We start from the raw sequence: 53,484 nt of genomic DNA, 5'->3' as shown, positions 1-53,484 counted from the left end.
AATCACGGGTGCAACCGGGGAGACAGGCGCAACGGGCGTAACCGGAGCCACGGGAATCACGGGTGCAACCGGGGAGACTGGTGCAACGGGGGTAACTGGGGCCACAGGCATCACGGGTGCAACCGGGGAAACTGGTGCAACCGGCGTAACCGGCGTAACGGGAGCCACGGGCATCACTGGCGTAACCGGGGTAACTGGTGCAACGGGGGTAACTGGAGCGACAGGCATCACGGGCGTAACCGGCGAGACTGGGGCCACGGGTGCAACCGGAGCCACAGGCATCTCAGGCGCAACGGGCGTATCTGGGGCCACGGGGATCTCAGGTGCGACTGGGCAAACAGGCACAAGTGGGGCAACAGGTGCAACGGGCTCAACTGGGGCAACAGGGAGCACAGGTGCAACCGGGGCAAATGCCACAATACAAAATGGATTATTTAATGTTAGCGTACCTTCTGTTGCAAATGCGACAGCTATTTCGTATACGACTGTATTTATTAATGGCACTAACATATTGCATCCTACAAGTACAACCTTTGTACTGGCAATAGGCCACATTTATTTGGTTTCGTATACGTTTAGAGCAACGAGTTCTGTAGTTGGGAACGTTACGGTCACACCAAGAACTAACCTCGTATTTCAAAGTCGGTTTTCAGGGAGAGCAGTTACAGGAACTTTAGATGCGAATGTAAGTGTATCGGGTACGTTTTTAGCTGATGCTACTTCAACTGCGCTTACAATCGATTTTCTTTATAATGGATCGGCAACAGCTACACTTACAGATGGTTCTGTTTCGATTATTCAGGTTCAGTAGCGGAGTGGAAGATGAGCGCCTAAATTTTTGTTAGTTTAAAACCAAAGGGGTGGAGGTGGATGAATATTTCTACCTCTAATCATTTTGGAAAAAAGGAGAATAAAATTTTATGGCTATTTTATCAACCGGACCGATTGAGAATAATCCGGTCAGTGGTGTAAGGCCAACGCAGCAACTGACAATTAAAATGGATAACCGAGATTTAATCAATAGTGCCGATATCTTGATTCAAGGATATTATCTAGACGGAGCTCGAAACTTATACGTAAACGAACTCATTAATGTGAATCCAAATGAAGTAATAACGAAGAATTATGATGGGAACTTTAATGCTTTTGAATTTGTCTTTACAACGAGCGGTTTAGCAGAAGATCAGATGGGAATCTCGGTTTGGGGAAAAAATGTAGAGGGGCAACTTGTAATTCCCCATCGCATTGTATCTTCAGAATTGCTAGGCGCAAATGAAGTAACAGGACCCACAGGAACAACGGGAGCTACAGGAGCCATAGGAGCCACTGGGGCTACAGGGGCTACAGGAGTCACAGGAGCGACGGGAGCCCCAGGTACGATTGAGCCTAATGCGACCATCGTGGGAGTAGGACCAAATGTCAGCTCTCAATTTAACGAATTAAGAACCAGTGAAAAAACGCCGATTATTGAGTTGACTTCTGTATATGGCTTATCCAACCTAAGAGACATTGTTTTAACATTGGGCGATGCTACAGTGGGAAGTAATAATACGGAATTTCAATTAACTACAACTATATCCGGATCTGACATTGCTATTCTTCAAAGCTCGGAGAGAGGAAGGTATGAATCAGGTTTAGCGGGAGAAATAGGAATAGGAGTTCGATTGCCGGCTCCACCGACAGGGGCCCAAGTGGTCAGATGGGGCGCTTTTGACGATCAGAACGGCTTATTCTTTGGACAGAGCGTAGTGAATGGAATATTTGTAGCGATCAGAAGAGCAGGTGTTGACACTATTATTCCTCAAGCATCTTGGAATGTGGATAAATTAGATGGAACAGGTCCGAGTGGCGCAACGCTTAGTTTATCTACAGGGAATATATTTCAAATCGTATTTACATGGTACGGGTATGGAGTAATCGAATTTAGAGTCGTCATCCCTGATCCTGCAACTTTAGCACAAGAAGTAATTATCGTTCATCGCTTTTCCCCCAATGGGCAAACCAGTCTGGCCGATCCTAATCTTCCGCTACGTGCGGAAATCTTTAATAATGGCACAGAATCAGAACTCAATTTATTCGTTGGAGGAAGACAATACAGTATATTGGGTAAATATAATCCCGTTTTCAGGGTTACTTCCGAAAGGAGAACTGTAACTGCAACAGGGTCACTCACACCAATTTTGTCTTTCCAGAGAAAGACATCCTTCCCGCCAGGTTCAGGTAGGGCAAATTCAGTGAGTGTCAAATTAGAAAGTATTGATCTTATAACTACAGATGATATTTATTATCAGATCATATTAGGCGGAACGATTAATGGAGGCTTCGTAAACTTTCCAACAGCAACGACTAATATTCCAACTTCGGAAACAGCTCTTCTAATTAACAACACACTAACGACAATTGCGGATGGTCAAGTCCTATTACAAGGCTTAGTAGCCGGAGTTGCGGGAAGTGTCAGAATATCAGCTTCAGCTTCATTATTGGATTTCCAATTACCTGACTCTGAAATTGTGACTTTAGCCGTAGCGAATTTAAGCGGGGGGACTAATCCTGTTACGGCCACCTTCAGTCTTACTGAAGAATGGTAAAAAGTAATAGGAGAAGGAGGAAATTCACTTTTCCCTTCCTGCGAAGGAGGAACTATCTTGTCGGATATTATAATCTCAAATGTGGGTCCCAATATAAGTTCGCAATTCGATGAGCTAATTGTATCGGAAAAAACCCCAATTGTGGAGTTAACATCTGCATATGGTCTATCCATTCTAAGAGATTCCGTTACAACCCTTGGGGATGGTACGGTTACCAATGATGCAACGGAATTTAATCTAAGCAATACCACTAACGGAATAGATTCAGCCATTCTAGAAAGTGTATTACGAGGTAGATACGAGCCAGGATTCGCAGGAGAAGCCGGAATCGGCGTTCGAATACCTATGCTGCCGATAGGTAATCAGATTGGAAGATGGGGATTCTTTGACGATCAGAACGGGGCTTTTTTTGGAGTAAATAGCACAAATGTATTCGTGGTCATACGGCGAGGAGGCTCCGATACAACATTTCCTCAAAGTTTATGGAATGTAGACCGATTAGATGGAACAGGTCCGAGTGGAGCGACGCTTAGTTTATCTAAAGGGAATATATTTCAAATCGTATTTACTTGGTATGGATATGGAGTAATCGAATTTAGAGTGGTCATCCCTAATCCGTCGACTTTAGCGCAAGAGGTAATTACCGTCCATCGATTCTCTCCAACAGGTCAAACGAGTTTTATTGACCCGAACCTCCCATTAAGAGCACAAATCGATAATAACGGAACTGCAGAAGCTTATACCCTTTTTGTAGGAGGAAGACAATATAGTATTATCGGAAAATATGATCCTACTTTTAGGGTCACTTCGGAGAGGAGAAGGATTACTAATCTTACATCAACACTAACGCCCGTCCTATCATTTACAAGAAAAGCAATCTTCCCTTCGGGATCAGCTAGAACGAACTCTGTTCAGGTGGATCTAGAAGAACTAAACATTATCTCATCCGTAGATCTTAGTTATCAAGTACTTGTGGGTGGAACTCTTGATGGAGCATTTATTAATTATCCAACAGCTACAACGATCATTCCCGATAGTGAAACAGCTTTGTTGGTAAACAATTCGTCTACAACGATTACCGGAGGAGAAGTAGTGTTTCAAGGTGTTACAGGAGGCGGAACAGGTGTTGCCAGAATATTAGCTTCATCAGAACTATTGGACTTCACGCTTCCTGAAAATCAGGTCGTAACATTAGCTGTATCAAATATTGGTGGGGCAGGCTCAAATATAGTTGATGTGGTATTTAGAGTTGCTGAGAGCTGGTAAAACCTCAGGTCATAATGATGCACAATAGATGTTGGGAAGGGGTAAGAGAGAATGATTTTATCCACCGGACCGATAGAAAATAATCCTGTTAATAGTGTAAGGCCGACACAACAGTTGACGATCAAAATAGATAATCGAAACTTAGTCGATGGCTCGAATATCCTGATTCAAGGTTATTATTTGAATGGAACAAGAACACTATATGTACTTGAGTTAATTTCTATAAATCCTAATCAGGTCCTAACCAAAAATTATTACGCAGACTTTAATTCTTTTGAATTTGTCTTTACAACGAGCGGTTTAGCAGAGCAACAAGTTCAAATTTCAGTTTGGGGTAAGGATGCTTCCGGACAGCTTGTCTCGGCGCATCGCTTAGTAGCTTCTGAACAACTTGACGAAGCATAAGAAGCAAGATAAACGGCGGGCTTGAATTAGATAAAACAAACTCGTCAAAACACTTAGAAAAGAAATGAAGAGGATGGTGGATGTGTCTTTTGGCTCAGGGGATGATAACAGCCAAAAACCAATCTTCCGAAAAACACGACAATGGATGAAATCAGTACAAAAATAAAAAAAGGACCGTAAGTGTTCATCTTCCATCGATGAATGCTTTCGGTCCTTTGATGTTTATCCTGTACTAATGAACGACGGGATCGGTTTCCGCCTCTCTATGTTAACGTCTTCGGAAGGCTCCGCCGCGTGCCAGAGCAAAGAAGATGAGCAGGGCAATAATCGAGCCAACGATGGCGGGAATAATATGAAATCCGCCAATTACCGGCCCCCTTGGTCCCAACAATTCCGTTCCTAACCAGGAACCGATAAAACCCGCAATAATGTTCCCAAGTACACCGCCCGGTACGTCCCGCCCAATCAAGTTGCCGCTTAACCAGCCAATAAGTCCACCAACAATGAGTACCCAGAGCAGATCCATGGATTGTTCTCCTTTCTTCGAGTTTATTACAAGTTATGTTGGGCTGAGTGGAATATACCTCACCTTCCAGTTGGTGGAGGAATCTAAAGTGTCTGTGCTAAGATGAGGGTAAATGATGATTCAAGCTGGGGAACAAGGCTAGAAGGGGTGCACATTGAAGAAAATACTTGTCATTGACGATGAAATCGCAATCAGAGATTTAATTGAGCTTGTACTGAGAAGAGAAAACTACGTCGTTCAAACGGCTGAAAACGGTAAAATAGCCCTGCAGCTGCTGGATACTTTTGGGCCGGATCTAGTGGTGCTTGATTTGATGTTGCCTGACTGCTCCGGATATGACCTATGCAAGGAAATCACCGGGAAACGTGCCGTTCCTGTGATCATGCTCTCTGCCAAAAATGAGGTAATCGACAAGGTGTTGGGACTAGAGCTAGGGGCGGAAGATTACATAACCAAACCCTTTGACAATCGTGAATTGCTCGCTCGGATCAAGGTCATTCTGAGAAGAAACGAGAGCAAGGAAGAATCAAGTGAAGGAACAGAAGTGAAATCTACACGCATCATTCATGAAGAACTGACATTTGATCTGGAAAGCCGCAGGGTGCTGAAAAACGGTGTACCCGTGTCTTTAACGGCCAAAGAGTTTAAAATTCTGGAAACGTTACTCAAAAGGCCAGACAAAATCTTTACCCGGGATGAGCTGCTGCAGATCGGATGGGGATATGATTTTATGGGAGACAGTCGCAGTGTAGATATGACCATCATGCGATTACGGAAGAAGCTGGAGGATAACGCCGACGAACCGAAGTATGTCAGGACGATCTATGGATTTGGCTATCAACTTGGAGGTGGCGAGGCCTGAAGTATGCAACCCGGTTACTGCTGAATTATTTATTTTTCTCCGTGCTGTCCTTTGGCATCATCATTTTTGCGGTGAATAAAGCCATCGATTATTACAGCTTCATTACCATTGAGAAACAGATGATGGAGAAAGCAGATCTGTCCGAGTTGTCCTTCCGTGAGGTGTTATCACAGCATAGGTCAACTTCAGGAGACCCCCAGACCAAGGAAATTGTCAGACTTGCTCTAGAGAAGCTGAAAGCTTCGGGCAAGGAAGTACGTATCTATGACAGCTCCAAGCAGTTGCTGGGCTTGGCTGTGGATGGCATCATCATTAATGATGGCAAACCTCTTATTTTCGAAAAAAATATTGAGAAATCCCTGAGCGGCAGTTATGCCTACACCGTAACGGAAGATCATCTGCTTTATTTTGCGACGCCCATTCAGGATCAATTCTACGAGAACGCTTATGTGTATGAGTTCGTGGAGGACATTTCCTACTTTTATGCGATTATGGACCAAATCCGTTATATCTTGTTTGCGGGTGCAGGCGGATTTATTGTACTGATTACGTTATCCAGTCTGTGGATTGCCCGCAACACTACCAAGCCGATTAAACTGTTGCTTAGCGCTACGCAAAGTTTCTCTAGACAGGAGTTTCGGAGAGTTCATCTCAATCGGAAGGATGAGCTGGGCATGCTGGCAGATGGGCTGGATTCCATGGGGCGGCAGCTTCATGATTACATTCAGTACCAGAAACAATTTGTCTCCAATGTATCTCACGAGTTAAAAACACCCTTGGCAGCCATTCGTGGTTTCTCTCAGTACTTGGTTGAAGGGGAGAACGAGGACAAGGAGTTGCAAAAAATCTATGCTCATCTGCTGCAGGAATCGGATCGGCTGACGCGCTTGATCAATGAACTGTTGTTGTTATCCCGATTCGACAAGGCTGGTTCTAACGATTTGGAAGTCGAGAAGACAGAAATGAACGAACTGATTCAGCAAGTCGCAACGAATATGGGTGCCAAGGCCAAGGATAAAGGGATAGAGATCAGAGTTAGTCAGGCGGAGGAAGAACCGGATGATGAGGGTAAGACAAGAGTTTACGCCAACGTAAATCCAATGCTGATGTCTCATGCGATTGCGAACCTTGTGGACAATGCCATCAAATATTCAGGCGGTCCATCGCTAATCCAATTGAAGTTGGAACATACGCCAAGCGAGGTAGTTATACGGATACGTGATCAAGGTATTGGTATCGCGGGCGATGAGCTGGAGCGAGTGCAGGAACGTTTTTACCGGGCGAAAAATGCAAGCACAGCGAACGGTTCAGGTCTTGGGCTTTCTATTTGCAAGGAGATTGTCGAGCGGTTTAATGGTTATATTGACATGGAAAGTCAAATCGGGGAAGGAACAACCGTTACGATTGTGTTGCCCCGTGCGGAAACACGCGGGTAAATAATTAACGTTACAAGATTGGTACATTTCTGTTATGAGACTAACAAATGATTTATTTATAATCACTTCATAAGAACAAATCACACATTTATGGAGGGATCATGATGAAATTGATAAACAAAGCAACAGGTGTTATCGTACTAGGTGCTCTACTAACGGTGGCATTAGCGGGCTGTCAGTCCAATGATGCTACGCCCCCAGCAACCGGACAGAACACAGCGAATGAACAGAGCAAAGGCGAAGGAGCAACCAATTCTCCTGCGCCTGCTTCCGAAAGTTCGGAAGAAAAGGGTACTGAAGCTATTAAAGAAGGTTCGATGGAGAAGGAAGGTAATGTGGTGCTGAAGGAGCTTGCTTTTGTCTATAATGAGCACACCATTGCGATTTCGGATACAGCGAATGAAGATCAGATGGAACAGATGCTGGGCAAACCGGATAACCTGAAATCTCATACGTACAGTGCCGACGATGGAACCAACATGGATACGTTAATCGGTTTTACAGAAAAGGTCTATACGTATCCTGGTCTGGAGATTAAAACAATCAGTATACCAGAGGGAAAACAAGACTCCATCTTTCATATCGAAATTACAGATCCTAAGTACGCGACAGCGCGAAACATTAAAGCAGGAGATAGCCTGGATACACTCAAGAACGCCTACCCTGAGGGGAAACTGCTTGGTGATGGAGCCCCAGATGAAGAGGATGACTTCCGTTACGAACCATCCAATTATGTGGATGTAATGTCGTTTCATATCAAGGATGCCAAGGTGGAGAGCATTCAGATCTACAGCCTTCTGGACTAATATTTAGGAATCGATGTTGGTAAGCCATTCATACGATTCACCTTTAGTACCTGATAAAAATGAAAAGTTAACCCTCATACTCCTGAAAAGGAGCATTGAGGGTTAACGTAGTTTTAGGACTTTTAAATTAAGCGCTGCTTGGGCAAATGCAGAATAACGTTGAATTGATCACCATGAATTTCAATTTTGATCTCCCCGCCGTGCAGCTCAACGATACTTTTCACAATGGACAGCCCTAGGCCGGAGCCTTCTGTCTGGCGGGATTCATCTGCTCTTTTGAAACGCTCGAACAACTCTTCCGCAGCAAAATCAATCTCATAAGCAGCAGTATTTTGAATTTTGAATAGCACCAGATCATCAGACTCGTCCAAATAAATATAGATTCTGGTTCCCGGAAGCGAATATTTCTGCGCGTTGCCAATTAAATTTTCGAATACACGCCAAATTTTATTGCCGTCCAAATGTGCATGGATCGGGAATTTCGCAATCCTCTCCCGAATCACAGGCGACGCTTGTCCTATACTGGTGTTGGACTCGGCAATCGCCTGTGTCAACAATGTCGCGACATCGACGTACTCAATATCCAGCTCTACTGTACCGCTGGCCATCTTTGAGATTTCGAACAGGTCTTCAATCAACAGCTTCATCCGTAGCGCCTTCCGGTCCAGGGTTTCAATATAGGCTCGGGTGGTCTCTGTAGACAGATTTTCTTTTTTTAATAAATCAACATAGTTGATAATAGAAGTAAGTGGGGTCTTCAAATCATGTGATACGTTGGTAATCAGCTCTGTTTTTAACCGTTCGCTCTTCATTTGATTCTCCAGCGCGCTTTGATACCCAGCTTTCATATTGTTAATATAACCAGCAAGCTTGGATAGATCATCCTTGCCGGTATCCTGAATTGTGTTTTGAATATTTCCTTCGGCAATCTCTTTGCTCCCGTTGATAATGGCGATGAATCTTCTAAGCTTGGAAAGTATATATGGAACCAAGAACAACACGTAGAGCAACAAATAAAGTAGAAGCCACCCCTGTCCGTAATATGTGACTGCCTGCCAAATACAAATGCCGGCTATCGCGGTTAGCAAAAGCATCATGATGAGGCCAAACGTTAGTCTCCCGTTTTGTAAACTGGCTCTAAGACCGGTTCTCCAAATATGAAAGTAATCCATCAGCAGACTGCCATGCCAGAAGGAACGCCTACTATGGGGTGCCTTAAAATAAAGAAACAGTCTGCTTGCCAGCAGGCAAAGAATAATTAAGGCAAGCAGTGTCTGGATATAACTTGAAGTTGAATAGCTCAGACTCAACCCCGTGTATGAATACCTGTTTATGAGTACGAGGCTCCATAGAATCGCGGCGACAATGATGACAATAAGGTCGATTGGAACCTTCCGATCGGCTTTATTTTTTCTCGATTTTGTATCCAATTCCCCATACCACCTTTAAATATTTTGGGTCTTTGGGATTGATTTCAATTTTTTCACGAATGTTTCTCACATGTACGGCAACCGTATTCTCTGAAGTGAAGATCAGTTCATTCCACACGCGCTCATAAATCTCTTCGATTGAGAAAACTCTGCCCTTGTTCTCCATCAGCAGCTCCAAAATTTTGTATTCTTTCGGGGTCAATCTGACGTCCTCTCCATCTATCTCAACAGTCTTCGAGCTTTTGTTCAGCACGAGTCCTCTTACTTGAATGAGCTCATCCCCGTTTGACTGGAAGGAACCTAAATTCGTAAACCGGCGCAGCTGAGATCGGACTCTAGCGATCAGCTCTAGAGGATTGAACGGCTTCGTAATATAGTCATCAGCCCCAACGTTGAGTCCCAAAATCTTGTCGCTATCTTCTGACTTGGCGGAAAGCATAATGATCGGTATATTTTTGTTTTCACGAATTTTAAATGTCGTTTTAATTCCATCGAGCTGTGGCATCATGTTGTCCATGATAATAAGATGAATGGTTTCTTGTTCAAGAATTTCCAGCGCCTCCAATCCGTTAGAGGCAGTTAATACATCCACATCTTCGCTTTTCAAATAAATAACAAGCGCTTCTCGAATTTCCGGTTCATCGTCTACAACAAGAATGTTATTTATAGCCATTATTTCTCACCTTCATCACGATATTTCTTATATTTACTAATCCGGAACTCATGTATTCCGAAAATTCAACATGGCCTGGGGGAGCGTCTGCAAGCATCAGCTCCTCTGGTGATTTTTCCTGATCCGTGTAAAATCCATGCACCCCGAACCTGGACAGAATCTGCATAACCGGTCTGCTGTTGACGGTGTGAACATAGCTTTTTACCCCAAACTTATGTAGTGTTGGAACTAAATTGGGGTTTAGATACACACGGTATACAGGCATGGCGACCGCTGTCAGTTGTTTGTCCCTTACGAATTCTACAATACTTTCGGCGGAGGCGCCAGTTTTGTAAAGTGAATATATTTTGTTTGGAAAGGGGTGGATTCCCATAACCGTGTCATACATTTCCGGGCTGAAAATTTCAGGTATAATCCGGTTGAGCAGTGCAGGATCCGTACGTCGAACCTCATTGACTAGATGCGCAAACTGCTGCTGAATTTGCTCTTTGCTGCCTGCTTTCGTATCCACAATTAAGTCAAAATCAGGATATTGCTTCATCATCTGCAGTATGTCCGGCAGGGTAAGAGGGCGGAATCTTCCCATAATAAGCGAGTTTGCAAACTGAAGCTTTGTTACGTTTCGTCCGCGATGAGTGGCCAAATCCGGCTGTAGCTTCTGCGACCAATCATGTCTGGCTACAAGTTTCCCGTCCGTCGTCTGCACCAGATCAACCTCGAACAAACGGTACCCTCTATTGTAATTGGTTATAAACGCCTCATAAGAATTGGTGTAGCTAGCCCCGTTAACTCCACCAAATGCATGTGCAATAAGCCTATTCTCCTGCCAGCCGCTGGTGCCAAATGTAGAGTCCGGCTGATTCTGACCTGTCCTAACAAGCCCCCAGTTGAACCAGATCATTCCTGCCGTAATGACTATGAGTAAGGTTAACATCATCGTTTTCTTCATTCGTTGTGCTCCTTCGTTATCCCGATGTAAGACATACTACAGGACGCAAATGAAGAAGGAGTCGTATAAAAACGAAGGAATTTATGAAGTTTGTATACATTGAAATCCATATAAAAAGAATCCCCGTATATGTAAAGTGTCGTTAGACAAAAACATAGTCCCATTGTAGTCGCTATTATAGCGGATTTTTTACACGCAGTATTGGGTATGAAACGTGAGAGGAAATAGGAACAATATATTTTTAACATGGCGAGTACGAGACTAAGGTACTTCTTAGCATGCAATGGGACCAGTTGTAGCTGTTGAAACGGGGGAAATTGTGGTATCTATCATTTCGAAAGACCAGCTTTATTAAGTTTAGTCCTTATTTATACTAAAACCTCCACTGTAGTGGAGGTTGAGTGATCACACATGAATTTTTGTTTAGGTTAATTCGTCCCCATTGGTTTCGATTACTTTTTTATACCAGTTAAACTTTTCTTTCTTGTTCTATTCAATGTTCCTTTTCCTTCGTTATTCCGATCATCGTTGGAAGGAAGCTTCCTGAGTAGTCGTATAATAACCCAATGAAAGTAGGTCCAACTGCACCAAAGTTTGATGTGATGGGAGTAAGTTCGCAGCGAATGAAGCCGTAGACACGATCTCGTCAAGCTTACAGACGGTTTCCGCATACATTATGCTCGGAGCTGACTTAACATTCCAAAGAGCATTAGAACGTATTGAATATAAATGTCCTTACCAGAATAAAAGTTGTCGTGGGACAAGAACTTGTACCGATTGACGGAATGGATAATAACATAGTCCCATCACCCGGCATAACATCAAAGTCAAATCACGCCACAGGTCTGCCCTAACTAGAATACTCTGGCGAGTACTAACCTCCAAGCCTGGTTACACCACAACTAACAGTACGATAATTCCGAGAAAAATCAGCCAGCATGCTGGGTGACCGAAATTTAATCCCCAGCCGACTCCAAACCTTTTCTCGACGATTAGGTTTGAATCCTTGCGATTGAAATAAATCATACCTAATAGCCATTTATCATCATCATGGACAGGTCTAGAATTGGAGCGATCTGCCGATTGCTCCAATCGGCTTCCGCTCTGACCAGCCCAGAACGATAAGGCTAAGGCGTATAGGATGATAAAGGCTATTATGATTAGGACAATGGGAATAGCGAAATTGATGTTAAGCAGAGATATCATATTTAGTTGCACGACGGACAACAGGATAACTATTAAGAAGCTTGCTGTAATCATAAAACCTGACCAAGTACGGCGGAAAGTTACGTCTTGTCTGATGGAACGGTTCGGATCAGTGGGTTGAACCTGCTGCTTCACTCTGCGAATACTCCAATTCTCAAATATGAACACAAGTATTAAGAACACTTGCATTATCGTAGGCATAAACACAGAACTATAAGATTTAGCTGCATATCCGTCTACGTTCCAACTGCTGTTGTAATGGATCGGAATCTGGTCAGGAATTAGTTCGTAGTTGAGTAGCACAGTTACAATACCAACAACAATAATGAAAACATGAATGAGGAACCACTTACTAGACAAGCTAATGTTTCTTTTCCGAAAACCAGTGTCCACTGCTATGATCGATAGTTCCAGAGCAATTGGCAGCATAGGTAGTAAACTTTTCATTTTGAAATGATACCTAATGTTTATGACTAGGGAGATTACGGCCATGGCGAGTGAATAAGCGACAATGATCCAACTTTGTTGCTTGGAATGTTCATCACCGTATATTAGGCAGATGATACAAACAATGAATAGGATGGTATGAAAGGTAGCACTAATCCTAGCATATGACTTCCGCATCTGGCGTAGAGGTTCGCTGTGAAATTGTACAGCGCTGACGGTGACTCCAAAACTAATCGTCTCTCTTGTTAAATAAGGCATGCTTACCATGAGTACAATGGTAGGTACAAATACAAAGATCATTACTATAACAGGCAATATCGTCATATCTTTCGCCTCCTCTTATACATAAGTATATATTCGAAAACTCTATATCCTTTAGAGCATATGCGATGCATCACAATGTCTTTTTGCGTATGTTTATCGTTTTAACTTAGGGTAAGTAATCGACTTGAATATAAATTTAATTATAATTGATTTTATTGACTACATGGGTGAAACTAACATTTGTCAGACCTTTTTGCTACGCAGCGATACTCATCTGATAACTAAATTATGGTAAGTACATCTGTTTGAAATTCTGTGTAGGTAAAGGGCAGTAAAGTTTAGTTATAATCAACTTTTATCACCATAAGATAAAGTTCACTTGGTAAAATTGTGAATTCAAAATCACATTAACTGGAGTGGATACTATGCTTTCTGAAGAAGATTATGCGAAGGTGGCGAAAGAAGCTTTACATCAATACCCAATTATTTGGGAAAAACTTGTGTATCTCGGAAAGAGTGATAATGTTACATTTCAAGTTCAGGCCAACAATGTTAATCAAAAGTTTCTTATCAAAATCCATATCTCAACGATTTCCATTCAATCAAAAGGGAATATCGCATCAGAGCTTATTTGGCTTGAAGCTCTGGTTAAAGATACAAATCTCGTCGTACCTGTACCTGTTAGAGATCTTCAAGGTGATCTGGTAACAGAAATCTTAACTGATCTTAGAGAAAATACAATCATGGTGACTATTCATCATTGGATTCATGGAAGCGTACTTCAAAGAGAGCCAACAAGTAATGAAAATTTAGCTCTCTTAATGGCGGCTCACTTAATCAATTAAAACGGTTAGTAAATTTAGAGCTTATCTCAAGTGAAGTGTTTGTTCATGTAGAAGAGTCAGCACATAAAATAGCAAATGTGATACAAAATTATAAACGTTTGCCAAGTAACTGGGGAGTTATTCATTCTGACCTTCATGAGAGTAACTATGTTTTTTATGAGGATACTCCTCAACCTATAGATTTTTCGAATTGTGGCTATGGCTTTTATTTATTTTATTTCATCGTATAGCAAAGTAAATCAACTGGAAGAAAATTATGTCGAGTTATTAGAAGCATTTTTTATTTGGTCAATCATTAGGACTTTCGCATTCCATTCTCTAAATCCAAATGAACAACAATCCTTAGCGGCAAATTTTCCATTAGTTATTGAAAACTATTTTAGGAAATATCTTAAAGGAGAAATTTTTTTGTTAAACTAAGGAGTAGGTTAGTGTAATTTCACGTTTTAGATAACGTTATAATATAAACAGAGTTCAAGACATGAATACAATAAATGGAGGGGTAGGATTGAACAAGTATGTGTTACATATAGTTGCAAGTGTAATTTGCATATTGTTACCTGCTATTGGTCTCTTATATGTTTTGTGGGATAGCCACCAACCCAAAATAGGACCTGTAGGAGACGGAAAACCGAATTATCCTTCAATATCTCAATGGATATCTATTAGCTCTTCTTTTATTCTTGGAGTAGTTAATTTACCTCTTTCCATAATTCGATATAGACAAAAGGCTAAAGAAGATATTAAAAGTTAATGCTTTATTGCGCTAACGTAGAAATTATAATTGAATATACGACGAAAATGAAGCTGCCTGTGTTAGCCGGTGCAGCCTTCATTACGTTAACGGGCAGGATAGATGAATTTTGCGAATGTACGCCAGGTATGCGAACGATAAAAACATAAACTTTTAAGATTAAAGACATGCTACAGTCTTCAGAATCGCAGAATTCGTCAAAGGAAGTACGATCGCAGAAAAAAGAGGTCGAACCCGTCCCAATTTTATGGCTATCAGGCCTTCGATGGTGAAGTGCCTTCATGCACAAGATACGATCATAATCCATTAAACCGGAAGGAATATCTCTTACATGTCTTGAATCACGATAAATCTGAATTAAAGCTGGAGGCGAATGAGATGCTGGAATTAGAGTTTACGACTATAGAGGAGTGGGATGAAGCATTGTGGGCGCGGATGGAGCGAATCTATCATGAGGCTTTTCAAAGCGGCGCTAAGACAAAAGCGATTCTGCGCAGTATGCTGGACCGGAAGATTGGTTATTTACACACAGGCGTGCATCATGGAGAAGTGGTTGCGATGGCTGTTACTGGACTGGAGGGGAAGGTTGCGGACCACATCCTGATCATCGATTACCTCGCGGTTGAACAGAAGATGCGTGGGTGGGGCATAGGGACCTGGATGCTTGAGCAGCTCAGAGCCTGGGCGTTAAGGGAGCACCGGATCAAAGGTATGATTATCGAGGCGGAGTTCGGGACAACAGAGGCTCATCAGGAACGCATACAGTTCTGGCAACGCAACGGGTTCATCCTGACCTCCTATGTCCATCAATATAGAATGGTGCCAGAGCCGTATCAGGCAATGATGCTGCCACTGGATACAAGTACGCATGTGCCTGATGATGGTGAAGCACTGTTTCGTTATATTAATGCTTTTCACAAGGTTGCTTACCGGAAGAGTTAGACCGCATTCAATGGAGCTGCAGGAAATTACCGTAGAGATTAGGATGTAAAATGATCAGTTCTTGACTGCATGGTCAATAACTGATACATTAATCCCATGAGCAGACCAAGAGAATTTGATGTCGATCGTGTATTACACCAGTCTATGGAAGTGTTCTGGAATCAAGGCTTCAAAGCAACTTCTTATGAGGACCTTACGCGTACTACAGGAGTCAAAAAGCAAAGTTTGTACTGTGTTTTTAAAGACAAGCGATCGTTGTTCCTGAAGGCGCTGGCAATTTACCGTGAACAGGTTATAGCGAAACTGAAAGAGATTGAAGCCCTGGATTCGTCTCCCGTTGATAAATTGAATACCTTACGATATTCCCTTTTAGACGATGAAACTAGCTGCCAAGGGTGTCTAATTGTGAATGCATCACTCGAATTCGGAACAGATGACGAGCAGGTCACACGCGAAGCTGAACTCATGGCAGAAGAGATTCAACTGGTATTAGAGAAGATCATAAGTAGTGGCCAGAAACAACAGTTAATTTCCAACCGGTATACGAGTATAGAGCTTGCATCTTATCTAAATAACACCATTCTTGGTGTGAGAGTTATGGAGAAATCAGGTTCATCCCGTGAACAGATCGAGACGGTTCTGCGTACTTCATTTGGCATGATCATGTCTTGATCTTTTTTTTGTGAAATTCTTGACTATGGAGTCAAAAATAATTGAAGGCGGATCAATACACCACGAAAGCTTGAAGGAGGTGGGGCTTTTCGAGAAAAATCGTGTATTGATTCATTTGGAAATAACGTCTAGCTGTTAACCAGGCTGATTGCTGTTTAACATCTCCTAGGTCAATTTATATAAAAAAAACGAAATATGTGGAGGTTATTATGAATTATTCTCAATCCGTAGAAGCATTGTTCCAACCTATAGAGTTAGGTCACTTGAAGTTATCCAATCGGATCGTGATGGCGCCGATGACGCGTCAATTTTCTCCGGACGGTATCCCGGGTTCGAATGTTGCGGGCTATTACCGCCGCAGAGCAGAGAACGCAGTGGGGCTTATTGTGACAGAAGGGACAATAATTAATCATCCGGATGCATCCAATCAAGCCAATGTGCCGCACTTTTATGGCGAAGCTGCAATGAATGGTTGGGCACATGTTGTATCTGAAGTACATGAAGCTGGCGGTCGAATTATTCCACAGATCTGGCATATGGGAGCCAAAGGTCATGTTAATGATTATTCGGAAGCTGAGATCGCTACAATCGTTCAGGAATTCGCACAAGCAGCCTCAGAAGCGAAACGCGTTGGGTTCGATGGTGTTGAAATCCATGGAGCACACGGCTATCTGATCGACCAATTCCTGTATGAGAAAACCAACTCTCGTACGGATCGTTACGGTGGAGATATGTTGGCTCGCACACGTTTTGCAGTTGAAGTGATTGAGGCTTGCCGTAAAGTAGTGGGACCGGAATTCACGATTGTACTGCGTTTATCTCAGTGGAAGACAGATGATTATCAGGCTAAATTGGCTGAAACACCGGAATTACTGGAGCAGCTTCTCGCACCGTTGGTTCAAGCTGGAGTCGATATCTTCCACTGTTCCACACGTCGTTTCTGGGAGCCGGAATTCGAAGGGTCTGATCTGAATTTTGCTGGATGGACCAAAAAACTGACTGGTAAACCGACAATCACTGTTGGATCGATTGGTCTTGATGGTGACTTTACAAGTCTGTTCACAGAAGGTAAAGGCGCAAGTAACGCCAGTATCGAAGGATTGGTACAACGACTTCAGAATGATGAGTTTGATCTGGTTGCTGTAGGCCGTGCTCTTCTGGTCGACCCTGAATGGGTTAAGAAAATTCAAGAAGGACGTACCGATGATCTGGTTCCATTCACAAGAGAGGCGATGACTGTACTTACTTAATTATAGTTATAATCATTAGGAATATGTATTAATCAAACACACCTTCAAGAGAATGAAACCTTGTTGTAAGATAGGGAGATCATCTTGGAGGTGTGTTTGTAATGGCAACCAGAGGAGTTATCCGGTGGAATTAAAGATGAAAGACATAGAGATGAGACTGGCAGAGGATGCAAAAGAAACATCGGAATAAGGTCCTCAACTTCATTATTGCTGGTTCCTTCATTTCTACATCATCACTCAACAACACCACTGCTTGGGGGGAGCCCTCCCTCCGAAAGATCAACGCTGCTCTTCACTGAGTTCCCAATTCAAGTGGCGATCTATTCATTAGTGCTAAGTGACAACAACTGTTTTAGATTGTCATCAATAAATTGATTATCGGCACTGTTGATTCCACGACCGGCAAAATGGCCCCAGATCGATTGGATTGGTTTCAAGACAGCATTAGGTATACGCTTAGCTTCGTATTCATTATCAGCCGCAGTGCAGAAGAGATCCGTGCTTCCCGGCATGATACAGGCATAAGCTTTTATGCTCTGAAGTGCTTTATCAAAGTCTCCGTTATAGGAGGGGTTTGCACTGATATCTGCATGTTGGCCTGTCCATAACATGGCCAGAACATTATGCGGATCCATATTCATAAAGCTATTTTCCCAGACACCAGCTACAAAATCCTCCAATGTGTCAAATCCCATCTCACGGTATAGCTCTTCTCTATAAAACGCATGTGATAGTCCCCATCCCGCATACACCCGACCAACGGCACGCATGTCTGTAGAACTTAGTTGGTTTAATTTACTTGAGTCGAAGCCGACTGCGGATAGCAGTGAAGCTTTCACGCCTTCCAGGACCACAAATGTGTGAGGCCAAGGTTTGGCGATGCCTCCGAAAGGTGCAATTCGTTCAACCATCTCCGGGTAACTTGCCCCCCATTGAAATGCCTGAATGCCGCCCATCGACCACCCGACGACGAGAGCAATCTTTTCAATACCGAATTTTTCGGTCAGCAGTTGTTGCTGGAATCGAACGTTGTCATAGATGGTTACCTGTGGAAAGTTAGCCCGATCGAATGGAGGAGGCGTGTTACTGGGAGAGGAAGAGAGCCCATTGCCCAGCAAATTGGGAACGATAATAAAATATTTCTCTGGATCCAGTGCCATCCCGCTGCCAATGAGCCATTCATTCTGAATATGCTGATCTCCAAAAGCCGTTGGATAGACAATAACATTGTCTTTCTGTTCATTTAATTTTCCGTAAGTTTGATAAGCGAGATAAGCGTTTGGTAACGTCACTCCTGATTGTAAGAGTACATCACCCAAATTAAAAATTTCATAATCCATCGTATAATTGCTCCCTTCAAAATGAAAAACCACATGTTCACTGTGATCTCTTGTACTCAGTATAGAGCTGTGATACTCTCAATAAAAGTGAATAGAATTCATAATAGTATTCAATAAAATTGAAAGATGAAGGGGGAATCATCGGATGGAATTGCGTCAACTGAATACGTTTTGTACGGTTGCAAAAACATTGAATTTCACGCGGGCAGCAGAAGTGCTGAGCTACGTTCCTTCCAACGTCACGATGCAAATTAAAGCATTGGAAGATGAGCTAGGTGTTCGCCTCTTTGATCGGTTGGGCAAGCAACTCGCGCTCACAACTGCGGGTAAACGCTTTTTAACACACGCCCAAGGCGTTCTTGAAAAAATGGACGAGGCTCGTAGTGCTGTCCATGATAATGAAAAACTAAGTGGTACCTTAACGATAAGTGCGAATGAGGTTATTTGCTCCTATCGGCTTCCAGCTGTCTTCCAACGGTTTCGTTCGCAGCATCCGGGAGTTCGCCTAATTTTCCGCTCAGTTCCGAATCAAGAACTCAAGCAAACGCTCTTTGAGGGAACCACGGATATTGTTTATATGTTGGATGAACCCATTCGCTCGAGTGGACTTTCCGTGGAACCTTTGCTGGAAGAACATTTCCGATTGTTAGCTGCTCCAGATCACCCACTCGCCAAACGAACTGTGCTGCAATTGGAAGATTTTCATGATGAAGTGTTCCTGACAAATGAGAAGGGTTGTCCCTATCGAACGATGTTTGATCGGTCATTTGAGAAAGAGGGCATTGATAACATTACATATTTAGAGTTTCAAAGTGCTGAAGCCATTAAACAATGTGCAATTTCAGGAATCGGTATTGCCTTTCTTCCTGAGATCGTCGCGGAATCTGAAGTTGAACGCGGAGAACTTGTTGTCCTCCCTTGGCAAATTCCGGACTTGCAGGTATATACACAGATGTTGTGGCATAAAGACAAGTGGCTTTCACCAATGATGTTATCTTTTATAGAAGCAACCAGGGTAGTGTTTGGTTCACAGAGTGAGAATAAAACAGGATAACTTATGTACGAGACATCAAACTGTTGAGCACAGTAAAATGCTGTTGAAAGTGAGGAGACATTATTTATGATTCCATTAGTATATGACCAGATTAACCATTGGGGAAAAGACGATGAATTTTTCCTTTCATTATTAAAGAGATTACAAGTAGAATCTATAGCTGACCTGGGCTGTGGAACAGGAAGATGGACTACTCATCTTGTTCAGTGCGGTTATAAAATTACCGCTATAGATCCCAATGAAGAAGCGATGGAAATAGCGAGAAGTAAAGATAATTCTGAAAGTGTGGAATGGATTATAGGTGATAGTGCGGATTTACAAACCAATACCTATGATGCGGTAATTATGACAGCGAATGTTGCACAGGTATTTCTTACAGATGATAGTTGGAAGCGAGTAATCTCAGACGTATTCCGATCCCTAAAAATCGGGGGTCACTTTATTTTTGATACAAGAAACCCTTTGGTAAAAGTATGGGAAGAATGGGAGAAGGACAAAACTCCTGACTTAGCTAAAGATAGACTAAGCGGAGATCCTTTAGAAATTTATACAGAATATGAAGGGTTTGAGGGAGATATTTACACTTTCTATGAAATAGTAAAAAATACTAAAACAGACAAAGTGTTAGTTCATGAAAAAATGCAGCTGAGGTTTCGAAATCAAGAAGAATTCAATGAGTCGCTGAAACAAATCGGTTTTTCAAAAATTAAAACATATGGTGATTGGGAATTCAAACAAGCAAATTCTGAGAATAGATCGTTTATTTTTCATTGTGTAAAATAGCAGTTAGTAAAAAAATGTCGAGGGACCAGAACAGATTGAACACAGTTCTTATTCCTAAATAACTACAAACATTGTTTCATTCAAATCCATTCAATGAAATTTGTTCATATATGATGAACTGGAGTATGATGGGGGAAGGCGATGCTGATAATTACCATATAATCAATGCCAAGTATAGAGTGTAATTTGATATCGGTCTAAAGCTTTTGGACCCGGCTATACAACACCATACTTCCTTGAAGGGGGACATCTGTTTTGGATGAGCAGTTTCTAGATTTATTGGCCGAGAAATATGATACGGAAGAAAAAATTATAACAGAGATCATCAACCTTGAAGCGATCTCCAATCTCCCGAAGGGAACCGAGCATTTTGTCAGTGATTTGCATGGAGAGTTTCAGGCTTTTCAGCATGTACTACGAAACGGTTCGGGTACCGTCAAAGAGAAAATCAAAGAATTATTCCGGGAGGTTTGGACGGACCAAGAAATCAATGATTTTGCGGCGTTGGTTTATTACCCGGAAGAAAAAATACAGCTGGTTATAGGGGAACTGAGCAATAAACAGGCTTTGAACCAGTGGTATAGACTAACAATTGAACACATGCTTAAGCTTATTTCTTATGCCTCTTCCAAGTATACACGCTCAAAATTGCGTAAAGCTCTGCCGGAGCAATATGTATATATTGTCGAAGAGCTTCTATACAAGACGGATTCGACCAACAATAAGGATCCTTATTACGAGGAAATATATCGGCAAATTATATCCTTGGGCCAGGCGGACAATCTCATTATCGGCCTTGCTTATACGACACAGCGCCTGGTGGTTGACCATCTTCATGTGGTTGGAGATATCTATGACCGGGGGCCGTACCCCGATAAAATTATGGATACGCTGATCAACTACCATTCTGTAGACATACAGTGGGGGAACCATGATGTCCTCTGGATCGGAGCCTACGCAGGTTCTCTGGTCTGCCTTGCGAATATTATTCGGATCTGCGCCAGATACGATAATCTGGACATCATTGAAGATGTATACGGAATCAATCTGCGCCCACTGCTAAACCTGGCGGAGAAATATTACGAAGACAATCCGTCCTTCAGACCTAAGTTACAGGCTGGACATAATGTATCGGAGCAGGAAATTCTGCAGATCACCAAAATTCACCAAGCCATTGCCATGATTCAGTTTAAACTTGAAAGCCCGATTATCAAGAGACGCCCATACTTTAATATGTCTGAAAGACTTTTGCTGGAGCAGATTGATTACGACAACAATGAAATCAACATCTGCGGTAAAACGTACCACCTGGAAAACACCTGTTTCGCAACCGTAAATCCGCAGAAGCCCGAACAATTGCTTGAGGAAGAACGCCAGGTGATGGAAAAGCTGTTGTTTTCCGTTCAGCATTCCGAAAAGATGGCCAGACATATGAATTTTCTCATGAAAAAGGGCAGCCTTTATTTAAAATACAACGGGAATTTGTTAATCCACGGCTGTATTCCTTTGGATGAAGAAGGAAATATGGAAGAAATGCAGATTGAAGACAAGACATATGCGGGCCGTCAATTGCTTGATGTTTTTGAAGATTATTTACGTTACGCCTTTGCGCATCCGGAAGAGACAGAAGATCTGGCGACGGATATGGTATGGTACATCTGGACAGGAGAATGTTCCTCGCTCTTTGGAAAGAGAGAAATGACCACTTTTGAACGGTATTTTATCCAAGATAAAGAAGCACATAAAGAGAGAAAGAATCCTTACTACCATTTACGTGAAAATGAAGATATCTGTCGAATAATCTTGCAGGAGTTTGATTTGAATCCAGATCATGGACATGTCATTAACGGGCACACGCCAGTCAAAGAAATTAGTGGAGAGAGCCCTGTTAAAGCAAACGGAAAAATGATCGTGATTGACGGCGGTTTTTCCAAAGCCTATCAATCCACAACGGGCATTGCCGGATATACCTTGTTGTACAATTCCTTTGGCATGCAGCTCGTCGCCCATAAGAAATTTAATTCAAAAGAAGATGTGTTATGTAACGGAACGGACGTGTTATCTCTAAAAAGATTGGTGGACAAAGAACTGGCGCGGAAGCTGGTGAGGGAAACCAATGTCGGAGAAAAGCTGTTGAAGAAAATTTCAAATTTGAAGGATCTATTAGACTATCGCTACATGAAATGAAATGATTGCTAAAAGTACACATTCGGATCAACCGTTTGAGTGCAATATGACATAGACGCTCGTATTGGGCAGGGAAGTAATAATACCCTGCCTGTGCGAGCCTTTCTTTTGTAACATGCGATTTAACAACAAACTTTATGACTTACAGTTGAACTAAACGAGGATTTTCAATTGGTGGAGAGGAGGAAGATATGGACTACAATTCACGGAAGGAAGCGGTTTTTGAGACGAAACGGTTCCGTAACTGTACCATAGCGGCAGGTCGTCGTCATACCGTTGCTCTTAAATCTGACGGAACAGTAATAGCTGTGGGTGATAATAAATATGGTCAATGTAAGGTAAGCGATTGGTGCCATATCGTCGCAGTTGCAGCGGGTAATGTTCATATGGCTACGAACACCGGTAATGCACATACCGTTGGTCTTAAATCTGATGGTACGGTAACTGCTATAGGTTGGAATAAGCATGACCAATGCAATGTAAGCGAATGGCGCGATATTGTAACCGTTTCGGCAGGTTGGTGCCGTACGGTTGGGGTTAAATCAGATGGCACCGTGGTTGCGGTGGGGCGAAATAATGAAGGGGAATGCAACGTGAGCAGCTGGCGCGATATTGTATCGGTCACAACGGGTGACTGGCATACAGTCGGTTTAAAAATAGACGGAACGGTAACAGCAGTTGGTAACAATAAGTATAACCAATGTAACGTAAACGACTGGGGCGACATATTGGCTGTTTCGGCGGGGTATCTTCATACAGTTGGGCTCAAATCGGATGGGACGGTACTGGCTGTGGGAAGAAATAATGATGGTGAATGCGACGTAAGCAGTTGGCGCGATATTGTAGCAGTTGCAGCGGGGAGTTATCATATTGTTGGTCTTAAGTCTGACGGTACAATGGTTTCGGTGGGTTCGAATAAACATCACCAATGCGATGTAAGTGGCTGGCACGAAATTCGAGCTATTTCAGCGGGGTGTGCCCATACGATTGGACTGAAATCGGATGGTACGATGGTTGCTGTGGGTGATAATGATTATGGACAATGTGATGTAAGCGGATGGAGTAACATCCAACAATAAAATACTACGAAAGCAGCAGCTGATGTCGGCTGCTTTTGTTATTTGTCGCGGGACAAAAACATGGTTTTATTGCCGATTTGATGAATGTATATCATTAGAGTGTGAGCACTGTAATGTGCTGGATGAGGCATTGTTTGACTTCTGGAATGTGAAGCCGGAGGTAGATCCGGGTAAAAGTAAATATACCAATGAGACGATAGCTCAAACAACAAGGAGGCAACCGATCAACGTGATCGGCTGTTTTTGTTTAACTAACTTTGTGAATGAAAACTGTGTTTACAGGTGGGAGTTCAAATGCTGGAGAAGCTGGTGTGACTTAGTATGATTTGAATCCATCACTTCGTCGTGGTCTACTATAAATATTTACCTCTTGCATAAGGAACATGTGTTCTGTTTATAATATATACAAACATACGTTCTTAAAAGTACAGGAGTGATTACAGTGTTGACTAAGCAACGAACCATTATGCTCATTGATATGCAGAGCTTTTATGCTTCAGTCGAAAAGGCAAAATTGCCTCAATACAAAAATAGACCATTAGCTGTCGCGGGAGACCCCGCAAGACGTTCTGGAATTATCCTTGCCGCTTGTCCACTAGCCAAAGCGAAGGGTGTATCTACCGCGGAACCACTCTGGCAGTCTCTTCAGAAGTGCCCTGAACTGATCATTGTGAGACCACACATGCAAGAATACATCGAAGTATCCACTCAAATCATGTCCATTATTGAGGAGTTCACTGATCTGGTCGAACCGTACAGTATAGACGAATTATTCGCTGATTTTACAGGGTCTATGCATCTATTCGGTAATGATCCAATCGATTTGGCCAAGCAAATTCAAGACAAAATCTATAATGAAACAGGCGTTTACGCGAGAGCTGGCATTGGTGAAAACAAAATCATCAGTAAATTATGCTGCGATATGATCGCTAAAAAAGCAGAGGGGGGCATTTTCCACTTAAAAAAAGAGGAGTTACACCTCCATATTGGAGATAAGCCCATCCGCGATATGTGGGGGATAGGCTCCAGAATGGAAAAACATCTGTGGAAGATGGGCATCCGAACCATTAGAGACTTGGCGAATACGCCTCTTTCCAAATTAAGAAGTAAGTGGGGCGTTAATGGAGAAGTCATCTGGCGAGTCGCAAATGGACTCGACAATTCGCCGGTAACCGTCAACACGCACAGTACACAAAAAGATATCGGAAACGGAATGACCTTGCCTAGAGATTTCACAGGGGCTTGGGAGATCGAAGTGGTTATTCTCGATATCTGCACAGAAGTATGCAGAAGAACCCGCCAAAAGGGACTGATGGGTAGTGTCGTGTCCGTAAGTGTGTCTGGAGCGGATTTTGACCACCCCACTGGTTTTCACAGGCAGGTTAAACTGTCTGATCCTACAAACATAACCGTTGATGTATGCAAGATAGCCAAACGCATATTTCATCAACACTGGGATGGGCAACCTTTGCGCCGTGTAGGCGTATCCCTGTCTCAATTATCCAACGCGGATACATATCAACTATCTTTTTTTGATGATCAAGAGCAGAAACGGGCCATTGATCAGGTGATGGACGACATTAAGGATCGATTTGGCGACATTGCCATTCTACGAGCGAGCTCCATTACGGCTGCGGGTCAAGCGATCGATCGAGCATCTAAAATCGGGGGGCATTACAAATGAGCAAAAAACTGGAGGCCAATGGATTATGGGAATCGAGCCGCATGATGCTTCCACAACATAAAGAACGAATTATACAGCATCGTACTCAAGTTCATTATCTAACGAAACCACTGATTCATGAAGATGAGTGGGAGATTATTACACAAAATATAGATATGTCGCTCAAATATACATTGCAAGCCACCTTTGAAGTGTTTCATGAGTGGGGCAATCGGGATATACACGGGATCGTCACTTCAGTCAGTACCTTTGGAAAGAAAATCAAAATTGAAATGGAGAATGGATTTGAATGGGTCGATTTTGATCAATTGGTCGCTGTAAAACTTGAAGAAGGAGGCGTGTAAAGTGCGACAGACTTTCGAGGAACTTTCACTCGTAAAGAGGGTAGTGGAGCTCCCTTATCTGTTAGGTGCTCTGGAGGTAGATAAGCATAAAATATACGCTTCAAACTTCAAAATGAAATCTGTGTATGTTGACTACCTGGACGGTACCCAAAAGAAAATAGCTTTAGAAATGTACAAATCAAAGCAAAGGCTAAAGGAACATCATATAAAAATCATAGATGAAGTGAGATCTGAGCTGAGTTTAACGGTAGATTATTCGGTGAGAGGTTACATTCATAAAATGACATTATTATGGAGCAAAGTGAAAGTAGATGTAACCTTAATGCTTACTGAACATATGAACGTTGATATTACTGAATTGCCCACATGAACATAGAAAATAAGAGTCTAACTTATGGGTGCGGCAACAAATACGAGCAGATCTTTCGGCAAACCGGGAATCACAAAAAAGATAAATAAAGAGGCAGAGTAAACTATGTTTGGATGTCAAAGATAAAAAACTTCATTATTATAAATCTGCCCCTGTATTCAGTAAGGACATTCAAAAGAAAAGCCACGAAGGAGGAGGAATAGCAGCAGGTTTAAGACAGTCTAAAAATCAGCTGGATGCCCAATTTCCGGGTTCGCTTGCGGGACGTAATTATCAAGTCATCATTGTAGGGAAACAATTGCTCCAATATAAGGATTGGTTTAAAGTACTTGATGTCACGTTCCGCGATCCTCGCAATACGATTACCGACCGCATCATTGCTTTTGACGGTCCTATTGCGGATATTTTCAATTTTCAAGCCAAAGATAAGCCGCCGTTACCTTTATTTATAAAAACGGTTGTTTTGTTGTTAACACCCAATAGTTACATTCTGGTTCCTATCTAATAAAAATGTGCCTACTTTTCAAGTAGCATGAGAAATTTTAAGATAAAACGCAAGAGGAGAAGTGGGCATAAAAGTAATTGAGGGGATGGTAACGTCATGCCAATTGAAATCAAAGACATTGTGTCTAAGAAAATATTAAGTGAAGTAAAAGGTTATCTAGATATTGGTTTTACTCATTCACTAAATCCCTATACGGGTTGTGCATTTGCTTGCGAATACTGTTACGTCAGAGAAATGCCTATTCAAAAGTTTAAGGATATTCCTTGGGGATCGTGGGTGGATGTTAAGAAAAATGCAGCAGAAAACTATCTAAGGGAAGTCTCTCTTCTAAGACGTAAAAATAAACCCATAAGTATATTCATGTCATCAGCCACAGATCCTTATCAACCTGTAGAGCAGAGGGCAAACATTACAAGAAGCCTATTGGAAGAAATGGATAAAAACCCACCAGATTCACTTCAAATTCAAACTAGAAGCCCGCTGGTTGCCAGAGACCTTGATATACTGCTGAAATTAAAGGAAAAATGTAGAATTATGGTTTCAATGACAATCGAGACAGATCGCGAAGACGTGAAACGAATTTTTTCGCCCTATGCTCCTGGAATAGATTTACGAGTTAAAGCCTTGAAAAAGATAAATGATGCAGGGATACATACACAAGTATCTATTTCCCCTGTGCTACCTTTTTCGCCTAATTTCGCTAACATGTTACAAGGCATAACTGATCGAATTTGGATTGATACGCTATTGATTGGTGATGGTCAAATGGGGATGAGATCTAAGCGGTTAGGGATGCCACAATTATTTGAGGCGAACGGCTGGGAGAAATGGTACGAGAAAAGCATTCATTTGAAAGTAGAAAAATATTTTAAAGCAAGGTTCCCATCTGAAATAATTCATGTATCTAAAAACAGCGCATATCCATTTTAATTTTAAATAGCCATTCATTTTATGAGGATCTTGTCCGTTTTTTCTTCATGGAATAGAAATATTGAAGAAACTGGTGTTTGAAGATCAACTCTCTCATACGAGTCAATGGAGGACGTATGAGTCCTCCATTGATTTAACTTGAAGATGTAGAGGGATTCATTCTATTTTGAAATGACCGTGGAGTAACAATTTGACATCATTCACTCTGATGAATATCGTTTGGAAGTTCATCATTGAGTTTCTGGTACCCGAGCCCCCATGTTTCCATAGAGAATATAATTGGCTTCAGTGAATTTCCTAAATCACTTAAGCTGTATTCGACTCTCGGAGGGACTTCTGCAAAAACAGTACGAATGACAATTCCATCCTCTTCCATTGAACGTAAATTTTCAGTGAGAACCTTTTGACTGATCTCCGGGATACTTTTACGAAGTTCTCCGAATCGATGAGTTCCCTTCAAAAGATCCCTCATAACCAATAACTTCCACTTGTTACCTATCAATCCAACTGTCGTTGCGACGGGACACAACGGCAACTCTTTTTTTGAAATCACTACATTATCACCTCCAATAGTTACTATTAGGTTCCTATATAACAAAAAGGTGCCTACTTTCAAAACAATACATTGCTTATATTATAATTCTGTCGATGAAAAATCAAATGAGAATGAATGAAGAGAGGAGGGAGCTTGCAAGAGAGTTTATGCAACTGAGTGACTATTTTTTGAATCATATGTTAACGTTCTTGAATTCTTGGAGACAGCATTTAGAGATCAGTTTATTGGCTCTGCAACCTAAAGATAAAATACTAGTTACAAAAAGGTTCCTATGCAACATTAAGGTGCCTACTTACCAATTATCTAAAGTAGAGATAAAATTTTAGTGAAGACATATGCTCACGAAAATAGAAAGGGGTTTAAATATGACGATTACAGAAAACAAACAATTGATGTATCGTTTCACGAACTTCATTAATACGGCAAGCAAGGAACTTGCTGAAGAATTGATTTCTCCAGATGCTGTTTTTTATGTACCTATGCAAAAAGAACCAATGAATGGTCCAAGTGGTTATCTCTCCATAATTCATATGATGAGATCTGGTTTTTCCGATATACAATGGACTGTTAAGGAGCTGGTAGCAGAAGAGGAACTAATAGCAGCTCATTTTGTCATGAAGGGCACACAAGACGGAGAGTTTCTCGGGTTTCCACCAACGAGCAAAAAAATCGAAGTAAATGCAATGAATATTTATCGGATCTCTAATGGCCAAATTATTGAAGAGTATGGTCAACCCGATATGCTTGGCTTGCTTCAACAAATAGGGGCAATTCCAAAAGCATAATTACCTCTCATTGATCTGGGCATCGTTCCAAAAAATTAAGATTTGGGAAAATAGATTAAAGTCGAAGAGGGACTGCATTTTGCACTCCCTCTTCTTAGTGATTTTACAATTAGGAAATATAAACTACTAGTTTTAGCCTAGTTTTTGCGAACCATTGAACCACACGGATTGGATTGACAAGGTATCTGAAATATTAGTGATCGGATCACCGTTTATGAGAATAAGATCAGCACGTGCACCTTCGGTAATCCGGCCACGATCTTGTAGACGAAAGCAACGGGCCGGTTTGGAAGTAGCCGACTGAAGAGCTTCGATCGGAGTGAACCCAGCCTTCACCAGCAGCTGCATTTCGTGATGAACACTGGCCCCATGAGCAAGACCACCAAGGTTCGGAACGGGAACCGGTGCGACATCCGTCCCTACAAGAATATCAACTCCGGCACGGTGAAGATCCATCACATTTTTAAAGCTGTTCTCCATATTGCCTTGTGGGAATGTATTGAAGCTTGAGTTCAAGATATCGATCCAATCAGGACTTAATTTGGAATGAACTCGTGGATCATTAGCCAATTCTGATGCCGGATTACCTATAATCGATGAATTCAACACCAAGCACGGTGTAACAAAAGCTCCAGAATCAGCTATGGATTTGACCAATTCGGACGTGTACTCGGGTCTGTCGATAAACAAGTGGCCCAAACCGTCGACTCCAAAATCGATGGCAGCTTTCGATGAAAGAGCCGTCAAAACGTGGGCAATGACCAACTTATCGAACTTGTGGGCTTCAGTAACGGCTGTTTTTAGAATCTCATCACTTAGAACAGGCAGGCCGGGTGCACCCATAACCGTTCCCTCTTCAATCATGATCTTAATATAGTCGGATCCATTCTCCACTTGGGTATGCACATGTTTGATCGCTTCATCAACCGTCGTCACTTGAGGTATTTCGTCGTGATCGTGAGCGTAGGCGGCTAACATTGCTTCCCGGTCTTCCTCCGATAGCTTCTCTAGTTCCTTTAATACGAATTCAGGTATTTCATCTCCATCAGGCAGCAATTCATCTGGGTGCCCACCAGGAGCGGTAATCGCCGTACCAGCAGATCGGACGTCTGCAATGTCATCCACATTTTTTAGCTGAATTTCGCGCCCTCTTTTAGTAAAATCGCCGTTCATTTCGAGTTCTGTTGTAACACCGAATTTTAAGGCATCTCGTAATCCGCCAATTGAGGTATGGACATGTGCATCAATCAGGCCGGGTATTAATGTCGCATTTTCTCCATCGATAATTGTTGCGTCGCTTGGGATGTCTCCGCCCACTGAAATAATGGACACCCCTTTAATGACAATATGTCTGGGAGCAATGATTTGATATCCATCAAAGATTCGTACATTTGTAATCGCCGTAATTTCTTTTAACCCAGCATTTTGATTTAATTTCTCCATCATAAATCCTCCTAATGTGTTTGTGACCGAACACTTCGGAGTATAACTGTTAGATATCTAACAGTCAATAGTATAACAATTGTTTGACAAGCCTACTGGGATCACTGTATATTTTAGCTACTTACAATTAGATTCCTAACAATTACAGAGGGGACGATGGACGGTCATGCCTTCCCGAGAAGATACGCCTTATATGGAGTTGTTTCAAATTATCGGTCTTAAGTTAAAGAAAAGAGCGGATGAGAGTATAAAAGAGCTAGGATTAAGTTCTCAACAAGGAAAAGTAATCGATTATATTTATGAGAATCAAGATAATCATATTATTCAAAAGGATCTTGCAGATCGGTTTCATCTGCGTGGGGCAAGCGTTACAAGCATGCTTCAAGGTCTAGAGCAAAAAGGTTTCATCGAACGTAAAATCCCGGCCAATAATGAACGGCAAAAAAATATTTATGTATTACCAAAAGCGGTTGACTTGATTGAAGACTTCAATAACTCATTTCAAAAAGTGGAGGATGAAATCGTTCAAGCCCTAAATGACGAGGAGAAGCAAATCTTAAAGAAATTACTGATCAGAATTAATGAACGCATATAATAGACGGGCAGGAGAAGTAAATGGTGGCCATAGAACACTGATGACATTGATTTCTCATCAGGAATTATTACTTACAATAGAACGGAAATCTTGGATCAAGAAGATATTTTTCAAGTCATTACTGCATCGTTTGAAAATCTTTCTATTTAAGGCGGTATATTAATGAACAAACTTGAAATTAAAATATCTAACTATAATCCCAAGTATGCTGAACATACAGTGAAAATGTGGAGAGATAGTAAGGAACGGGCAATTGGTCAGGCTGAAACCCATAGCTTCGAAAACCATCTATATTTTTTAAATCATATACTATCTAAACAGTATCAAATAGATTTAGCGTTAATTGATGAAAAAGTAGTTGGAATGATTGCCTATAGTGAAACTGAGATAAGCCAACTTTATATTCATATTGATTATCAAGGGAATGGAATAGGGCGAACCTTGCTTAATAAAGCAAAAGCACAAGCAAATGGAAAATTAACTTTATATACATTTGAAGTGAATAAAGATGCCCAAAAATTTTATGAGAATAATGGGTTTGAAATTACTGGTAGAGGACAAGAAAATGAAGAGAATTTACCTGATATACGATATGAATTGAAGTTGTAAGAATTGAAGTTGTAAAAATCGAACATAAAGTTACATTCAAAAAAGTGAACAGTCTGCAGGTTAGCAGGATGCTTGACCACCCAACCATTTTCACTGGAAATGTAATCCCATGTATTTGTCTTGACAGTAATTGAGTCTGACTCGTAATATTTGAAGTGGAGATGTAGGAAAGGGGACTCGCCGGACCATGTGGACTTCCTTGTAATGATTATCTAAACTGGATCGCTCGACTTGGTGTTTTGGTTATAACCACACGCCTGGTTTGTGATGCCGATCCGCAATCATTCAAGGGACGCGAGGAACCGTTTGAATCAAACCCGGGCGCGGATACTTGATGTATCCGCTTTTTGTTATACCTAGGATAATTCCATCTCCAATGAAAAATGGTTTTCTCCCTCCCTTATTAAACGGAGGTAATAAAATGACCAAACTATACGGAAAAACCGCTATTGTGACAGGCACAAGCCGCCCCGGAGGTATTGGAACCGCTGTCTGCCGCACGTTGGCACAAGAAGGCGCTAATGTGTTCTATACCCATCTGTACGATTACGATAAAACAGAGAATCCGGGGGATGCCGACAAAAACTGGCCGGATTTCTTTGCCGAAGAACTTCGCTCCTATGGCGTTAAGGTAGCGCATATGGAGGTCGATCTTACCGATCCCAATTCTCCAGCGCAACTGCTTGATGCATGCCGATCGGCTCTCGGGCTGCCGACCATTCTCGTCAACAACGCTACCTACAGTGTAGCAGCTGATTTCCGTCAATTAAATGCATCATTGATCGATGCGCACTGTGCAATGAACATTCGAGGTACATTCATGCTATCGGCCGAATTTGCGCGTATGCTGGAGGTTGAACTGGCCGTCCATCAGGACCTTTGCGGCGGCCGGATCATCAACCTCACGTCCGGTCAAGGTAAGGGGCCGATGCCTGGCAATCTCGCTTATGCCGCAACAAAAGGCGCTGTCTCCACCTTTACCGAATGTCTATCTGCTGAACTGGCTCCGTTTCACATTACTGTGAATGCGGTTGATCCCGGTCCTACCGATACGGGTTGGATGTCGGAAGAAGTGAAAAAATCTTTGCTACCGGGATTTCCGATGGGCAGGATCGGTCTTCCTGAAGATGTATCCCGTCTGATTGCTTTTCTCGCAAGCGACGATTCTCAATGGATCACCGGACAAATCATTCATTCTAGAGGTGGTTTCTAATTTCCATAAAACCAAAGGAGGCCGCCGATCAACAGGATCGGCGGCTTTATTCGACTACCGGGTGGAAACTACGCTTTGTGAAGAAGATGATGCAACGGTGGCGAAAGAAGCTTTACGTCAATACCCAATCAATTGGGTAAAACTTGTCGTCTCCGCCTTTTTAACGTCTTCGAAACGCTCCAGCGCGCGCCAGAGCATAGAAAATCAAGAGAGCAATGATTGACCCGACGATCGCGGGTATGATATGAAATCCACCCACCACAGGCCCCCTCGGTCCCAACAGTTCATACCCTAACCACGATCCAACAAAGCCAGCAATGATATTTCCAAGTACGCCTCCCGGCACGTCCCGTCCAATCAGATTTCCACTTAACCAGCCAATTAGCCCACCGACAATAAGTATCCAGATTAAATACACGAATTGGTCTCCCTTCCATTGATTTATTACAAGTTATGTTTCGTTAGGGGGAATGTTGCGGATCATCTGCGAATCGTCCACTAAACCATTTCCATTTTAATCCAAGGGTAGTAAAATCGGTTGTACCACCACTAGTATGAATGCTGGTGCAGATGGGGATGGAGATGGCCAGTATAGAAAGGAGGCGCTCAGGTGTTTATGTTTCGAAGTCCTTTTATTTTAGCCTTGTTGATGATGAGTCTGATGTCAGGCTTGTCTGCTTGTTCTGAGTCAGAGCAATCGGAAGATAAGGGTGCTTCGACAAAGGCTGACTTCACGGAGCAGATACAGAGCCTTAATCTGAATCTGGAAGAACCGTCATGGAAGCTGGATACCACCCCCGTGAATCTAACGTGGTTCGTTGGAGCCGAATGGTACGGGCATACTTGGGGTGAGAGCCTGACTTCCAAATATGTCACCCAAAAAACAGGGGTCAATATCGAATTTGAAGTATCAACTGGTGAACCAAGCGAGATGTTATCACGAATGTTGACGACCGGTAGTCTGCCGGATCTGATAACCATCGGCTCCTGGGAGAGTGCGGTTAACAAACTTCGGGAGAGTAATCTCGTCTATGCCCTGGATGAGCTAGCCGACCAGTATGATCCTTACTTTTACAAGGTAGCAGGTGATGGTGCTCTACAATGGTATCGGCAGGAAGACGGCCATACCTATATCATTCCCAATGATGCGTACAGTCCCGAACAGATGCGTTCAACCGGCTTGACGGGAGCGAACCAAACCTTTCTCGTACGTAAAGATCTGTATGAGTCGATGGACAAACCGGACCTTACCACACCAAAAGGTTTTTTAAATGCATTGCAACTGCTGAAGAATCAATATTCTGTTTATAAAGGTCAGCTGATCAGTCCGTTTTGGGCACAGGGGAATGCATCCTATGGGTTGACCGAATATTTGCAAAATCTGCTTGCGATCCCCCATGAACAGAACGGTAAAGTATACGACCGAATGACAGATCCCGATTATATGGAGTGGCTGAAAACATTTCGTACCGCTTACGAGCAGGGCCTGATTAATGTTGATTTTCTGGTCGACTCCAGTGCGCAGGTGCAGGAAAAAACCAACCATGCCCAATATTTTATGATGATTCGGGAATGGACAGACATATCGGACCTCAATTCGAAATTGGAAGTCCTTACGAATCAGAGTTCATACTATATCGCTGTAGATGGACCCCGGAGCAGCAGGGGGGAATCCGCCAAACTGTTTCCCGGCAGCATGGATGGCTGGATGGTTACGATGATTAGCAGATCCACGGAAAACCCTGAACGGGCCATTCGATTTTTGACCTATCTGGCCAGCGAAGAAGGCCAAAAGGATTTATTTTTGGGCAAAGAAGGTGAAACCTGGGAGATGAAGAACGGCAAACCGCAGTTGACAGCGGCAATGGTTCAGTTGCATGACACGGATAGGGAGCGGCTGGAAAAGGAATATGGCATTATGGATACCTACTGGATGCTGCGAAACCCTGCTTTCGTTAACAAGTGGAGACCAGAGAATGCCCCATCCATTAAGCAAATGGAGGAGTTCGCCAACCAACAGGCCGACCTGGACAGCGGCATCTATAAGGGACTAGATCCTATAGGGGATTCCGATATAGCGTTAGCCTGGTCACGTATTTCTCAGAATTGGGAAGAAGTACTGCCAGAACTGATTACAGCGAAGGATGAAGCTGCCTTTGACAAAATTTTTGAGAATTTTCTGATACGTCGTGTGAACTACGGCTTTAACCAGGTGATGGAATATCGCCAAGCTGAACTGGAACTGCGGAAAGCCAAGATAGCCAGATAACCATTCCTACTACATTGTTAATTATCAGCTAACTAGTAATATATGGTATAACAAAGGTGGTGAATACATTAGAATGAAATACCTACTAACGAGATTGAGGAAGCTATATCGCAATGCCCGTATATCCCAAAAGCTGTTTCTGGCATTTAGCCTGATGATTGCCATACCTGTTATTTTGATATCCTTTGTGTATATCCGCATGCAAGAAACCCAGCTATATAAGGATGCTATGGCAACGGGCAACAGCCACGTTTCATGGCTGAATGAACAATTGCGCAGAAGAATGGACATGATTGAGAACGCTTCCAATACAGCCCTTACTCAAAAGTCATTTGTGGATTTTATTCATTCCAATATGCTTGTGGATGGACTGCGTCTGGTGAAGTTTAAGCAGAACCAGTTTGAGCAAATGCTTAATATCATTCAAAGCAATGCGATGATCAGTGAGCTTAGCTTTTACGTTGATAACCCAAACTTGTATGAAATCTGGCCTGAAATCTATCATTATAAGAAATTTTGGCCGCAGGATTATTGGATAAAGCTACGGGACGAAGGTGGTGCGGCTTACCGTTTATTTTCTTTTAGGGATGGTGAACACACTTTATCCTACTATCGTCTGGTTCGCCTTCAAGGGCAGGAACAAAAGCGCCCTAGTATTATGGAAGTGCGAGTCCCGCACAGCATGTTTTTCAGCGACCTGCTCCAGGAGAGCAAGGGGGACTTCTTTTCGGTATTGATGAACGCAAGTGATCCTCCCCAGTATGTTTACAATCCCCAGCATGAGTTTTCTGAGAAGTACGGGCAGGGGATGGAGGAGATCCTTGGCAGTATTTATCACCAGCTGGATATAGTGCCGCAGGAAAACCCACTTCTGGTTAAGGTGGGTGGTCAGAGCTTCTATGCATTGTATCGATACATCGCTCCGTTGAACACTTATGTGGTCGAGATTGCTTCCCATCAGGCATTGATGAAGGGGCCGCGCAGTTGGTATGCATTTGTGGTAACGATTACATTATGTGTATTGCTGCTGATTATGCTACTTGTATCCCAAACGACGCGGCGTATTTTCCGGCGGTTGGACAGCGTACTGGTATCCATGCGTCAGGTACGGAAAGGCGAGCTGGATTCAATGATTGATACAGGCCTTGATGAGAACGAAAGAGGGGATGAAATCGATGAGGTGGCGGTGAATTACAATAAAATGTTACATGAGGTCAAACGTCTAATGACACAGGTCGTGGATAAACAGTTAATTGCCAAAAACGCACAGTTGCATTCCCTGCATTCGCAGATTAATTCTCATTTTTTATATAACGCCCTGGAATCGATCCGTATGGTGGCAGAGGTACAGAGGCAGCCTGCTATAGCCAATTCATTGGTGTCGTTGGGCTCCCAGCTACGTTACAGCATGCAGTGGCGCAGCGATACTGTTGCTTTTCGTGAGGAGCTTGCCAATATCCAAAATTATATTGAATTTATCAACTTTATGGAGGGCGGCAGTATCGTTATGACGGCGGATCTTCCTCAGGAGATACTTCGCTACGCCATTCCCAAGATGTGTATGCAGCCTATCGTTGAAAATGTAGTTCATCACGGGGCACCTTCAGGCGGCAGGGTAACTATAGAGATTACCTTTTCTGTGGAGAATGACGGTCTGCTTTTCATTAACATAAGAGATGACGGAAAGGGGTTAGAGCCTGAGATGTTACACCGTCTTCAGGCATTACTGAGGAGCGAATCGGATACACCGATGGTTACAAGCAGGAGCGGACTTGGTTTGGAAAACGTGAATAAGCGATTGCAGCTTCATTATGGCAAGAATTGCGGTCTTTGGATTGATAGTGTGCAAGGTGCATATACCTGCGTAACGATACGCTTGCCTTGGGAAAATGTAAATCTTGGAGGGTGGTAGAGCATGATTAATATCCTGATTGTGGACGATCAAAAACACATTCGTGACGGCCTGCAGGCCATGCTGCATCAATTTCCTCTGGAGCTGAACAACATATACTGTGCCGCGAGTGGGATTGAGGCGCTGTGCCTATTGCGGCAGCATTGCATTCACATCGTTATTACCGATATTAGGATGCCCGATATGGATGGGTTGACGCTCATGGCTCAAACCACAGAGGAATACATGGATGTGGAATACCTCATTATCAGCGGTTATAGTGATTTTACATATGCCCAAAAAGCGATCGGGCTTGGTGCAAAGGGTTACTTGCTCAAACCTTTGAAGCGAGAGGATCTGCAACATTCCCTGGAGCATGTATGGCAAGAGATCCAGACACGGCAGGCACTTACGCATAATATGCAGCGTGTATCCCGCCTCGCCCAAGAGACCGATCGTAAAGAATTAAGAATGTTTATGCAAGGTGCGTTAAGTGATGACGCATGGATCCTTCAGATTGAGGAACAAAATGATGCGTTATGGCGTAATTATCGTCTAGCCCTGCTGCGGGAAGAAGTTTACATTAACCAGCCCGGAGCCAGCAGCGCCCATAGCATGGAAGTCATTGCTTATCGTGTGTTTGGTAGACAAGGTTGTATTTGCCTGCAACATCGCCCCTACCTGATCCTTGCGGTGGATGCGTCCATAGATTCAAGTGTTTTGCCTGCAGCGCTCAAGGAAGGAAAGATCAATGCCATAACGGCCATGACTAACCCGATTCAGGGGTTAAAAGAACTACCCGACAGCTATACCCAAGTACTTGAGCTCTATCGCCACAGTTATCTGTTTCCTGATCAGTACAGTATCTTCCCAGCACATATTGAGCATATGGAACAGCAGTGGCAACTTCCCTATGAAGACTTATATGAACTGTTCCAGTCGATTGGAACAGATAACAGCGGAACAATTACTCAGGGTATTTCTGCAATATTTCACAAAAAGGTGCTGCAACGCTATCCTATTCGCTATACCCAACAGCTCTGCGCCGCCACCGTTCAGATGATGGAGGAATACGAACGAGTTATCCACCCTTATATGGGGGAAGAAGTGCTGGACCTTGAATCATTGCGTAATCTCTTTGATTATCAAGGGATGCGTGAGTATATACAAGCACTGCAACAGCAGCTGCTTCGGTTGAATCAGTTATATTATGACTATAAGTGCAGCTATCGCCATTCGCAGGATCTAAATGAAGCCATTCGTTTTATACACGAGAGTTACCACAAACCGCTGGACCTCGCGATGGTATCCAATCATGTATCGCTTAATTATGCTTATTTTTCAAATCTGTTTAAGAAGAATATTGGTAAAGGTTTTGCTGAATACCTACGAGATGTGCGTCTGGATAAAGCGCGGCGGCTTCTCGCCGAAACCGATCATAAAATTGTGGAGGTGGCTGCTATGGTTGGCTATGAAAGCTATAAAAGCTTTACACGCGCGTTCCGACTTGTGATGCAGATCCAACCCACAGAGTACCGACAGATGATGCGGCAGAAGGCAGATTGAATCAAAAGCCAAAAAAATGGGATACCACAAAAACAATTGTACCTTTTCAGCGAATTAATCTATTCGATAGAATAAAGATACCCCTTCATGTAAGCGATTTCCTTAATGCGCATGGATTGGGAGAAGCTAATATTTTATTAAAGGAGGACTATCATGAAACCATCTCACTTTGCGGCGAAACGGTTTATGAAAAAGGTACTCGGTATGTTCCTTGTGGTTGTGATGCTGGCTAGTATTGGCATACTGCCACCTTCAAAGGTTCAGGCAGCGGGAACTACCGTAACCTCAATGGAGTACTTCTCACCAGTAGACGGGCCTGTTATTTCAAAATCGGGGGTTGGCAAGGCCAGCTACGGATTTGTTATGCCTAAGTTCAATGGAGGCTCCGCGACATGGAATGATGTTTACAGTGATGTAGGCGTTAATGTAAAAGTGGGCAACAACTGGGTTGATATCGACCAGGCAGGCGGTTATATCTATAACCAAAACTGGGGGCACTGGAGCGATGGCGGCTTCAATGGTTATTGGTTCACCCTCTCCGCAACAACGGAGATCCAACTGTACTCCAAAGCGAATGGTGTTAAACTGGAGTATCAACTTGTATTCCAAAACATCAACAAAACAACTATCACAGCGATGAATGCGACACAAGGTCCACAAATCACAGCAAGTTTCACAGGCGGTGCAGGCTTTACATATCCAACGTTCAACAATAATTCTGCGGTCACTTATGAAGCTGTTGCGGATGATTTGAAGGTATATGTCAAACCTGTAAACAGCAACACCTGGATTGATATTGACAATAACGCAGCCAGCGGATGGATCTACGATCACAATTTTGGCCAATTCACGGATGGCGGCGGTGGGTACTGGTTTAACGTAACGGAGTCGATCAATGTCAAATTGGAATCAAAGACTTCTTCAACTAACCTTGTTTATACCATTACGTTTAATGAACCTACAAGAAATTCATATGTCATTACGCCATACGAAGGAACAACCTTCACAGCAGATGCGAATGGTTCCATTGGGGTTCCGCTTCCCAAAATTGATGGGGGCGCGCCAATCGCCAAGGAACTAGGCAACTTCGTATACCAGATTAACATCAATGGGCAATGGGTTGATTTGAGTAACTCCAGCCAGAGCAAATTTGCATACTCCGGTAATGGGTATAACAATATGTCCGATGCCGACCAGTGGGGTTACTGGGCCGATTATATCTATGGTCTTTGGTTCCAGCCAATCCAAGAAAATATGCAGATCCGTATCGGATATCCGCTGAACGGACAGGCGGGTGGAAATATCGGCAACAACTTCGTCAACTATACCTTCATCGGCAATCCAAATGCCCCGCGTCCGGATGTATCCGATCAAGAGGATATCTCAATCGGAACGCCAACCGACCCGGCAATCGCGGGCATGAACCTCATTTGGCAGGATGAATTCAACGGAACTACGCTGGATACAAATAAATGGAACTATGAAACAGGATATTATCTCAATAACGATCCCGGTACTTGGGGATGGGGAAATGCAGAACTGCAGCACTACACAAACAGCACTCAAAATGTTTATGTACAGGACGGGAAGCTGAATATCAAAGCCATGAACGATAGCAAATCTTTCCCACAAGACCCGAATCGGTATGCACAGTATTCTTCGGGAAAGATTAACACCAAGGATAAGCTGTCCTTGAAATACGGCAGAGTCGATTTTCGTGCCAAGCTTCCTACAGGTGATGGTGTATGGCCAGCACTGTGGATGCTTCCAAAAGATTCAGTATACGGCACTTGGGCTGCATCAGGTGAAATTGATGTTATGGAAGCGAGAGGCCGTCTGCCTGGATCAGTAAGCGGTACCATACACTTTGGTGGACAATGGCCCGGGAACCAGTATTCCGGCGGCGATTATCACTTCCCGGAGGGGCAAACTTTTGCCAATGATTATCATGTATACTCGGTAGTCTGGGAAGAGGACAACATTAAATGGTATGTAGACGGCAAGTTTTACTATAAAGTCACTAACGAGCAGTGGTATTCCGCAGCTGCACCGAATAATCCGAATGCACCTTTCGATGAGCCGTTCTACCTCATTATGAACTTGGCAGTCGGCGGAAACTTTGACGGCGGCCGTACCCCGAACGCCTCCGATATCCCGGCGACGATGCAAGTGGATTATGTGCGCGTGTATAAAGAACAGTGATTTGCGATTTCGGATAGAGCGAATGAAGATCAGATGGAACAGATGCTGGGCAAACCGGACCTGAAATCTCATACTCTAAAATAGGCTTACGACCGATTCCCAATATTTCTACCTGGGAATCGGTCGTTTAAATTTAGACTTGATAATTTAGTTCATCGGCTGCAACTCTTGTCGAAGGACAAAAACATAGGTAACATACTGGTTACCTGAATAACCAGAAAATGATTCCTAGACGCAACATAGATACAATAATAATGGAAAAATAAGATACATCATTAGGAGGAAATATGAATCAGAAAGAATTTGAATCAGTCATCAACCTCCCTGCAAATATTCGTTATGAATACTTCATCAAAAAAGTAGTGGATTCAGAAGAAGTGTGGGGGCTTTATGAGAATGGTTGGTCAGTTACTGAAGATGAAAAAGGTAATAAATCACTTCCATTTTGGCCTAAGAAAGAATTCGCGGAATACTGTGCAACTGATGGTTGGGAAATTTACTCAAGTAAAAGTATGGATTTGTACGAGTTCATAGACGATTTTCTACCCAATTTTAAAAAAGAGGGTTTTAAACCTTCAATATTCTTAAATAATGCTGATTCTGCTGTATTAGAAGTCGATATACTAATTGAGGATTTAAAGACAGAACTTGAAAAATACTAACTTAAAACCTCAACGAAGGAGTTTGGAAAACCGTGAAAAATACGAGACGTAAACGAATAAAATTGGGTGATATCTACGCTATACCTCTGCCTAACGCTAAGTTTGCCTTTGGGAGAAGGCTTAAAGATGCCAGCATTGCAATCTATAATGTGATAAGTGACACGATAGAAGAGATACCTCAAGAAGAGGAATACCAATTTATCGTGGGTGTATATGATGATGTACTGAAATCAGGTGATTGGCGGGTCGTTGAAAATCGTCCGTTCCCGGATGAAGAAGAGGCTTGGCCCCCACCTGCCTGTATCATTGATAAGATATCAGGAGAATATTTGACTTATCATATGGGAGAGATTAGACCTTCTAAAAGCGAAGAATGCGAAGGATTAGAGATTGCGGCTGTTTGGGAAGCCCATCATATTGTTGATAGAATAATGGGAGATGATAAGCGGCACCGAGACCCGAATAAATAGTGTACGAGTATACCATCTATGGTTCCAGAGATCAGGTGTAGCGGTTTAAACCGCTTTTTCACTTTCCAATACTAACATTAAGTCACGGCCTACATACGTTTCTATAGGGGTAACACCAAGCGCTTCAACCATTTGCTCTGTTAAAGTACACTCTTCTGGCATCTTATATAAACAAAATCAACCGAGCCAAGCCCTCCTTTTACAAAGAGGGGTTTGGCTTGTTTTGCATTCAGATGTAAGTAATGCAAAGTGAACTTGACACATAATGCAAAGTGAACTATGCTAAAAATGTAAAGTAAACATTGCAAGGACGTGATCACTTGAAGACAAGAATTGCAGAACTGCGTAAGCAGCATAAGCTGTCACAGGAAGAGCTGGGACGAATTGTTGGTGTTACCCGGCAAACCATTACCTCTCTTGAAAGGGGAAAATACACGGCTTCCCTTATTCTTGCTTACAAAATTGCCAACTTTTTTGGACTCGCCATTGAAGATGTTTTTGATTTCAGCGAAGTGGAGGAAATGTAAATGGACAAGTACAAGATTAAAGTAAAAACTCGCAAAAACGTACTGTCACTGGTAGCGGCTGCTACCCTATTGATCTATGTAGGACTTATATTTTACCGAGGTGGACTACCCGATTTACCTAGTTTTATAAAGGGATTTCACACAGGCGCTTTTATCGGGGTTGAAGTGGCCGTCGCTTTTTTCCTCGTCAGGTATATAAAAGCCAGTAATAATGAAGCCGAGCTGAAGAAGCAGTATATTGAGGAGAATGACGAGCGGAGTGTAATGATACTCCAGAGAGCCGGCACACTCAGCACAGCAATCATTCTCATTGGTATGGGCATTGCCTCCGTGATCGCCGGTTTCTTTAATCCCTTGATATTCTATACCTTACTAACTTGCTTATTATTTGTTTTAATCGTATTTTTTGCACTGTGGATGTTTTATGCGAGAAAAATTTAAGGTTTAGATCAAAGCAGTGGAGAGAGGTGGATGTTTACCGGATATCGATTTACGGACAGGTTATTTTCGGTATATGGTATTATTTGTTTGATGGAGTAAAATAAAGGGTGAGACTAACATGAGTCAGCGTTTCCCAATAAAGGTAAGCATAACGATCAAAGGCTTAAAAGGGAGTGAACTATATTAAAATACAGCATCCCTATTTACGACAAATTCAGCTTAAGAGGCAACAAGTACCCACCTATAATCGTTACCCCTTTGATTTGGCGGTCATTCGAAACCTAAATACTCTTGATTTCCACCCCAAGGTAACCTATATCGTAGGTGAAAATGGAATGGGCAAATCAACACTGATGGAGTCCATTGCTGTCGCATGGGGATTTAACCCGGAGGGTGGGACGATCAACTTTTCCTTCTCAACCCTGGCTACTCACTCGAGTTTATATGAATATATACAATTGATCAGAGGTCCGCGACGCCCGAGGGATGGCTTCTTCTTCCGGGCAGAGAGTTATTATAATTTAGCCACAACGATCGATGAGTTGGACAGTCAACCTTCATTCGGTCGCCCTATTCGCCCTATTAAAGATTCGTACGGTGGCAAATCCTTGCATGAGCAATCGCACGGAGAGTCGTTCTTTTCCACTTTCATTCATCGGTTCGGAGAGAATGGATTATATATACTGGATGAGCCTGAGGCTGCATTGTCTCCCCTTCGCCAAATGGCGATGCTGACACGAATCCATGAACTTGTTTTGCAAAACTCTCAATTTATAATTGCGACCCATTCCCCAATCCTTATGGCATATCCAGATTCGATTATTTACAATCTAAAGCCGGATGGTATCGAGGTCCAAGTATTGGAAGAAACCGACCATTATATGATTATGAAAGAGTTTGTAAATAACAAGGATCGGATGCTCAGAGAGTTATTTGAAGAAGCTTAAGATTAATTCCACTACTATCCTATGGAATCTAAAAGCTTAAGAGAGATCGTTACAAAGAAAGCGATCTATTGTCGAGATTAAGCTACCGGGAAACGTTAGCTTAATCAAACTTAATAAGGCATCAAATTGATCATCTGCTGATTTCAACTAGCGGACTGACAACAGGGATCGTTGCAGAAATGCTAACGATCCTTTTTTGTATATGTTTACGTATGAGTATTTAAATCACGAAAAAGGGCTCCTCCGTAGACTAGGACGCCCCAAGTGCAGGTCAGCGATCACGTACCTGGATATAAAGGGAAAACAGTGGGTGTTGCCCAACAAAGTGACGTTTTTATTTTTCACAGTCCGATCGGTAATTTTGGTGATGCTGAGTATCTACATGCTGTAAGCTTAGTAGAAGTGACTTTGTAGAACCATTCAAACGCTCTACACAGAGAAACAACGGATCGAACAGGAAGAACGGTACAACTATATTGGACTGTTATGGAAAAATAAGGATATAAAGCCACTGCTTCTATATATTTTAAAACAGAAGATTCTATTTTCTAGCATGGGTGCTTGTAGGGGGGGATGCATGTTTCATTATTTTCTGAAGATAAGCAGAAACATTGTTAGGATTGTAACTGCGAAGCATTCGTCCTAAATCGAGGAAGTATAAATATACTACTCACTATTTTCATCATCTAATCGCCGACGAAATATCAAAGCCGAAACAGCAAATATAATAAAAGATAATGTTGAAGCAACAGTAACCATCTTCAACACACTTCCTATTGGGGGGTTAAACAACAGAGCAATTGAGACGATTAAAACAGCACCTGTTAAACCCATTCCCAAAATCGAGATCGCTAAAATCTTGTTCATCAAATCACCTCACAGGTTGAAATAGAGTTTCTCATTGCATAATAATAGTTTAATACATGATGAATTAGTATAGAATGTAACAAAAAGTATAGCAAAGATTTAGTAGCGATTGCTTCCGAGAATGGGGAAGCAATCGCTATGTTTTTTGCGGATTTTTTTATTCTTTGTCCGCCACATGTGTACAAAAAATAAAAATGATGATACATTGAAATTAGTTTATTTCCTTTTATAACAGGTTTTTTTGAAGAATACTGTGTCTCCTGTACGAGGACATGCGTATATCGAGGAGGGAATGGAATGTCAAGTCAAGCATTGGACCAATTTTTAAGTTCGAACATCGAAGATCTAAAGACTAAAGGTCTATATAACGTCATCGATACGCTGCAGGGTGCAAATGGTCCTGTTATTCGTATCAACGGAAAGTCCTTAATCAATTTGTCTTCCAATAACTATTTGGGACTGGCAACAGATCACCGCCTGATTGATGCTTCAGTTAAGGCGTCGCAGACATACGGGGCAGGCGCAGGGGCTGTGAGAACAATTAATGGTACGATGGATCTTCATATTGAGCTTGAAGAAAAACTGGCCCGTTTCAAAAAAACGGAAGCCGTTATCGTGTATCAATCGGGATTTAACTGCAATATGGCTGCTATATCCGCGGTAATGGACCAGCATGATGCGATTTTATCAGATGAGCTGAACCACGCTTCGATTATTGATGGCTGCCGCCTGTCGAGAGCCAAGGTGATTCGCTTTAAGCATTCGGATATGAATGATTTAAGACAACAGGCGAAAGATGCCAAGGAATCTGGTCAATACCATAAAATTATGGTCATCACCGACGGGGTTTTCTCCATGGATGGTGATATAGCAAAGCTGCCTGAAATCGTGAAAATAGCAGAAGAATTCGATCTGATTACTTATGTGGATGATGCCCACGGTTCGGGCGTTCTCGGAGCAGGTGCGGGAACCGTGAAGCATTTTGGATTGTCCGACCGCATTGACTTTCAAATTGGTACTCTTTCCAAGGCGATTGGCGTTGTCGGCGGTTATGTGGCGGGTAAAAAACAACTGATCGAATGGTTGAAGCTGAGAAGCCGTCCGTTTCTGTTCTCGACATCGCTACCTCCGGCTGCAATCGCTTCTTGCAGCGCTTCTGTCGACATTTTGATGAATGACAAAGAGCTGATCGAGAAGCTGTGGGAGAACGGCAATGATTTGAAAAATGGCTTGAGCCGGCTTGGATATGATGTAGGCCAAAGCGAAACTCCGATCACACCTTGTATCATTGGCGATGAAGTAACCACCCAACAGTTCAGCAAACGGCTTTATGAAGAAGGCGTTTACGCCAAGGCAATCCTGTTTCCGACGGTTCCGAAAGGAACCGGAAGAATACGCAACATGCCGACAGCTGCCCATACCAAGGAGATGCTCGACCAGGTGATCTCCGTTTATGAGAAAGTTGGCAAGGAAATGAAGCTGATTTAGCTCATTCGCGGGAGTACATTTCGGGAGGAATGTCTTATGAACAAGATTTTGGTGACCGGAGCACTGGGCCAAATCGGTTCTGAGTTAGTTGTTAAATTACGTGAAATTTATGGTGCGGATCACGTCGTTGCTACGGATCTCAGGTCATCAGCCCACGAAATTACCCGATCGGGGCCATTCGAGCTGCTGGACGTGACGAATGATAAGGCGATGTTCGAAATCGCCAAGCGGTACGAAGTTGATACCGTTATCCATTTGGCTGCGCTGCTGTCGGCTACCGCAGAGGAGAAACCGCTACTTGCCTGGAATTTGAATATGGGTGGATTGATGAATGCACTTGAAATATCCAGGGAGCTCGGCTGCCAATTTTTCACTCCAAGCTCCATTGGATCTTTTGGTCCTTTGACTCCGAAAGACAATACCCCTCAGGATACGATCCAGAGGCCCAATACGATGTACGGCGTGAACAAAGTGTCCGGCGAACTGCTTTGTGATTATTATTTTCACAAATACGGCCTGGATACTAGGGGACTGCGATTCCCGGGTTTGATATCTTATATGACGCCTCCCGGCGGAGGAACGACGGATTACGCCGTGGAAATTTATTACGCAGCCGTGACGGCTGGCCGATATACATCTTATATCGCCAAGGACTCAAACATGGACATGATGTATATGCCGGATGCCCTGAACGCTATCATCGATTTGATGGAAGCGGATTCTTCCCGGTTGATGCACCGAAATTCATTTAATGTCACCGCAATGAGCGTGGATCCGGAGGCGATCGCTGCAGCGATTCGGGATGAGCTTCCCGGCTTTATCCTCGATTATGACGTTGATCCAAAGAGACAGGCGATTGCCGATAGCTGGCCGCATTCCATTGATGCGACGGCAGCGAAAACAGAATGGGGATTTCATGCTCGCTACGACCTGAAGGCCATGACGAAGGATATGCTTTCACATCTAAGCGAGAGACAAATGCTTCGCAAGGCTTAAAGTTATTATGAATTCGATCGAAGAGTGACATCGCTAAAAAAAGCAATTCGGATTAAATCCGAATTGCTTTTTTACTGCAAGAAAGGGGAATTTATAAAAAAACTGTCGAGGGACAAGAACATTGTGTCATTACGGATTAGGTATCTATCTAAATAGCATCATGATGAAGATCATGTGGCAAGAAAAAAGCAAATGAATTTAAGAATTCGCGTGGAATAACGTTTTTTTTGAAAATAAGTTTTTTTCTGGTAAAGGCCAATCAATCTGCGCCAACCATCGGGACGCGAATATGTGCTTAGGGGTTCCACCTAAGATCGTGAATGCAAATTTCATAAGTACAAAAAGACACTTGCCGCATTCAAGCTCAACATCATAAAGGAAGCAACCGATTATTTGCTATTTTGGATTAAGATTAATTTTACAAAATATGGATTATAAATAATCTTCGGTTTAATGAAATCAATTGTATGTAAGTGAGAATTTATACTTAACGGGGATATTCTGCTTTGTAGTGGTGGTAATTACCCATTAAGCAAGTTGATTCAAAGTATGGTGAAACAGGCGGGCCATCCTACCAACCTGAACTCTCTCGGCTGCAAACATTATTCTATGCCTGCCTAGTTCTGACAGATCTAAGCAGGGAGTCGAGCCAGATCAGATTCGGCAAGAATAGCCTTTCTGTTCAGATCATACTAGTTTATTATCAAGTATCCTTCAGCAAGTCAACCATGTTAGAATAGTGAATTTCACTCAGTTGCTCGATAAAGTTATCTACCCTGTAGTTCTCCGGTTCAACTATCCAGAGACAAATTACTCCTACCAATCCAGATATCATGTATTCGATGCCAATTTTTATCTTCTCATCGTGGCGATGATCGCCGATTCCCGAAAAAATGATCGTTTTAAAAGCCTCTTTCAAGTAAACGGAGAAGTTTGGATAAATATTTTGAGTGATCATTGTCTTAAAGAATATCATATTGGCTTCAATATCGTCGAAAATCGTTTTTAACATGGTCGCAAACATATCTTTATCCATCTCATGAATTGAACTCACTTCCAGGCTTAAGCAAGCATTTAAACTCTCCACGTTTTCCTGAAATAACTTCTCCATGAATTGAGGTTTATCTACATAGTGCAAATAAAATGTGTTGCGATTTATCATCGCTTCTTTGGCAATGTCCTGCACAGTAATTCGTTCATAGCCTTTGGTTTGTACTAATCTCAGAAACGCTTCTTTAATGGCTTTCCGCGTTTTGAGAATGCGCAGATCCACTTTATCTTTACCCAATTCGTGCTTCCCCTCCATAAATAATAGTCGAATTTATCAAAAGTGATGTTTAATTAACATATTGAACAATATCAACCATTGAGTCGTTTAAGTGTACGTTTTACAATCAAAACTGTCAATTGAACTCACTAACTCATTCATAAAAGGAGAATCATAAATGAAAACACTGGCGATTATTGGTGCAGGTAAGGGATTAGGATTGTCTATTGCGAAGAGCTTTGGCAAGCGCGGCTTCCAAGTGGCATTAATTGCAAGAAATGCTGCAAAGCTGCAAGATATGGTGGAGGAACTGAAAGCGGATGGTATCGAGGCATCTTATTTCGTAGCAGATATTTTTAACAAGGAACAGATTGAACAGGCTATGACCAACATGAAAGAAAAGTATGGTCAGATTGATGTGTTGGAATTCAGTCCAACAGCAGGCAATTATCCTCCCACTTCTGTATTGGAGTTAACGGCGGAGAACGCCAGGGACGCATTTGAGGCGAATGTGGTTAGTGCCATCCATGTCGTCAATACGGTTCTCCCTGATATGCTCGCCAGGAAAGAGGGAGCCTTGCTCTTTACCTCAGGATTATCCGCCATGTACCCTGTGTCCATGATGGGGAATATCGGTATTGCTCTTTCAGGGTTACGCAATTATGTTACTAATCTTCATACTTCATTGTCTGCTCAAGGGATTTTTGTGGGCCACCGCTCATTAGGTTTATTGATCAAGGAGTCAGGTACCGGCGCAATTAATGATCCGGATGTAATTGCAGAGATGTGGTACCAGGCCTATGTAGAGAAAACCGTATGGGAAGAAGAGTATCCTAAGGGTGTTACCCCCGAAACCATCCTGTTTTAAGCATTGGTGATGATGTCAGCAGGTCATAACATACAGTTGTAACCAAGTAGATGAGCTTTAGAACTAGGCATATATTTTGTGCTAAGAAACGCTTGAAAGAGATGAAGAAGCCGCTAATTTAGCGGCTTTTTTGTTTTTCGGTACAAGTTCTTGTCCCGAGCCAAAGACAAGAACTTGTACCGATTACCGAAATGGACAAGAACATAGTCCGATTGCCGATTAGGCTAATATCTAATTGTTATTTTGCCTGTTAATTCATTAAGCTGACGGGCAGTTGATTTAACTTGAAAGCTCGCTATTATATAATTAAAAAAATCATTTTTCCTGGAAAATAATAATGGAAGAACACAAAGGAAAAGTGTATTACGAACGTGAGACGGTGGAACTTCGAGAAAAAGCTTACGAACTCAAAAACTTGTGAAGACATATAATGGTTGCGATCCAGAGGAGAAGAAATAATATGTGCGACAAGACAACGCAAAAAAGATCACTTCATTGTAGAATATAAGAATTATGAGATGGGCGGGAATTGTACATTTTTTCGGGGGAAGTTCTTTATTATGTGTACTAGGAAAGAATAAGCAGGGCTTATACAATAACATTAGAGATTGTAAACGCTTGCTTTTAATTCTGAGGGTGCAATCAATGAATTACCGTAATCCCGTATATGAAGGATTTTATTATTCCAATACCAAAGGAGATGCCTTATGAATCAACAACAACTACCTAAGCCCCACCAACCGCTCGTAACCCACATCTTCACTGCTGACCCGTCCGCCCATGTCTATGAAGGCAAAATCTACATCTATCCTTCCCATGACCTCGATCATGACGAGCCGAGCAACGATAACGGCGACCAGTATAAAATGGAAGACTATCATGTCCTCTCGATGAACAACTTCGATTCCCCGGTGGTTGATCACGGCGAAGCGTTGCATCTGAGAGATATTCCGTGGGCCTCCAAGCAGCTCTGGGCACCAGATGCCGCTTATAAGAACAATACCTATTACCTGTTTTTCCCAGCACGGGATCATGACGACATCTTCCGTCTGGGTGTGGCAACATCAGAGTCTCCGGCAGGCCCATTCATGCCGCAACCGAATTATATGGAAGGCAGCTTCAGTATCGATCCGGCCGTATTGGTGGATGACGACAATCAGTCATACATCTATTTCGGCGGACTCTGGGGTGGCCAGTTGGAGAAATGGCAGACCGGCAGCTTCGTGCCAGATGCAGAAGGACCTGCTCCTGACCAGCCGGCGCTTGGACCGCAAGTTGCACTGCTTAGCGACGACATGCTATCCTTCCAAGGCAAGCCTGCCGAGATATCGATTGTCGATGAAGACGGGAATCCGATTCTGGCTGGGGATGAGGAACGGAGATATTTTGAAGGCCCATGGGTGCATAAATATAACGGCTATTACTACCTGTCCTACTCTACAGGAACCACGCATAAGCTCGTATATGCGATCGGCAAGAACCCGATGGGACCATTCACGTTCAAGGGCGAGATTCTCTCTCCGGTTATCGGCTGGACAACCCATCACTCCATTGTGCAAGTTGAAGACAAGTGGTATCTGTTCTATCACGACAGCTCCCTGTCGGAAGGCGTCAACCACAAGCGCTGCGTTAAATATTCGGAGCTGAACTACAACGAAGATGGAACGATCCAGAAGATCAATCCTTATCCGGGTGCCGAGTAAGTTAGCTGGTTAGAGGAAACAGATAAGATTACAATATAAGGCATAATACATGAGGCAGCTCCTGACGGGGCTGCTTTTTTGATAGGAGGAGGATCAGTTGTTTCACTCAAACTTGGAGAAAATCTCTGCTGAACAAAGAATACTTCAGCAGTATACTGATTGAATTAATAAGTTTATTCTAATTAAACATAAAGCCTTCCTTCCTTCGGAGAGAAGGTTTTTAGTCTAATTAGAATTTTGTTAATACACATATATCCTAATGGCTTTATCCAGTTGAGTGCGTGAAGCGCGTGTCGACGAGTTTTAGTAGGGAACTTCTTTTCCTGTCGAGGGACAAGAAAATAGTCCGATTAACGATTAGATGAGTATCAAAATAAAAAAGCTATATAGAGGAGAGTGGGCTTTAACTTGGGTCAGTAGCGCTACAGGGAAATACTTAACCCATAGAAAGGGATGAAATAGTTGTTTACTTAGATACGTATTGTGTCTTATAATTTTCAAAAAGATACAAATCGTATCCTAAAAAGTTTGTATCGCACAAGTAATGTAAGGGTGCTCGCATCTTGGTTCCAGTTGGTTCCAGTTTTTGCAGAAAGAGGGGACGGCCGATGGAAACGAAAAAAACGCCTTGGCAGGCACCGGAATTAGAGGTGCTGGATGTGCAGCAAACGATGGCTGGCTATGGATTCAGGCAAATTGATTGGATCGAAGAACATGATGCAGACCTATATGATCCATCGTCCTGATGATCATACTTCAAATTAGAAATCGTATTCTTGCTCAAAAGGTCGCCTGTGGGCGGCTTTTTCGATGCTCAGATGAGGGACAAGAACATTGTACCATTCCAGACCAAGACGACTATGATTGATATTGAGCAGCAGCTAAATAAGGCGTAGCATCAGCCTCCTGTTGATGTAACATTTGCTCGAATACGTTGCGAAATTCGTTACGCCGCTCGACAAACATTGTCCAATTGAGGCCTCCACGAAAAAATGATTTCTCCAAAAACGGCTTATACAGACAGTTCATAATATATAACGGAACCTGTTCTTTCAAATCCAGTGGTTGAAACACATGTGATGCATCAACGTAAACGGCTCTTCTTTTGTCAGCTTCAAATGGACGGGGGTGAAGGAGTCAAAAAATACTCGTTTATTATGTTAAAGAGGTTCTACACCATTTATAGCGTTGTGAGAGGGGAGTGATCATTTTGAATACTTCTAAACAAATGATGTCTCATAATTCCAATGATCGTTTTAGTAAACTTGGAATTTATAGCGTCCAAAGTGTCTTTATTATTCTGTTCTTGCTGTTAACCCCTGTCTACTATTTGAACAAATGGGACTTTAAACGTCAGAAAAAGCGGAATCCTTTCTACACCAGTAAATTGGTTCGATTGCAAGAGCGTTATCCGATTTTCTACGAATTGGCCATGTACGTTCAAAATTTTCCTATTCCTCGTAATGTTTACAAAGTTTTACCCCCTTTAAAAGGCGATGTTCTTCAGGTGGGCTGTGGTACAGGTTTATTGAACAAGTATCTTCGCAAGCAGAAGGATGTTCGTTTTCTCAACATGGATCCGAATATAAATGCTCTAAAACTTGGAAAGAAGTGGGGAAGGTTTAATTCTTATATCCATGCTTTCATTGATAAACCAACTTCTTTACCTGATCATAGTTGCGATATGATTTTGTTTGCAAGAAGCTTTCATCACATTCGCTATCACAAAAAAGCCTTCATAGAGAGCTGCAGACTGTTACGTGACGGTGGATCTATCATTATTGCGGACCCGGTTGTTCTCAAGTCTCTTTCAGGTTCTGTAACGGACGGTGGTTATATGGCGAACTCTTCAATTGATGGTGTAATTTGGAGATTTACCAAAGATACATTAATTACTCACATAGAGCGCTGTCTTCCTCCTGAATTAAAGATAGAATCAGTAACCGAAACGAGACAAGTGCATGTAACGAATTATAATTTATTTGTACCTCAGACAGATATCGTAGTGGTACTGCGAAAAAGGGAGGCTGTATACAATGACAACTAAATTTATTTATGGTGTTTGAAATCTGCAGCATTATTCAATGTTTATCCGTTGCTCAGCCAGAAACATGTCTTGCGGATAATATAGCTAAAGGTATCTCTCCACAGAGGTGCCTTTTTTTGTTTTTAGGAACCAGTCTTGTCCCAAGCTGAAGACAAGATCATTGTGTAGGCTGCAACGTTTGTCGTGTCAAGGGAAGATGAGTTGCACGGGAATAACGGCGTTCTTAGGAGAATAGATATCATCCATTTGTTCACGTAACAGCTTTACGGCTGTTCGTGCCATTTCCTGTTCATCCTGCTGCACATAAGCTACGCCTGAAAGATGTGGATTATCAAAAGATAGCAAGTCGATATTTGAGTGAACGTTCAGAAGACTGATCGCGGCGGATGTAAGGCGTGCTGTTTCTTCAGTCAAGGAAAAGGCTGCCGAAATTCCACTGTGGTTCTGCAAGAAGTTGCTTACATAGTCCAATGCT

The 53,484-nt window shown here is 42.5% G+C and carries 51 protein-coding genes and 1 pseudogene (1 of these 52 cut by a window edge); 40 read left to right on the top strand and 12 right to left on the bottom strand.

Annotated features, from left to right (window positions below; translation table 11 throughout):
• From C170_RS31185 to C170_RS21650, 4 genes and pseudogenes are all read left to right on the top strand, one after another.
• Positions 1-811, top strand: a pseudogene (locus C170_RS31185) (collagen-like protein); the annotation flags it as partial.
• Between the two features lie 109 nt (positions 812-920).
• Positions 921-2,588 (top strand): hypothetical protein, encoded by a 1,668-nt coding sequence (locus C170_RS31405; protein ID WP_235200815.1) that lies wholly within the window; start codon positions 921-923, stop codon positions 2,586-2,588.
• Positions 2,589-2,645: 57 nt separating this feature from the next.
• Entirely contained in the window at positions 2,646-3,854 is a 1,209-nt protein-coding gene (locus tag C170_RS21655) for a hypothetical protein (protein ID WP_036613939.1), read from the top strand.
• A gap of 51 nt (positions 3,855-3,905) precedes the next feature.
• Complete coding sequence (locus tag C170_RS21650; RefSeq protein WP_036613938.1) at positions 3,906-4,259, top strand: hypothetical protein; 354 nt, start codon at positions 3,906-3,908, stop codon at positions 4,257-4,259.
• A gap of 268 nt (positions 4,260-4,527) precedes the next feature.
• Here C170_RS21650 and C170_RS21645 read toward each other — a convergent pair whose 3' ends face one another.
• Positions 4,528-4,785 (bottom strand): GlsB/YeaQ/YmgE family stress response membrane protein, encoded by a 258-nt coding sequence (locus tag C170_RS21645; RefSeq protein ID WP_024630063.1) that lies wholly within the window; start codon positions 4,783-4,785, stop codon positions 4,528-4,530.
• Positions 4,786-4,939: 154 nt separating this feature from the next.
• Here C170_RS21645 and C170_RS21640 point away from each other — a divergent pair, with 154 nt between their 5' ends.
• From C170_RS21640 to C170_RS21630, 3 genes are all read left to right on the top strand, one after another.
• Entirely contained in the window at positions 4,940-5,647 is a 708-nt protein-coding gene (locus C170_RS21640; RefSeq protein WP_036613937.1) for a response regulator transcription factor, read from the top strand.
• Between the two features lie 71 nt (positions 5,648-5,718).
• Positions 5,719-7,083 carry a sensor histidine kinase gene (locus C170_RS21635; RefSeq protein WP_235200814.1) on the top strand — a complete coding sequence of 455 codons (1,365 nt, stop codon included), beginning with the start codon at positions 5,719-5,721 and terminating at the stop codon, positions 7,081-7,083.
• A 101-nt stretch (positions 7,084-7,184) separates the two neighbouring features.
• Complete coding sequence (locus tag C170_RS21630) at positions 7,185-7,889, top strand: hypothetical protein (RefSeq protein WP_235200813.1); 705 nt, start codon at positions 7,185-7,187, stop codon at positions 7,887-7,889.
• 122 nt (positions 7,890-8,011) lie between these two features.
• Here the strand turns inward: C170_RS21630 and C170_RS21625 are convergent, their stop codons facing one another.
• From C170_RS21625 to C170_RS21610, 4 genes are all read right to left on the bottom strand, one after another.
• Positions 8,012-9,319 (bottom strand): sensor histidine kinase, encoded by a 1,308-nt coding sequence (locus tag C170_RS21625; protein ID WP_200868516.1) that lies wholly within the window; start codon positions 9,317-9,319, stop codon positions 8,012-8,014.
• On the bottom strand, positions 9,294-9,992 hold the full coding sequence (locus C170_RS21620; RefSeq protein ID WP_036613934.1) for a response regulator transcription factor: 699 nt from the start codon (positions 9,990-9,992) through the stop codon (positions 9,294-9,296). Before C170_RS21620 ends, C170_RS21625 begins: the two co-directional genes overlap by 26 nt.
• Positions 9,979-10,941 carry a phosphatidylinositol-specific phospholipase C/glycerophosphodiester phosphodiesterase family protein gene (locus tag C170_RS21615; protein WP_051447339.1) on the bottom strand — a complete coding sequence of 321 codons (963 nt, stop codon included), beginning with the start codon at positions 10,939-10,941 and terminating at the stop codon, positions 9,979-9,981. Before C170_RS21615 ends, C170_RS21620 begins: the two co-directional genes overlap by 14 nt.
• Positions 10,942-11,832: 891 nt before the next feature.
• On the bottom strand, positions 11,833-12,918 hold the full coding sequence (locus tag C170_RS21610; RefSeq protein ID WP_036613933.1) for a DUF1648 domain-containing protein: 1,086 nt from the start codon (positions 12,916-12,918) through the stop codon (positions 11,833-11,835).
• Between the two features lie 365 nt (positions 12,919-13,283).
• On the opposite strand from C170_RS21610, the gene C170_RS21605 reads away from it, so the two are divergent.
• The 5 genes from C170_RS21605 to C170_RS21590 all read left to right on the top strand — a co-directional run bounded on the left by C170_RS21605 (position 13,284) and on the right by C170_RS21590 (position 17,321).
• Complete coding sequence (locus C170_RS21605) at positions 13,284-13,703, top strand: hypothetical protein (RefSeq protein WP_036613932.1); 420 nt, start codon at positions 13,284-13,286, stop codon at positions 13,701-13,703.
• A gap of 508 nt (positions 13,704-14,211) precedes the next feature.
• Complete coding sequence (locus tag C170_RS30510; protein ID WP_081746010.1) at positions 14,212-14,457, top strand: hypothetical protein; 246 nt, start codon at positions 14,212-14,214, stop codon at positions 14,455-14,457.
• 378 nt (positions 14,458-14,835) lie between these two features.
• Entirely contained in the window at positions 14,836-15,399 is a 564-nt protein-coding gene (locus tag C170_RS21600) for a GNAT family N-acetyltransferase (RefSeq protein WP_036613931.1), read from the top strand.
• Between the two features lie 96 nt (positions 15,400-15,495).
• A complete protein-coding gene (locus tag C170_RS21595; protein WP_036613929.1) occupies positions 15,496-16,071 on the top strand; it encodes a TetR/AcrR family transcriptional regulator in 576 nt (191 codons plus the stop codon).
• Between the two features lie 209 nt (positions 16,072-16,280).
• Positions 16,281-17,321 carry an NADH:flavin oxidoreductase gene (locus tag C170_RS21590; RefSeq protein WP_179087849.1) on the top strand — a complete coding sequence of 347 codons (1,041 nt, stop codon included), beginning with the start codon at positions 16,281-16,283 and terminating at the stop codon, positions 17,319-17,321.
• A 320-nt stretch (positions 17,322-17,641) separates the two neighbouring features.
• Here C170_RS21590 and C170_RS21585 read toward each other — a convergent pair whose 3' ends face one another.
• Positions 17,642-18,661: an alpha/beta fold hydrolase gene (locus tag C170_RS21585; RefSeq protein ID WP_036613928.1), complete on the bottom strand. Its 1,020-nt coding sequence runs from the start codon at positions 18,659-18,661 to the stop codon at positions 17,642-17,644.
• A 145-nt stretch (positions 18,662-18,806) separates the two neighbouring features.
• On the opposite strand from C170_RS21585, the gene C170_RS21580 reads away from it, so the two are divergent.
• The 9 genes from C170_RS21580 to C170_RS21540 all read left to right on the top strand — a co-directional run bounded on the left by C170_RS21580 (position 18,807) and on the right by C170_RS21540 (position 27,597).
• Positions 18,807-19,715, top strand: coding sequence for a LysR family transcriptional regulator (locus C170_RS21580; protein WP_036613927.1), 909 nt, complete (start codon positions 18,807-18,809; stop codon positions 19,713-19,715).
• A 66-nt stretch (positions 19,716-19,781) separates the two neighbouring features.
• Positions 19,782-20,498: a class I SAM-dependent methyltransferase gene (locus C170_RS21575; RefSeq protein WP_036613926.1), complete on the top strand. Its 717-nt coding sequence runs from the start codon at positions 19,782-19,784 to the stop codon at positions 20,496-20,498.
• Between the two features lie 255 nt (positions 20,499-20,753).
• Positions 20,754-22,685, top strand: a complete 1,932-nt coding sequence (locus C170_RS21570; protein WP_036613925.1) for a fructose-bisphosphatase class III — start codon at positions 20,754-20,756, stop codon at positions 22,683-22,685.
• 191 nt (positions 22,686-22,876) lie between these two features.
• Positions 22,877-23,764 carry an RCC1 domain-containing protein gene (locus C170_RS21565; RefSeq protein WP_036613924.1) on the top strand — a complete coding sequence of 296 codons (888 nt, stop codon included), beginning with the start codon at positions 22,877-22,879 and terminating at the stop codon, positions 23,762-23,764.
• A 466-nt stretch (positions 23,765-24,230) separates the two neighbouring features.
• The gene (locus tag C170_RS21560; RefSeq protein ID WP_036614017.1) at positions 24,231-25,448 is read left to right on the top strand and encodes a DNA polymerase IV; all 1,218 of its coding nucleotides are present in this window, start codon (positions 24,231-24,233) and stop codon (positions 25,446-25,448) included.
• On the top strand, positions 25,445-25,792 hold the full coding sequence (locus C170_RS21555; protein ID WP_036613923.1) for a YolD-like family protein: 348 nt from the start codon (positions 25,445-25,447) through the stop codon (positions 25,790-25,792). Before C170_RS21560 ends, C170_RS21555 begins: the two co-directional genes overlap by 4 nt.
• 1 nt (position 25,793) lies before the next feature.
• The gene (locus C170_RS21550; RefSeq protein ID WP_036613922.1) at positions 25,794-26,162 is read left to right on the top strand and encodes a hypothetical protein; all 369 of its coding nucleotides are present in this window, start codon (positions 25,794-25,796) and stop codon (positions 26,160-26,162) included.
• A gap of 109 nt (positions 26,163-26,271) precedes the next feature.
• Positions 26,272-26,667 (top strand): Ger(x)C family spore germination protein, encoded by a 396-nt coding sequence (locus tag C170_RS21545; protein WP_036613921.1) that lies wholly within the window; start codon positions 26,272-26,274, stop codon positions 26,665-26,667.
• A 96-nt stretch (positions 26,668-26,763) separates the two neighbouring features.
• Positions 26,764-27,597, top strand: coding sequence for an SPL family radical SAM protein (locus C170_RS21540; RefSeq protein ID WP_036613920.1), 834 nt, complete (start codon positions 26,764-26,766; stop codon positions 27,595-27,597).
• A 196-nt stretch (positions 27,598-27,793) separates the two neighbouring features.
• Here C170_RS21540 and C170_RS21535 read toward each other — a convergent pair whose 3' ends face one another.
• Positions 27,794-28,150, bottom strand: a complete 357-nt coding sequence (locus C170_RS21535; RefSeq protein ID WP_036613919.1) for a winged helix-turn-helix transcriptional regulator — start codon at positions 28,148-28,150, stop codon at positions 27,794-27,796.
• Between the two features lie 368 nt (positions 28,151-28,518).
• On the opposite strand from C170_RS21535, the gene C170_RS21525 reads away from it, so the two are divergent.
• A complete protein-coding gene (locus tag C170_RS21525; protein ID WP_036613917.1) occupies positions 28,519-28,938 on the top strand; it encodes an ester cyclase in 420 nt (139 codons plus the stop codon).
• Positions 28,939-29,070: 132 nt separating this feature from the next.
• Here C170_RS21525 and C170_RS21520 read toward each other — a convergent pair whose 3' ends face one another.
• The gene (locus C170_RS21520) at positions 29,071-30,381 is read right to left on the bottom strand and encodes an amidohydrolase family protein (protein ID WP_036613916.1); all 1,311 of its coding nucleotides are present in this window, start codon (positions 30,379-30,381) and stop codon (positions 29,071-29,073) included.
• A 166-nt stretch (positions 30,382-30,547) separates the two neighbouring features.
• Between C170_RS21520 and C170_RS21515 the strand changes: the two genes are divergently transcribed.
• From C170_RS21515 to C170_RS21505, 3 genes are all read left to right on the top strand, one after another.
• Positions 30,548-30,976 (top strand): MarR family winged helix-turn-helix transcriptional regulator, encoded by a 429-nt coding sequence (locus C170_RS21515; RefSeq protein ID WP_036613915.1) that lies wholly within the window; start codon positions 30,548-30,550, stop codon positions 30,974-30,976.
• Between the two features lie 162 nt (positions 30,977-31,138).
• The gene (locus tag C170_RS21510; RefSeq protein WP_036613913.1) at positions 31,139-31,585 is read left to right on the top strand and encodes a GNAT family N-acetyltransferase; all 447 of its coding nucleotides are present in this window, start codon (positions 31,139-31,141) and stop codon (positions 31,583-31,585) included.
• Positions 31,586-32,006: 421 nt separating this feature from the next.
• Positions 32,007-32,798 (top strand): SDR family oxidoreductase, encoded by a 792-nt coding sequence (locus tag C170_RS21505; RefSeq protein ID WP_036613912.1) that lies wholly within the window; start codon positions 32,007-32,009, stop codon positions 32,796-32,798.
• A 160-nt stretch (positions 32,799-32,958) separates the two neighbouring features.
• On the opposite strand, the gene C170_RS21500 is transcribed toward C170_RS21505, so the two are convergent.
• Positions 32,959-33,216, bottom strand: a complete 258-nt coding sequence (locus C170_RS21500) for a GlsB/YeaQ/YmgE family stress response membrane protein (RefSeq protein WP_036613911.1) — start codon at positions 33,214-33,216, stop codon at positions 32,959-32,961.
• 198 nt (positions 33,217-33,414) lie between these two features.
• On the opposite strand from C170_RS21500, the gene C170_RS21495 reads away from it, so the two are divergent.
• The 9 genes from C170_RS21495 to C170_RS21455 all read left to right on the top strand — a co-directional run bounded on the left by C170_RS21495 (position 33,415) and on the right by C170_RS21455 (position 43,773).
• On the top strand, positions 33,415-35,067 hold the full coding sequence (locus C170_RS21495) for an extracellular solute-binding protein (RefSeq protein ID WP_036614016.1): 1,653 nt from the start codon (positions 33,415-33,417) through the stop codon (positions 35,065-35,067).
• Positions 35,068-35,140: 73 nt separating this feature from the next.
• The gene (locus C170_RS21490; protein WP_036613909.1) at positions 35,141-36,979 is read left to right on the top strand and encodes a sensor histidine kinase; all 1,839 of its coding nucleotides are present in this window, start codon (positions 35,141-35,143) and stop codon (positions 36,977-36,979) included.
• Positions 36,980-36,982: 3 nt separating this feature from the next.
• Positions 36,983-38,524, top strand: a complete 1,542-nt coding sequence (locus tag C170_RS21485; RefSeq protein ID WP_036613907.1) for a response regulator — start codon at positions 36,983-36,985, stop codon at positions 38,522-38,524.
• A 153-nt stretch (positions 38,525-38,677) separates the two neighbouring features.
• Positions 38,678-40,726, top strand: coding sequence for a glycoside hydrolase family 16 protein (locus tag C170_RS21480; protein ID WP_036613905.1), 2,049 nt, complete (start codon positions 38,678-38,680; stop codon positions 40,724-40,726).
• Positions 40,727-41,013: 287 nt separating this feature from the next.
• Positions 41,014-41,388: a DUF2750 domain-containing protein gene (locus C170_RS21475; RefSeq protein ID WP_036613903.1), complete on the top strand. Its 375-nt coding sequence runs from the start codon at positions 41,014-41,016 to the stop codon at positions 41,386-41,388.
• 32 nt (positions 41,389-41,420) lie between these two features.
• On the top strand, positions 41,421-41,858 hold the full coding sequence (locus C170_RS21470; RefSeq protein ID WP_036613901.1) for an Imm26 family immunity protein: 438 nt from the start codon (positions 41,421-41,423) through the stop codon (positions 41,856-41,858).
• Positions 41,859-42,178: 320 nt separating this feature from the next.
• A complete protein-coding gene (locus C170_RS21465; protein ID WP_036613900.1) occupies positions 42,179-42,385 on the top strand; it encodes a helix-turn-helix transcriptional regulator in 207 nt (68 codons plus the stop codon).
• On the top strand, positions 42,386-42,826 hold the full coding sequence (locus C170_RS21460; RefSeq protein ID WP_036613899.1) for a hypothetical protein: 441 nt from the start codon (positions 42,386-42,388) through the stop codon (positions 42,824-42,826).
• Positions 42,827-43,014: 188 nt separating this feature from the next.
• On the top strand, positions 43,015-43,773 hold the full coding sequence (locus tag C170_RS21455) for an AAA family ATPase (protein WP_442789465.1): 759 nt from the start codon (positions 43,015-43,017) through the stop codon (positions 43,771-43,773).
• A 666-nt stretch (positions 43,774-44,439) separates the two neighbouring features.
• Here the strand turns inward: C170_RS21455 and C170_RS21450 are convergent.
• Positions 44,440-44,640 carry a hypothetical protein gene (locus tag C170_RS21450; RefSeq protein ID WP_036613897.1) on the bottom strand — a complete coding sequence of 67 codons (201 nt, stop codon included), beginning with the start codon at positions 44,638-44,640 and terminating at the stop codon, positions 44,440-44,442.
• A 297-nt stretch (positions 44,641-44,937) separates the two neighbouring features.
• Here C170_RS21450 and C170_RS21445 point away from each other — a divergent pair, with 297 nt between their 5' ends.
• Both C170_RS21445 and C170_RS21440 read left to right on the top strand, forming a co-directional pair.
• Positions 44,938-46,128: a glycine C-acetyltransferase gene (locus C170_RS21445; RefSeq protein ID WP_036613896.1), complete on the top strand. Its 1,191-nt coding sequence runs from the start codon at positions 44,938-44,940 to the stop codon at positions 46,126-46,128.
• Between the two features lie 36 nt (positions 46,129-46,164).
• On the top strand, positions 46,165-47,124 hold the full coding sequence (locus C170_RS21440; RefSeq protein WP_036613895.1) for an L-threonine 3-dehydrogenase: 960 nt from the start codon (positions 46,165-46,167) through the stop codon (positions 47,122-47,124).
• A 703-nt stretch (positions 47,125-47,827) separates the two neighbouring features.
• Here the strand turns inward: C170_RS21440 and C170_RS21435 are convergent.
• Positions 47,828-48,412, bottom strand: a complete 585-nt coding sequence (locus C170_RS21435) for a TetR/AcrR family transcriptional regulator (protein WP_051447337.1) — start codon at positions 48,410-48,412, stop codon at positions 47,828-47,830.
• Between the two features lie 157 nt (positions 48,413-48,569).
• Here C170_RS21435 and C170_RS21430 point away from each other — a divergent pair, with 157 nt between their 5' ends.
• The 4 genes from C170_RS21430 (at position 48,570) to C170_RS21415 (ending at position 53,009) form a co-directional block, all read left to right on the top strand.
• Complete coding sequence (locus C170_RS21430; protein WP_036613893.1) at positions 48,570-49,259, top strand: SDR family NAD(P)-dependent oxidoreductase; 690 nt, start codon at positions 48,570-48,572, stop codon at positions 49,257-49,259.
• 707 nt (positions 49,260-49,966) lie between these two features.
• Positions 49,967-50,962: a glycoside hydrolase family 43 protein gene (locus tag C170_RS21425; RefSeq protein ID WP_036613892.1), complete on the top strand. Its 996-nt coding sequence runs from the start codon at positions 49,967-49,969 to the stop codon at positions 50,960-50,962.
• Between the two features lie 608 nt (positions 50,963-51,570).
• Positions 51,571-51,708 carry a paeninodin family lasso peptide gene (locus C170_RS30870; protein WP_106427116.1) on the top strand — a complete coding sequence of 46 codons (138 nt, stop codon included), beginning with the start codon at positions 51,571-51,573 and terminating at the stop codon, positions 51,706-51,708.
• 464 nt (positions 51,709-52,172) lie between these two features.
• Complete coding sequence (locus tag C170_RS21415) at positions 52,173-53,009, top strand: class I SAM-dependent methyltransferase (protein ID WP_036613890.1); 837 nt, start codon at positions 52,173-52,175, stop codon at positions 53,007-53,009.
• A 186-nt stretch (positions 53,010-53,195) separates the two neighbouring features.
• Here C170_RS21415 and C170_RS21410 read toward each other — a convergent pair whose 3' ends face one another.
• On the bottom strand, positions 53,196-53,484 hold the 3' portion of the coding sequence (locus C170_RS21410; RefSeq protein WP_017688249.1) for a GntR family transcriptional regulator. It continues 776 nt past the right edge of the window; the window shows 289 of its 1,065 coding nt (coding positions 777-1,065); its start codon lies beyond the right edge, outside the window — the gene reads right to left on this strand; the stop codon is at positions 53,196-53,198.

Source organism: Paenibacillus sp. FSL H7-689 (assembly GCF_000517905.1).
Lineage (GTDB): Bacteria > Bacillota > Bacilli > Paenibacillales > Paenibacillaceae > Paenibacillus > Paenibacillus amylolyticus.
Note: the sequence above shows the minus strand (reverse complement) of the source record. Positions and strands in the feature narration are given on the sequence as shown.

Coding starts and splice junctions, on each gene's coding strand:
- C170_RS31405 (WP_235200815.1), top strand. CDS start 921: ATGGCTATTTTATCAACCGGACCGATTGAGAATAATCCGGTCAGTGGT.
- C170_RS21650 (WP_036613938.1), top strand. CDS start 3,906: ATGATTTTATCCACCGGACCGATAGAAAATAATCCTGTTAATAGTGTA.
- C170_RS21645 (WP_024630063.1), bottom strand. CDS start 4,785: ATGGATCTGCTCTGGGTACTCATTGTTGGTGGACTTATTGGCTGGTTA.
- C170_RS21630 (WP_235200813.1), top strand. CDS start 7,185: ATGATGAAATTGATAAACAAAGCAACAGGTGTTATCGTACTAGGTGCT.
- C170_RS21620 (WP_036613934.1), bottom strand. CDS start 9,992: ATGGCTATAAATAACATTCTTGTTGTAGACGATGAACCGGAAATTCGA.
- C170_RS21615 (WP_051447339.1), bottom strand. CDS start 10,941: ATGAAGAAAACGATGATGTTAACCTTACTCATAGTCATTACGGCAGGA.
- C170_RS21610 (WP_036613933.1), bottom strand. CDS start 12,918: ATGACGATATTGCCTGTTATAGTAATGATCTTTGTATTTGTACCTACC.
- C170_RS21605 (WP_036613932.1), top strand. CDS start 13,284: ATGCTTTCTGAAGAAGATTATGCGAAGGTGGCGAAAGAAGCTTTACAT.
- C170_RS21600 (WP_036613931.1), top strand. CDS start 14,836: ATGCTGGAATTAGAGTTTACGACTATAGAGGAGTGGGATGAAGCATTG.
- C170_RS21595 (WP_036613929.1), top strand. CDS start 15,496: ATGAGCAGACCAAGAGAATTTGATGTCGATCGTGTATTACACCAGTCT.
- C170_RS21590 (WP_179087849.1), top strand. CDS start 16,281: ATGAATTATTCTCAATCCGTAGAAGCATTGTTCCAACCTATAGAGTTA.
- C170_RS21585 (WP_036613928.1), bottom strand. CDS start 18,661: ATGGATTATGAAATTTTTAATTTGGGTGATGTACTCTTACAATCAGGA.
- C170_RS21580 (WP_036613927.1), top strand. CDS start 18,807: ATGGAATTGCGTCAACTGAATACGTTTTGTACGGTTGCAAAAACATTG.
- C170_RS21575 (WP_036613926.1), top strand. CDS start 19,782: ATGATTCCATTAGTATATGACCAGATTAACCATTGGGGAAAAGACGAT.
- C170_RS21565 (WP_036613924.1), top strand. CDS start 22,877: ATGGACTACAATTCACGGAAGGAAGCGGTTTTTGAGACGAAACGGTTC.
- C170_RS21560 (WP_036614017.1), top strand. CDS start 24,231: ATGCTCATTGATATGCAGAGCTTTTATGCTTCAGTCGAAAAGGCAAAA.
- C170_RS21555 (WP_036613923.1), top strand. CDS start 25,445: ATGAGCAAAAAACTGGAGGCCAATGGATTATGGGAATCGAGCCGCATG.
- C170_RS21540 (WP_036613920.1), top strand. CDS start 26,764: ATGCCAATTGAAATCAAAGACATTGTGTCTAAGAAAATATTAAGTGAA.
- C170_RS21525 (WP_036613917.1), top strand. CDS start 28,519: ATGACGATTACAGAAAACAAACAATTGATGTATCGTTTCACGAACTTC.
- C170_RS21520 (WP_036613916.1), bottom strand. CDS start 30,381: ATGGAGAAATTAAATCAAAATGCTGGGTTAAAAGAAATTACGGCGATT.
- C170_RS21515 (WP_036613915.1), top strand. CDS start 30,548: ATGCCTTCCCGAGAAGATACGCCTTATATGGAGTTGTTTCAAATTATC.
- C170_RS21510 (WP_036613913.1), top strand. CDS start 31,139: ATGAACAAACTTGAAATTAAAATATCTAACTATAATCCCAAGTATGCT.
- C170_RS21505 (WP_036613912.1), top strand. CDS start 32,007: ATGACCAAACTATACGGAAAAACCGCTATTGTGACAGGCACAAGCCGC.
- C170_RS21495 (WP_036614016.1), top strand. CDS start 33,415: ATGTTTCGAAGTCCTTTTATTTTAGCCTTGTTGATGATGAGTCTGATG.
- C170_RS21490 (WP_036613909.1), top strand. CDS start 35,141: ATGAAATACCTACTAACGAGATTGAGGAAGCTATATCGCAATGCCCGT.
- C170_RS21485 (WP_036613907.1), top strand. CDS start 36,983: ATGATTAATATCCTGATTGTGGACGATCAAAAACACATTCGTGACGGC.
- C170_RS21480 (WP_036613905.1), top strand. CDS start 38,678: ATGAAACCATCTCACTTTGCGGCGAAACGGTTTATGAAAAAGGTACTC.
- C170_RS21475 (WP_036613903.1), top strand. CDS start 41,014: ATGAATCAGAAAGAATTTGAATCAGTCATCAACCTCCCTGCAAATATT.
- C170_RS21460 (WP_036613899.1), top strand. CDS start 42,386: ATGGACAAGTACAAGATTAAAGTAAAAACTCGCAAAAACGTACTGTCA.
- C170_RS21450 (WP_036613897.1), bottom strand. CDS start 44,640: ATGAACAAGATTTTAGCGATCTCGATTTTGGGAATGGGTTTAACAGGT.
- C170_RS21445 (WP_036613896.1), top strand. CDS start 44,938: ATGTCAAGTCAAGCATTGGACCAATTTTTAAGTTCGAACATCGAAGAT.
- C170_RS21440 (WP_036613895.1), top strand. CDS start 46,165: ATGAACAAGATTTTGGTGACCGGAGCACTGGGCCAAATCGGTTCTGAG.
- C170_RS21430 (WP_036613893.1), top strand. CDS start 48,570: ATGAAAACACTGGCGATTATTGGTGCAGGTAAGGGATTAGGATTGTCT.
- C170_RS21425 (WP_036613892.1), top strand. CDS start 49,967: ATGAATCAACAACAACTACCTAAGCCCCACCAACCGCTCGTAACCCAC.
- C170_RS30870 (WP_106427116.1), top strand. CDS start 51,571: ATGGAAACGAAAAAAACGCCTTGGCAGGCACCGGAATTAGAGGTGCTG.